At 64.2% G+C, this 54,286-nt stretch carries 57 protein-coding genes and 2 tRNA genes (2 of these 59 only partly in view); 27 read left to right on the top strand and 32 right to left on the bottom strand.

Annotated features, from left to right (window positions below; translation table 11 throughout):
* The 6 genes from ABIB73_RS18115 to ABIB73_RS18090 form a co-directional block, all read left to right on the top strand.
* On the top strand, window positions 1–777 hold the 3' portion of the coding sequence (locus ABIB73_RS18115; RefSeq protein ID WP_354225833.1) for an ABC transporter ATP-binding protein. It extends 348 nt beyond the left edge of the window; only the last 777 of its 1,125 coding nucleotides appear in the window; its start codon lies off the left edge, out of view; it ends in the stop codon at window positions 775–777.
* A gap of 46 nt (window positions 778–823) precedes the next feature.
* A complete protein-coding gene (locus ABIB73_RS18110) occupies window positions 824–1,888 on the top strand; it encodes an ABC transporter substrate-binding protein (RefSeq protein ID WP_354225831.1) in 1,065 nt (354 codons plus the stop codon).
* A gap of 121 nt (window positions 1,889–2,009) precedes the next feature.
* Window positions 2,010–2,888, top strand: a complete 879-nt coding sequence (locus tag ABIB73_RS18105; RefSeq protein ID WP_354225829.1) for an ABC transporter permease — start codon at window positions 2,010–2,012, stop codon at window positions 2,886–2,888.
* Window positions 2,885–3,685 carry an ABC transporter permease gene (locus ABIB73_RS18100; protein ID WP_354225827.1) on the top strand — a complete coding sequence of 267 codons (801 nt, stop codon included), beginning with the start codon at window positions 2,885–2,887 and terminating at the stop codon, window positions 3,683–3,685. The genes ABIB73_RS18105 and ABIB73_RS18100 overlap by 4 nt, the downstream gene beginning before the upstream one ends.
* Window positions 3,686–3,744: 59 nt before the next feature.
* Window positions 3,745–4,752, top strand: coding sequence for a dimethylarginine dimethylaminohydrolase family protein (locus ABIB73_RS18095; RefSeq protein ID WP_354225825.1), 1,008 nt, complete (start codon window positions 3,745–3,747; stop codon window positions 4,750–4,752).
* Between the two features lie 155 nt (window positions 4,753–4,907).
* On the top strand, window positions 4,908–5,939 hold the full coding sequence (locus ABIB73_RS18090; protein ID WP_354225823.1) for an LLM class flavin-dependent oxidoreductase: 1,032 nt from the start codon (window positions 4,908–4,910) through the stop codon (window positions 5,937–5,939).
* A 36-nt stretch (window positions 5,940–5,975) separates the two neighbouring features.
* On the opposite strand, the gene ABIB73_RS18085 is transcribed toward ABIB73_RS18090, so the two are convergent.
* Together ABIB73_RS18085 and ABIB73_RS18080 are read right to left on the bottom strand one after the other, a co-directional pair.
* Window positions 5,976–6,215: a GIY-YIG nuclease family protein gene (locus ABIB73_RS18085; protein ID WP_354225821.1), complete on the bottom strand. Its 240-nt coding sequence runs from the start codon at window positions 6,213–6,215 to the stop codon at window positions 5,976–5,978.
* A gap of 169 nt (window positions 6,216–6,384) precedes the next feature.
* Window positions 6,385–6,470 (bottom strand) — tRNA-Tyr (locus tag ABIB73_RS18080).
* A gap of 207 nt (window positions 6,471–6,677) precedes the next feature.
* Between ABIB73_RS18080 and rlmB the strand changes: the two genes are divergently transcribed.
* The gene (gene rlmB, locus ABIB73_RS18075) at window positions 6,678–7,508 is read left to right on the top strand and encodes a 23S rRNA (guanosine(2251)-2'-O)-methyltransferase RlmB (RefSeq protein ID WP_354225819.1); all 831 of its coding nucleotides are present in this window, start codon (window positions 6,678–6,680) and stop codon (window positions 7,506–7,508) included.
* A gap of 79 nt (window positions 7,509–7,587) precedes the next feature.
* Here rlmB and ABIB73_RS18070 read toward each other — a convergent pair whose 3' ends face one another.
* The gene (locus ABIB73_RS18070; RefSeq protein WP_354225817.1) at window positions 7,588–8,106 is read right to left on the bottom strand and encodes a hypothetical protein; all 519 of its coding nucleotides are present in this window, start codon (window positions 8,104–8,106) and stop codon (window positions 7,588–7,590) included.
* A 43-nt stretch (window positions 8,107–8,149) separates the two neighbouring features.
* Window positions 8,150–8,635 carry a hypothetical protein gene (locus tag ABIB73_RS18065; protein ID WP_354225815.1) on the bottom strand — a complete coding sequence of 162 codons (486 nt, stop codon included), beginning with the start codon at window positions 8,633–8,635 and terminating at the stop codon, window positions 8,150–8,152.
* A 319-nt stretch (window positions 8,636–8,954) separates the two neighbouring features.
* On the opposite strand from ABIB73_RS18065, the gene ABIB73_RS18060 reads away from it, so the two are divergent.
* Window positions 8,955–9,449 carry a hypothetical protein gene (locus ABIB73_RS18060; RefSeq protein WP_354225813.1) on the top strand — a complete coding sequence of 165 codons (495 nt, stop codon included), beginning with the start codon at window positions 8,955–8,957 and terminating at the stop codon, window positions 9,447–9,449.
* Between the two features lie 161 nt (window positions 9,450–9,610).
* Window positions 9,611–9,685 (top strand) — tRNA-Thr (locus ABIB73_RS18055).
* A 19-nt stretch (window positions 9,686–9,704) separates the two neighbouring features.
* Here ABIB73_RS18055 and ABIB73_RS18050 read toward each other — a convergent pair.
* From ABIB73_RS18050 to ABIB73_RS18030, 5 genes are all read right to left on the bottom strand, one after another.
* The gene (locus tag ABIB73_RS18050; RefSeq protein WP_354225811.1) at window positions 9,705–10,124 is read right to left on the bottom strand and encodes a GFA family protein; all 420 of its coding nucleotides are present in this window, start codon (window positions 10,122–10,124) and stop codon (window positions 9,705–9,707) included.
* 978 nt (window positions 10,125–11,102) lie between these two features.
* Complete coding sequence (locus tag ABIB73_RS18045) at window positions 11,103–12,941, bottom strand: outer membrane protein assembly factor BamB family protein (protein WP_354225809.1); 1,839 nt, start codon at window positions 12,939–12,941, stop codon at window positions 11,103–11,105.
* 102 nt (window positions 12,942–13,043) lie between these two features.
* Window positions 13,044–13,751: a class I SAM-dependent methyltransferase gene (locus tag ABIB73_RS18040; RefSeq protein ID WP_354225807.1), complete on the bottom strand. Its 708-nt coding sequence runs from the start codon at window positions 13,749–13,751 to the stop codon at window positions 13,044–13,046.
* A gap of 80 nt (window positions 13,752–13,831) precedes the next feature.
* A complete protein-coding gene (locus tag ABIB73_RS18035) occupies window positions 13,832–14,557 on the bottom strand; it encodes a class I SAM-dependent methyltransferase (protein WP_354225805.1) in 726 nt (241 codons plus the stop codon).
* A 277-nt stretch (window positions 14,558–14,834) separates the two neighbouring features.
* Window positions 14,835–14,999, bottom strand: coding sequence for a hypothetical protein (locus ABIB73_RS18030; protein WP_354225803.1), 165 nt, complete (start codon window positions 14,997–14,999; stop codon window positions 14,835–14,837).
* 103 nt (window positions 15,000–15,102) lie between these two features.
* On the opposite strand from ABIB73_RS18030, the gene ABIB73_RS18025 reads away from it, so the two are divergent.
* Window positions 15,103–15,495 (top strand): hypothetical protein, encoded by a 393-nt coding sequence (locus ABIB73_RS18025; protein ID WP_354225801.1) that lies wholly within the window; start codon window positions 15,103–15,105, stop codon window positions 15,493–15,495.
* A 314-nt stretch (window positions 15,496–15,809) separates the two neighbouring features.
* The gene (locus ABIB73_RS18020) at window positions 15,810–16,064 is read left to right on the top strand and encodes a hypothetical protein (RefSeq protein ID WP_354225799.1); all 255 of its coding nucleotides are present in this window, start codon (window positions 15,810–15,812) and stop codon (window positions 16,062–16,064) included.
* A gap of 25 nt (window positions 16,065–16,089) precedes the next feature.
* Here the strand turns inward: ABIB73_RS18020 and ABIB73_RS18015 are convergent, their stop codons facing one another.
* The 4 genes from ABIB73_RS18015 to ABIB73_RS18000 all read right to left on the bottom strand — a co-directional run bounded on the left by ABIB73_RS18015 (window position 16,090) and on the right by ABIB73_RS18000 (window position 18,512).
* On the bottom strand, window positions 16,090–16,329 hold the full coding sequence (locus ABIB73_RS18015) for a hypothetical protein (protein WP_354225797.1): 240 nt from the start codon (window positions 16,327–16,329) through the stop codon (window positions 16,090–16,092).
* A 236-nt stretch (window positions 16,330–16,565) separates the two neighbouring features.
* Entirely contained in the window at window positions 16,566–17,273 is a 708-nt protein-coding gene (locus ABIB73_RS18010) for an outer membrane protein (protein ID WP_354225795.1), read from the bottom strand.
* A 250-nt stretch (window positions 17,274–17,523) separates the two neighbouring features.
* Window positions 17,524–17,913: a hypothetical protein gene (locus ABIB73_RS18005; RefSeq protein ID WP_354225793.1), complete on the bottom strand. Its 390-nt coding sequence runs from the start codon at window positions 17,911–17,913 to the stop codon at window positions 17,524–17,526.
* A 242-nt stretch (window positions 17,914–18,155) separates the two neighbouring features.
* Window positions 18,156–18,512 (bottom strand): His-rich protein BRANT, encoded by a 357-nt coding sequence (locus tag ABIB73_RS18000; protein ID WP_354225791.1) that lies wholly within the window; start codon window positions 18,510–18,512, stop codon window positions 18,156–18,158.
* Window positions 18,513–18,762: 250 nt separating this feature from the next.
* Between ABIB73_RS18000 and ABIB73_RS17995 the strand changes: the two genes are divergently transcribed.
* Together ABIB73_RS17995 and ABIB73_RS17990 are read left to right on the top strand one after the other, a co-directional pair.
* On the top strand, window positions 18,763–19,305 hold the full coding sequence (locus tag ABIB73_RS17995; protein WP_354225789.1) for a tetratricopeptide repeat protein: 543 nt from the start codon (window positions 18,763–18,765) through the stop codon (window positions 19,303–19,305).
* A gap of 109 nt (window positions 19,306–19,414) precedes the next feature.
* Entirely contained in the window at window positions 19,415–20,803 is a 1,389-nt protein-coding gene (locus ABIB73_RS17990; RefSeq protein WP_354225787.1) for a serine hydrolase domain-containing protein, read from the top strand.
* On the opposite strand, the gene ABIB73_RS17985 is transcribed toward ABIB73_RS17990, so the two are convergent.
* A complete protein-coding gene (locus ABIB73_RS17985; RefSeq protein ID WP_354225785.1) occupies window positions 20,790–22,358 on the bottom strand; it encodes a S10 family peptidase in 1,569 nt (522 codons plus the stop codon). The genes ABIB73_RS17990 and ABIB73_RS17985 overlap by 14 nt on opposite strands.
* Before the next feature lie 287 nt (window positions 22,359–22,645).
* On the opposite strand from ABIB73_RS17985, the gene ABIB73_RS17980 reads away from it, so the two are divergent.
* From ABIB73_RS17980 to ABIB73_RS17970, 3 genes are all read left to right on the top strand, one after another.
* On the top strand, window positions 22,646–23,425 hold the full coding sequence (locus tag ABIB73_RS17980) for an NAD kinase (RefSeq protein WP_354225784.1): 780 nt from the start codon (window positions 22,646–22,648) through the stop codon (window positions 23,423–23,425).
* Between the two features lie 99 nt (window positions 23,426–23,524).
* Window positions 23,525–24,070 (top strand): response regulator, encoded by a 546-nt coding sequence (locus ABIB73_RS17975; protein WP_008133731.1) that lies wholly within the window; start codon window positions 23,525–23,527, stop codon window positions 24,068–24,070.
* A 30-nt stretch (window positions 24,071–24,100) separates the two neighbouring features.
* The gene (locus ABIB73_RS17970) at window positions 24,101–24,679 is read left to right on the top strand and encodes an Hpt domain-containing protein (protein ID WP_354225782.1); all 579 of its coding nucleotides are present in this window, start codon (window positions 24,101–24,103) and stop codon (window positions 24,677–24,679) included.
* Between the two features lie 138 nt (window positions 24,680–24,817).
* On the opposite strand, the gene ABIB73_RS17965 is transcribed toward ABIB73_RS17970, so the two are convergent.
* The 4 genes from ABIB73_RS17965 to folE form a co-directional block, all read right to left on the bottom strand.
* Window positions 24,818–25,993, bottom strand: a complete 1,176-nt coding sequence (locus ABIB73_RS17965) for a DUF2336 domain-containing protein (RefSeq protein WP_354225780.1) — start codon at window positions 25,991–25,993, stop codon at window positions 24,818–24,820.
* Window positions 25,994–26,279: 286 nt separating this feature from the next.
* Window positions 26,280–27,338, bottom strand: coding sequence for a lytic transglycosylase domain-containing protein (locus ABIB73_RS17960; RefSeq protein WP_502918437.1), 1,059 nt, complete (start codon window positions 27,336–27,338; stop codon window positions 26,280–26,282).
* Between the two features lie 219 nt (window positions 27,339–27,557).
* A complete protein-coding gene (gene hisI / locus ABIB73_RS17955) occupies window positions 27,558–27,980 on the bottom strand; it encodes a phosphoribosyl-AMP cyclohydrolase (protein WP_354225776.1) in 423 nt (140 codons plus the stop codon).
* 83 nt (window positions 27,981–28,063) lie between these two features.
* Window positions 28,064–28,756 (bottom strand): GTP cyclohydrolase I FolE, encoded by a 693-nt coding sequence (gene folE, locus ABIB73_RS17950; RefSeq protein ID WP_354225774.1) that lies wholly within the window; start codon window positions 28,754–28,756, stop codon window positions 28,064–28,066.
* Window positions 28,757–28,989: 233 nt separating this feature from the next.
* Between folE and ABIB73_RS17945 the strand changes: the two genes are divergently transcribed.
* Window positions 28,990–29,445, top strand: a complete 456-nt coding sequence (locus ABIB73_RS17945; protein ID WP_354225772.1) for an iron-sulfur cluster assembly scaffold protein — start codon at window positions 28,990–28,992, stop codon at window positions 29,443–29,445.
* A 5-nt stretch (window positions 29,446–29,450) separates the two neighbouring features.
* Here the strand turns inward: ABIB73_RS17945 and ABIB73_RS17940 are convergent, their stop codons facing one another.
* Window positions 29,451–30,362, bottom strand: coding sequence for a COG3904 family protein (locus ABIB73_RS17940; protein ID WP_354225770.1), 912 nt, complete (start codon window positions 30,360–30,362; stop codon window positions 29,451–29,453).
* Between the two features lie 228 nt (window positions 30,363–30,590).
* Between ABIB73_RS17940 and yidD the strand changes: the two genes are divergently transcribed.
* Both yidD and ABIB73_RS17930 read left to right on the top strand, forming a co-directional pair.
* Complete coding sequence (gene yidD, locus ABIB73_RS17935) at window positions 30,591–30,929, top strand: membrane protein insertion efficiency factor YidD (RefSeq protein WP_354225768.1); 339 nt, start codon at window positions 30,591–30,593, stop codon at window positions 30,927–30,929.
* Between the two features lie 95 nt (window positions 30,930–31,024).
* Window positions 31,025–31,237, top strand: a complete 213-nt coding sequence (locus ABIB73_RS17930) for a hypothetical protein (RefSeq protein ID WP_354225766.1) — start codon at window positions 31,025–31,027, stop codon at window positions 31,235–31,237.
* A 1-nt stretch (window position 31,238) separates the two neighbouring features.
* Here the strand turns inward: ABIB73_RS17930 and ABIB73_RS17925 are convergent, their stop codons facing one another.
* From ABIB73_RS17925 to ABIB73_RS17915, 3 genes are read right to left on the bottom strand one after another with little or no spacing between them, the layout of a single operon-like run.
* The gene (locus ABIB73_RS17925) at window positions 31,239–32,195 is read right to left on the bottom strand and encodes a PDR/VanB family oxidoreductase (RefSeq protein WP_354225764.1); all 957 of its coding nucleotides are present in this window, start codon (window positions 32,193–32,195) and stop codon (window positions 31,239–31,241) included.
* Window positions 32,192–32,713, bottom strand: a complete 522-nt coding sequence (locus ABIB73_RS17920) for an MOSC domain-containing protein (RefSeq protein WP_354225762.1) — start codon at window positions 32,711–32,713, stop codon at window positions 32,192–32,194. The genes ABIB73_RS17925 and ABIB73_RS17920 overlap by 4 nt, the downstream gene beginning before the upstream one ends.
* A 55-nt stretch (window positions 32,714–32,768) precedes the next feature.
* On the bottom strand, window positions 32,769–34,082 hold the full coding sequence (locus tag ABIB73_RS17915; RefSeq protein WP_354225760.1) for an MFS transporter: 1,314 nt from the start codon (window positions 34,080–34,082) through the stop codon (window positions 32,769–32,771).
* A gap of 355 nt (window positions 34,083–34,437) precedes the next feature.
* Between ABIB73_RS17915 and ABIB73_RS17910 the strand changes: the two genes are divergently transcribed.
* Window positions 34,438–35,001, top strand: coding sequence for a helix-turn-helix domain-containing protein (locus tag ABIB73_RS17910; RefSeq protein WP_354225758.1), 564 nt, complete (start codon window positions 34,438–34,440; stop codon window positions 34,999–35,001).
* A gap of 21 nt (window positions 35,002–35,022) precedes the next feature.
* On the opposite strand, the gene ABIB73_RS17905 is transcribed toward ABIB73_RS17910, so the two are convergent.
* Both ABIB73_RS17905 and ABIB73_RS17900 read right to left on the bottom strand, forming a co-directional pair.
* Window positions 35,023–36,237 carry a hypothetical protein gene (locus tag ABIB73_RS17905; RefSeq protein WP_354225756.1) on the bottom strand — a complete coding sequence of 405 codons (1,215 nt, stop codon included), beginning with the start codon at window positions 36,235–36,237 and terminating at the stop codon, window positions 35,023–35,025.
* 2 nt (window positions 36,238–36,239) lie between these two features.
* Window positions 36,240–37,607 carry an APC family permease gene (locus tag ABIB73_RS17900; protein ID WP_354225754.1) on the bottom strand — a complete coding sequence of 456 codons (1,368 nt, stop codon included), beginning with the start codon at window positions 37,605–37,607 and terminating at the stop codon, window positions 36,240–36,242.
* A 315-nt stretch (window positions 37,608–37,922) separates the two neighbouring features.
* Between ABIB73_RS17900 and ABIB73_RS17895 the strand changes: the two genes are divergently transcribed.
* Window positions 37,923–39,245 (top strand): alpha/beta hydrolase, encoded by a 1,323-nt coding sequence (locus ABIB73_RS17895; RefSeq protein WP_354225752.1) that lies wholly within the window; start codon window positions 37,923–37,925, stop codon window positions 39,243–39,245.
* A gap of 170 nt (window positions 39,246–39,415) precedes the next feature.
* Complete coding sequence (locus ABIB73_RS17890; RefSeq protein ID WP_354225750.1) at window positions 39,416–39,742, top strand: GrlR family regulatory protein; 327 nt, start codon at window positions 39,416–39,418, stop codon at window positions 39,740–39,742.
* A gap of 31 nt (window positions 39,743–39,773) precedes the next feature.
* Here the strand turns inward: ABIB73_RS17890 and ABIB73_RS17885 are convergent, their stop codons facing one another.
* Window positions 39,774–40,157, bottom strand: coding sequence for a hypothetical protein (locus tag ABIB73_RS17885; protein ID WP_354225748.1), 384 nt, complete (start codon window positions 40,155–40,157; stop codon window positions 39,774–39,776).
* Between the two features lie 91 nt (window positions 40,158–40,248).
* Window positions 40,249–40,437, bottom strand: a complete 189-nt coding sequence (locus tag ABIB73_RS17880) for a hypothetical protein (protein ID WP_354225746.1) — start codon at window positions 40,435–40,437, stop codon at window positions 40,249–40,251.
* 203 nt (window positions 40,438–40,640) lie between these two features.
* On the opposite strand from ABIB73_RS17880, the gene thrS reads away from it, so the two are divergent.
* The 3 genes from thrS to ABIB73_RS17865 all read left to right on the top strand — a co-directional run bounded on the left by thrS (window position 40,641) and on the right by ABIB73_RS17865 (window position 44,711).
* Complete coding sequence (gene thrS, locus ABIB73_RS17875; protein WP_354225744.1) at window positions 40,641–42,722, top strand: threonine--tRNA ligase; 2,082 nt, start codon at window positions 40,641–40,643, stop codon at window positions 42,720–42,722.
* Between the two features lie 93 nt (window positions 42,723–42,815).
* Window positions 42,816–43,379: a nitroreductase family protein gene (locus ABIB73_RS17870; RefSeq protein WP_354225742.1), complete on the top strand. Its 564-nt coding sequence runs from the start codon at window positions 42,816–42,818 to the stop codon at window positions 43,377–43,379.
* A 63-nt stretch (window positions 43,380–43,442) separates the two neighbouring features.
* Window positions 43,443–44,711, top strand: a complete 1,269-nt coding sequence (locus ABIB73_RS17865; RefSeq protein WP_354225740.1) for a serine hydrolase domain-containing protein — start codon at window positions 43,443–43,445, stop codon at window positions 44,709–44,711.
* Here ABIB73_RS17865 and ABIB73_RS17860 read toward each other — a convergent pair.
* The 3 genes from ABIB73_RS17860 to ABIB73_RS17850 form a co-directional block, all read right to left on the bottom strand.
* Entirely contained in the window at window positions 44,697–47,159 is a 2,463-nt protein-coding gene (locus ABIB73_RS17860; RefSeq protein WP_354225738.1) for a putative bifunctional diguanylate cyclase/phosphodiesterase, read from the bottom strand. The two genes, ABIB73_RS17865 and ABIB73_RS17860, sit on opposite strands and share 15 nt — an antisense overlap.
* 1,031 nt (window positions 47,160–48,190) lie before the next feature.
* On the bottom strand, window positions 48,191–48,454 hold the full coding sequence (locus ABIB73_RS17855) for a hypothetical protein (protein WP_354225737.1): 264 nt from the start codon (window positions 48,452–48,454) through the stop codon (window positions 48,191–48,193).
* Window positions 48,455–48,691: 237 nt separating this feature from the next.
* Window positions 48,692–49,675: an aldo/keto reductase gene (locus ABIB73_RS17850; RefSeq protein ID WP_354225735.1), complete on the bottom strand. Its 984-nt coding sequence runs from the start codon at window positions 49,673–49,675 to the stop codon at window positions 48,692–48,694.
* A 103-nt stretch (window positions 49,676–49,778) separates the two neighbouring features.
* Between ABIB73_RS17850 and ABIB73_RS17845 the strand changes: the two genes are divergently transcribed.
* Entirely contained in the window at window positions 49,779–50,672 is an 894-nt protein-coding gene (locus tag ABIB73_RS17845; protein WP_354225733.1) for a LysR family transcriptional regulator, read from the top strand.
* A 170-nt stretch (window positions 50,673–50,842) separates the two neighbouring features.
* On the opposite strand, the gene ABIB73_RS17840 is transcribed toward ABIB73_RS17845, so the two are convergent.
* The gene (locus tag ABIB73_RS17840) at window positions 50,843–51,907 is read right to left on the bottom strand and encodes an RgsD C-terminal domain-containing protein (RefSeq protein WP_354225731.1); all 1,065 of its coding nucleotides are present in this window, start codon (window positions 51,905–51,907) and stop codon (window positions 50,843–50,845) included.
* A 235-nt stretch (window positions 51,908–52,142) separates the two neighbouring features.
* Between ABIB73_RS17840 and ABIB73_RS17835 the strand changes: the two genes are divergently transcribed.
* The gene (locus ABIB73_RS17835) at window positions 52,143–53,174 is read left to right on the top strand and encodes a patatin-like phospholipase family protein (RefSeq protein ID WP_354225729.1); all 1,032 of its coding nucleotides are present in this window, start codon (window positions 52,143–52,145) and stop codon (window positions 53,172–53,174) included.
* A 7-nt stretch (window positions 53,175–53,181) separates the two neighbouring features.
* Here ABIB73_RS17835 and ABIB73_RS17830 read toward each other — a convergent pair whose 3' ends face one another.
* Both ABIB73_RS17830 and ABIB73_RS17825 read right to left on the bottom strand, forming a co-directional pair.
* Window positions 53,182–53,610 (bottom strand): CBS domain-containing protein, encoded by a 429-nt coding sequence (locus ABIB73_RS17830; RefSeq protein ID WP_354225727.1) that lies wholly within the window; start codon window positions 53,608–53,610, stop codon window positions 53,182–53,184.
* A gap of 200 nt (window positions 53,611–53,810) precedes the next feature.
* A protein-coding gene (locus ABIB73_RS17825) for a rhomboid family intramembrane serine protease (protein ID WP_354225950.1) crosses the window boundary here: on the bottom strand, window positions 53,811–54,286 show its 3' portion. The gene runs 283 nt beyond the window's last position; only the last 476 of its 759 coding nucleotides appear in the window; its start codon lies off the right edge, out of view; it ends in the stop codon at window positions 53,811–53,813.

The raw sequence follows: 54,286 nt of genomic DNA, 5'->3' as shown, positions 1-54,286 counted from the left end.
GTGCGCAAAAGGCCGTTTGCTGAAATCAAGAAGAAAGTCGATGCGGCCCTCGATCTGGTGCAACTGGGCGCGCAAGCCAGCCGTTATCCCCGCCAATTGTCCGGCGGTCAGCAACAACGTGTCGCACTTGCTCGCGCCATGGTGTTCACCCCGCATCTGCTCTTGCTCGACGAACCCTTGAGCGCGCTCGACAAGAAGTTGCGGGCAGAGCTGCAGGACGAGCTGAAACGCCTGCACAAGCGGGTCGGATTGACCTTCATCTATGTCACCCATGACCAGGACGAAGCCCTGTCCATGTCGGACCGGATCGTCGTGATGCGCGACGGCAAGGTTGTCCAGAAGGGTACACCAAGCGAGTTGTACGAACGGCCGGCGACAAGTTTCGTCGCCAACTTCCTCGGCAAGAGCAATTTCCTTCGGGGCAAGGTTGAAAGCCATGTGACCGGCGGCTTCGTGCTGACCCATCAAGGCGTCCGGATCATTCAGGCGAGCGAAAACAGGAATCGCCCGGCGATTGGCCAGCATGTCGTGATCGCGCTCAGACCGGAAAAGATCAACCTCGCCGGCAACGACGGTCAAATCGACAACAAGCTTACAGGCGTCATCTCCGAGTGGAGTTATCTGGGTTCGCAATTCCGGCTTGTCGTCGACACGCCGGAATTCGGCGACGTCGTCGTGATGATGCCGACCTGGGGACACGGCGAGCCGCCCATTGCCAGAAACGTCGCAACGATCGGCTGGGAACGTAGTGCCGGCACCCTGGTCGCAGACGCCTAGACCTTCAGCACCGCAACAGTCGAAACGAACGGATGGGACTCTCGTCATGAACAGCCGCAATTCATCTCTCACTCCCTCTCGCCGCGCCATCCTCAAGGCAGGTGCCGGCCTGCTCGCCGCACCTGCGGTGCTCACCGCCGGTGGTGCACTCGCCCAGGCGCGCAAGGAAGTCGTGCTGGTCAATTACGGCGGAGCCGCCATGAAGGCCTTCGACGAGGCCTTCGTACAGCCCTTCGCCGCCCAGGGCGGCCGCCTGGTGCTGGACGGCAGCGGTCCACTCAACGGCAAGATCCTGACGATGGTGCAGTCGCGCAACGTCACCTGGGACATTTGCGATTGCGGCGTCACGACGTTGGCCGAGCTTGGGCCGCGCAACGCGCTCGAGAAGATCGATTACAGCATCGTCGACAAGAGCAAGGTGGCGACGGAGTTCGCGTATGAAAACGGCGTGGTGAACTATATGTTCTCGTCCGTGCTCGCCTGGGACACGGCCAAGATCAAGGAGACGCCGACACTCGCCGACTTCTTCGATCTGAAGAAATATCCGGGCCGGCGCATGGTCCGCAAGGATTCCCAGGCCATGCTCGAGTTGTGTCTGATCGCGGACGGCGTTCCGATCGAGCAACTCTATCCGCTCGACGTCAAACGCGCCTTCGCCAAGCTCGCGACCATCAAAAAGGAGGTGCTTTACTGGAACAGCGGCGCCGAAAGCCAAAGCCTGATGCGGGACGGCGAGTGCGCCATGGGCCTGCTGTGGCACACCCGCGCCAACGTGCTCAAGGCCGAGACCAACAACCGCATCGCCTACACCTTCAAGGACGGCCTGCTGCAGCCCGGCCTGTGGGTCGTGCCGAAGAACAACCCAGCCGGCGCCGAGGCCTTTCGCGCAATCGCCTCGATGCAACAGCCGGAAGGCCAGGTCAAACTGCTTGCCGCGATGGGCAATGGCCCCTCCAATCCGGCGGCGCAGTCGATGGTGCCGGAAGCGCTACGAGCGACGAACCCCGCAGATCCCGCAAATGCAGCGGTCCAGGCCAAAATCAATGCGGCCTGGTACATCGAAAACCATTCGAAGACCTTCCAGGCCTACCTGGATTTCATCTCCTCTTGAGGTGTGTTGCCGGCGGCGTGGCGCCCTTCAGCAGCCACGCCGCCAAGCCGCCATGGCAAGTCTTCATACAAAGTCCCACTGCCAAGACCTCATCAAGGCCCGAATGCTGGGTTCGATACCGATGACCGATCCTGCAGATAGACCGACGCTTTCGCCGGTGCGCCCGCGTCTCGGCGTGACCGCACGCTACTGGCTACTGATCTTGCCGGCGCTGGCACTCATGGTTGTTTTCTATCTTTATCCGATCTCGAAGGTGCTCTGGATGAGCGTCACCGAGCCGCAACCGGGCCTCGACAACTACGCCCTGCTCGCGACCAGCGCTTCGATCCAGCGGATGCTTGTCACAACAGCGCGCATCAGCGTCATCAGCACGCTGATCACCCTCGTGCTCGCTTACGTCGTCGCCTATGCGCTGGTTCATGCCAGCGAACGGGTGCAGCGCTGGATGTTCCTCGGCGTTCTCGTCCCGCTATGGATTTCGGTCCTGGTGCGCGCCTTCGCCTGGTTTGTGCTGCTCAGGCGTGAAGGGCTGGTCAACAACATACTGATGTCATCTGGGCTCATTGAGGCGCCCCTCAGCCTGATCTGGAACGAGACCGGCGTGCTGATCGGCATGGTCCACTACATGTTGCCGTTCGGTATCCTTCCGATTTACGCCAATATGCGCGACATCGATCAGCGATGCATTGCCGCAGCCCGAGGGCTCGGCGCCAGTCGCGGCGTCGCTTTCCGCACGGTGTTCCTGCCGTTGTCGATGCCCGGCGTCGTCGGCGCCGGCATCCTCGTCTTCATCTTTTCGCTCGGATTCTTCGTGACGCCGGCCATACTCGGCGGCGGCAAGACCTTGATGGTTGCCGAATACATCAAGGTGCAGATTCTGGAAATCGTCCGCTGGGGCGTCGGCAGCATGCTGGCCGCCACCCTGCTGGTCATCATCGGCGCCCTACTTGCGCTGCTCGCCCGCGTCGTCGATTTGCGCAAGCTGTTCGGGGCAATATGAACACCACCACCGCTACTTTCGGCGGCTCCTCGCCCATGACTCGCTCGATCGCATGGGCGATCATTTGCTTTCTCGTCTTGCCCATCACCATCGTATTCGCGGTATCAGTGACCGATCGACCCTATCTGTCGCTGCCCCACGACGGCGCTTCGCTGCAATACTATCGCAACCTGCTGACCAGCCAGGCCTGGTTGACCAGTATTCTGCACAGCCTGATCATCGCGTTCGCTTCGACCGTCATCGCGACCGTGGCCGGCACGCTCTGCGCCGTGGGCTGCTGGCGCCTCAGCAACCGCGCCAGCAATATCGTCCGCCTGGTCATGCTGATGCCGATCATGGTGCCGACCATCGTCTACGCACTCGGCATCTATCAGGTCTGGGTGGATCTCAGGCTCATCGACACCTACACCGGCGTGATCATCGCCCATGCGGTGACCGGCATGCCCTATGTGATCATCACCGTGTCGACAGCGCTCGCCGGCTTCGACCTCAAGCTCGAGCAGGCCGCCCTCAACCTCGGTGCCAGCATCGGCCAGACGCTGCGACTGGTCATCATTCCCAACATCCTGCCGGGCATCATCTCCGGTGTGATCTTCGCCTTCATCCACAGCTGGGATGAATTGGTGATCGTCCTGTTCATCGCCGGCCGCGGCGTCTTCACTCTTCCGCGCCGGATGTGGGACGGCATCAACGAGCAACTCGACCCGACCATGGCCGCGGTCGCCGCCGTGCTTATCCTGATCACGGTCTGCCTTCTCTTCATCGATATCGTCATCCGGGCGTACCGCGCCCGCTAAGCCCCGGCAACGCGTGCAGACGCACGTGCCACACTCATCACGACCTGCAGGAGACACTCATGTCGATCATTTCCGAGCCAGAATATCGCTACAACATGTTGATCAAGGCCTTTCCGTCGCGGGCAGAGCCGGCCTTCGAGACGGAATCGGAACAGGTCGGGGTTTGGGGACGCCGCTGGGGCTGCAACAATGACGTCGGCCAAATCCGGATGGTGCTCATGCATCGCCCCGGGGCCGAGTTGAACATCGTCGAAGCGAACAAGCGACTGCCCGATATCGGCGCCTTCGGCGACCCGGAACAGGGCTGGTACTGGCGTGGCGACGTGATCCCCGATTTGGCCGCGCAGCAGAGTCAGCACGATGCGCTCGCGCGAGCCTTGCGCGAGGAAGGAGCGGAAGTCGTTTATGTCGACCAATGCGCACCGGGCAAGATGAAGACCGTCTACACGCGGGATAGCGTCATTGCGGTCGACGGCGGTGCGATCGTCACCCGCCTCGGTCCGCCCATCCGGCGCGGCGAAGAACAACCGGTCAGCCGGACCCTGGCCAAGCTTGGGATGCCGATCCTCAGGACGATATCGGGCACCGGGCTTCTGGAGGGTGGCAGCTTTGCCTTCATCACGCCCAAGGTGGCGGTGGTGGGCCTGTCGAGCCGCGTCGACGAAGAGGGTGCGCGCCAACTCGAAGAGGTGCTGCGCACGCAAGGCGTGGAACTGCTGCGCGTCCATCTCACTGGCTACCGGCTGCATATGGACGGCATGTTCGTGATGATCGATCGCGACACTGCCTTTGTGAATCCGACGCTGCTGCCGTTCTCGTTCCTTGAAAAACTGAAGGAGCTCAAGATCCGCCAGATCGAGGTCTGTCCTGACGACCAGAACTGGGTGATCAATTGTCTCGCCGTGCGCCCGGGCCATGTCATCGTGCCCGAGGGCATTTCGCCGCGGACCATGGAGAAATTCGGCAAGGCCGGGATCACCACGCGCGTTGTGCCCTACGACAAAGTCGCGCTCGGCGGCGGCGGCATCCATTGCTCGACCTCACCCCTTGTTCGCGACCCGCTCTGAGCCAGGGCGACGTAGACGCGTGCCGCGCTCGGCCGGATGGTCGCGCAGATAGCCGCCGAGGACCAACAAACGGAAACCGAGCATTTCCGGGCGTGCCCTTGTCGCACGGCGGTCATCCATTAAGTGTCAGCGATCATCCCACAGAGACCTGATCGATGACCGCACCGCTCGAATTCGGACTGGATACCTTTGGCGACGTCACCAGGGACGCCTCCGGCGCCATGCTTGCGCATGCGCAGGTGATCCGCAACGTCGTCGACGAGGCGATGCTGGCCGACGAGCTTGGCCTCGATTTCATTGGCCTCGGCGAACATCACCGCGCCGATTTTGCGATCTCCTCGCCCGAGACCGTGCTGGCCGCGATCGCGGCGCGCACCAAGCGCATCCATCTCGGCTCGGCCGTGACGGTGTTGAGCTCGGACGATCCGATCCGCGTGTTCCAGCGCTTTGCGACGCTCGATGCGCTCTCGAACGGGCGCGCCGAGGTGATCCTCGGTCGCGGCTCCTTCACCGAATCCTTTCCGCTGTTCGGCTTCGATCTACGGGCTTACGAGGCGCTGTTCGAGGAGAAGCTCGATCTGTTCGCAGCACTCCTGTCGCAAAAGCCGGTGACGTGGGAGGGCAAGCTGCGTCCGCCGTTGAAGGACCAGCTCGTGTATCCGCCGGTCGAGAACGGCACGCTGAAGACCTGGATCGGCGTCGGCGGCAGCCCGCAATCGGTGGTGCGCGCGGCGCATTACGACCTGCCTTTGATGCTCGCCATCATCGGCGGCGATCCCGCGCGCTTTGCGCCTTACGTCGATCTCTATCATCGCGCCTTCAAGGAGTTCGGCCGCCCGGCAAAGCCGATCGGCGTGCACTCGCCGGGCTATGTTGCCGAGACCGACGAACAGGCGCGCGAAGAACTGTGGCCCGACTACAAGGCCATGCGCGACCGCATTGGCAAGGAGCGCGGTTGGCCGCCGATGGGCCGCGACGAGTTCGTCAGCGAGGCCGAGCACGGCTCGCTCTATGTCGGCTCGCCCGAAACCGTCGCGCGCAAGATCGCAGCGACGGCGAAGGCGCTTCGTATTTCGCGGTTTCAGTTGAAGTATTCGGCAGGACCGCTGCCGCATGAGAAGCTGATGCGGAGCATCGAGCTTTATGGACGGAAAGTGGTGCCGATGGTGCAGGAGATGATGGGGTGAGCTTTCGCCGGCGAGTATCGGACCGAAGCGGCTCTTTCACAGCCGCTTCTTTGCGAATGCGCGGCCGGAAGCTGACTTCAAGTACTTCTCAAAGGCAACTGCTTGCTGCTCATTCGAGAAAGCAACATAGGTCTTGAGCTCCCACGGCATGAACTTTGATGTGTGACGGACCTCACCGGCATTGTGCTTCTTCAATCGGGTGCGAAGATCGGACGTCAAGCCAACATAGTAGCGATCAGGATCGCTTTTGCTCCTGAGAATGTACACATAGAACATGCAAGCATCCCCCACAGCCCGAAGCTCCCAGGAGAATGATAGCGGCATCCCTATTACTTCGACAGTCCGCCTACGCCCTGCGGGCTACGGCGCGACAGCCTTCGCTCGCTTCGCGCCACGACTATCTATGCTGGCTTGCCGAGCCGTAGCTCGCGAAGCGAGCGAAGGCTGGTGGGGGAGGCAGGACTCGAACCTGCGAAGCCATAAGGCGGCTGATTTACAGTCAGCTCCCTTTGCCACTCGGGACACTCCCCCGCTCGACGGCAGCACAATCGGGCCGGACCCTGCCGGCGGACCGAAGACGGCCATGGAACGTGAAGGCCGCGACAGCCCGGATGGGGGCGCGACCGGGCGCGGTTATCGGCGAAGCGGTGGGGTAAAGTCAACCGAGGCGAACAGCTAAAATCGCCGCTGGTCGCACCCAAATTGCCATATTCCGGGACCCGTGACACAAGCGAGCCCATGAAGGATCGAAAATTCACCCCGAGGGGCCCCCGCGGCGGGGCTAAGCCCTTCAACAGGCCGGGAAAATCGGCCGGCCGGCCGGCCTGGCGCGACCGTGATTCGGCATCCGACGGGCCTGTCATCCTCTATGGCTGGCACACCGTCACCATGGCGCTCGCCAATCCCCAGCGGCAGATCCGCAAGCTGACGCTGACCGAGAACGCCGCCCGGCGCCTGGCGGACGAAAACATCGAAACCCGTATCACGCCCGAGATCGTCCGGCCCCAGGAGATCGACCGGCTGCTGTCGCCCGACGCCGTGCATCAGGGCCTGCTGGCGGAGGCCGATCCCCTGCCCTCCCCTGACATCGAGACGTTGGCGCAGGAAGGCATCGTGCTGGTGCTCGACCAGATCACCGATCCGCACAATGTCGGCGCCATCCTGCGCTCCGCCGCGGCGTTTGCTGTGAAGGCGATCGTCACCACCGCGCGCCACAGCCCGGAAGCGACCGGCGTGCTGGCCAAGGCCGCCTCCGGCGCGCTCGAGCTCGTGCCAATGATCACTGTGCAAAACCTCGCCCGCGCGCTGACGGAGCTGAACGACCTCGGCTTCCAGACCGTCGGCCTCGACAGCCAGGGCAGCGAAGACCTCAGCGACATCACGCTGCGCGAGCCGCTTGCGCTGGTGCTCGGCGCCGAAGGCAAGGGCCTGCGGCAATTGACGCGGGAGACCTGTAGCGTCGTGGCCCGGCTCGACATGCCCGGCGAGATCAAGAGCCTCAACGTGTCGAATGCCGCCGTGCTCTCGCTCTATGTCGGCGCGAGCAGGCTTGGGCTGATGAAGCGGTAGACTGCGCCGCGCTCTGGCGCGCAAAACGCCCGTCCGCATCACGCGGACGGGCGCTTCTTTGACTCAACTGATCAGGCGATCAGTAATAGCGGCGCAGCACGCGATGGCCGCCATAGTACGGCGCGTAGCGAGGAGCGTAGCCATAGCGCGGACCGTAGCCGTAGTGCGGGCGCGGCAGGTAGCCGTAACGCGGGCCGTAGCCGTAGCGATACGGGCGATAATACGGCCGATGATAGGGATAGGCGCCTGGCGCTGCGACCGCGGCGGCACCATAACCGTAGCCATTTCCGTAGCCATGGCCGTAGCCGTAATTGGCGGGCGCAACGACCGCGTCCTCACGATAAGTCGGATACGGCGCGAACGCGCCCGGGCCGGTGTAGGTCGGGCCCTGGTTGACGTAGTAATACTGCGTGGCCGGCTCGGCGAGGCGCTCATAGCCAGCACCATAACCATAACCGTAACCGCCGCAGCCGGTGTTACAGCCGGAATAAACCGGCGCAATCGGCTGGCACGGGTTGAAGCCGCACGCCATGGCCGGCGCACTCCCCGCAATCATCACGGCAGCCGCCGCGACCAGTCCTGAAATCATCTGACGCATTACTCTCTCCTGTTGATTTCCGTTTCGTTGGATTTGACGTTTCTTAACCGGGTGGCTTGGCGAGCCCCTCGGCACGTGGTCGCCGCCGGCGGTGCTGCGGACCGGCATTGATCTCGGGTGCAAGGATCACCGGCGGCGGATTGAGGGGAACGTCCATCTGCGGCGGCAGCGGCGCGGAAGACGCGCCCCAGCTCTGGTGATAGCTCTCGGCCGGCTGCGGCAATTTGCGGTTCGCGGGCGGCTCGACCTCGAGCCGGCCATAGCCGGGCTGCAAGCCCATGCTTGGATAATAATGGCCGACATCGGCGGGCTGCCGCTCCGCAACATAGCGCCCGCCATAGATCGTGGGCTGCACCTGGACGTTCTTGCCCAGACCCCAGACGCCTTCGACGACGGTGTAGGATGCGTCGATGCCGTTGATGATGATGGGGACGCCGGGACGACCGGGAACGACGATATCGAAACCGCCGCCGGCGAAGGCCGTCGCGGGCAGTCCGATCAGAAAGGCTGCAAGCGCCAAAGCGCGCATGAAGGGAAGCCCGGGTTTATCCAGCCCACAACCTACCCGATTGCGAGGCAGCGAGGGTTAAGGCCGATTGAGCAATTTCCGGTAAGCCTAACGCGTAAGGATCGCGCGCCGCTCAAATGCTGCAAAGCGCACTAGCGAAGCGTTAACGAGACGCAACCGGCTCGCGGTCGGACGAGAATGTCCAGCCGCGCGAGGTTGCGTGGCACAAAATGCACAGCCTCTGCGGGCTCACGGCAAAGTGACCCCCGCTCGCACGGTACTGCGGAACGACCGCGCGCCGTTGTGCTTGGCAGTGATCCTAACCACATGGAGATATGCCATGACGAGCCTGAAGCTGATCGGCGCGGTTGCGATCGCTGCGTCTGCACTGGCAAGCCCCGCATTGGGTCAAGCGTCCTTCTCCAATCCTGCCGCCTGCGAATCCATGTTCCCAGGCGCCAATTGCCAGAACACGGGTGCCGGCAGCCCCTACGCGACCAGCCGTCAACAGCGACAATATCGGCGAACGGCCTATCGCGACCCGAACCGCTACAATAACGTGAACAGAGCGAATAACGGCTTCGGGCCGGTGGATACTGCGGGCGCGGTTGCAGGCGCCGCCATCGGCACCGCTGCAGCCGTTGCTTCAGCGCCGTTCCGCAGCTGGAACAATTCGTACGCCTACGACAATTCCAATGGCTACAACGGCAGCTACGACCGCGGCGAAATGGGTTGGTACGGCAATTGGGATACTTACGCCGCCCGCAACGGCATCGTGTGCAGGCCCGGCAGCTTGTACAAGGGCGAAGACGGCCGGCAGCACCTCTGCCAGTAGGCTCGCTGTCAGGCGAACTGGTTCAGGCGGCCCAATGGGCCGCCTGTTTCATGCCGGCAAACGCCACTGCCAAGTTCTGGCACTTTCCAACCAAGTCTGGTATTGCGACGCGCGGGCGGGCAGCCTCGGCGCATGCCGGCCCTGCCCTGACTTCCAGCGGCGCCGGCTTAGCTCAGCGGTAGAGCAGCGGTTTTGTAAACCGAAGGTCGGGGGTTCAATCCCCTCAGCCGGCACCAGCGCTTGACGCGCGACCCCTCAGCCCGAATTCTTCCGCGCGCTGCCCTGCTGAAGATGCTCGACGCCAGCGCCGTTGATCTCGACCCACAGATGTTTCGACTGCTCGAAAACCGACTTGATCGGCGCCGGGAAATTCGGGTCTGATATTGCCCCGACAGCAACGCCGATCATCGCGGGCAGATTGTCGGCCTTCCAATAGACCGTTGAGCCGCAGTCCGGACAAAAATGAAAGCGGACCTTGCCCCCGCTCTCGGCGGCACGAACGTACTCCTTCGGTGTCCCAGAGATCGTGACGGCCTCAACGGGGTAGAAGGCAGCGACGCCGAACGGCGCGCGGGTCCGCCGCTGGCAGTCGATGCAATGACAGGCCGCGACCCGGTTGGTTGGCCCCGGCAACGAAAGCGCGATGGCGCCGCAACTGCATCTGGCATCGATCATCGGGAAAATTCCTATCCAGGCCCCTTGAAGGGCGCTGCCGCCGCAAAATCAGAAGAAGCACGGACGCAAAAAGATAGCCATTTCAGATCTCGCGCCAAGTGGCGCGCCCCGGAATGACACCGAATAGGGCACCGACCGCGCATCTGTTTCGCGTCCCAGTCAATCCCTTGCGAGGAAAATATTCCACTTTACCGAAATTCGGATTTATCGTATGTGTCGCCCATCCTGATCCGGCGAAAGGGGCGGTCGTACGTCGTCACGAACCGCGGATCGGGCTGCGGTGGACGCTGAGCGGCGCCGTCGCGGATGCGAGGTCGCAGGGCGGGGCAGTGGATTGAGCCGAACCCCGTGAGCACCTCGCAAGCCGCGTTGTACGAACGGCGCTTCAAATCCTGCGAAGCCCTTGGGCGAAGCAGGATGTGCTTGCGTACGGCAAAACCGTGTGGTCCTGACCGTCGTCGCTACGGTCAAGCTTTGCGGAGGTGTGGGGAGCCCGACCGGGCGAACTGCATCGTCAATTCGCGAGGCGACGGAGGCAAGAAGGAACTCGTCTCCGGGGAGAGCGCGCATAAGCCGTCAAACCACTGCGCGGGGAAGGCCGGATGTCCCGGCTGCCCTGTGTCTCTCCTGTGCATTGCGTGTGCAATGTTTTCGCACGGGAGTTTTGCGGGTGCCAGCCGGCACCCGGCCTTCCCTGCGCCCTCTTTTCGAAGAGGGCGTGAAGCGAAGCGCAAAACTCGGGCGGAATGCGCCGCGAGAAGGCGAAGGTGTATCCACTGTTTGAAATCGAATCGGAATGGCGGACCTTTGATCGCAGTCCCTCGTGCCCCGGACGCAGCGCAGCGCTCCTTCAGCGATGCGCTGCAGAGCCGGAGCTCATCAATCAGCAATCTCCCGCGTCAACATCTGGGTCCCGGCTCGGCGCCGCACCGCTTCGCGCTGCAGCGCGTCCGGGACACAGGAGTGAGCGGATCCCCCTCACTCCTTCCCCACCTCGAACGCGAGCAGCACGTTGCCGGCGACGCCGCCCCACTGGCCGTAGCCGGAATTGGTGTAGAGCATGCCGTCGGCGATGACTGGCCCTGGACCGTCGATCGCGCCACCATGGGCGGGAACGCCGTTCACGGCGGCGTAGTCTTGCGCGGTATCGAACTCCCACAACAGCTTGCCGTCGCCGGTGGCATAGGCGCGCAGGAAGCCGCCCACGGCTCCGGAGAACACGACTCCGGGGATCACGCTGACTGCGGCCGAGAGCGCGGGACTGCATTGCGGGCGATCGCCGCAAGGTACCGGCGGCACTTCCATCGCGATTTTTCCGCTGGCGAGGTCGAGGCCGAACAAGCCGCCGCCTTGCGTGGAATCGAGACGCCTGGTGCCGTCGCGCAGGAAGCGCACGTCAGAATTCGCGACGTAGATGCGATCCTGATCGGCCGCCGAACCCCATTCGCTGCCGCCGAGCGCACCGCCCTTCCCGATTCTGGTCTGCCACAGGATCTTGCCGCCGTCGTCGGGATCGAGTGCGTGCACGACGCCGGATTTCTGCGCGATGGCAACAACGCGCCTGCCGTCGCGCAACGTCACGAGGATCGGCGACTGGCCGAAATCGTGATCGGGCCCGTGATCCTCGGGACAATTGGTCTTGTCCGCGCTGTAGCAGGCGACGACATAAGCATCCTTCGGCGTCGCTTGCTGCTTCCAGAGCGGCTTTCCCGTCGCAAGATCGAAGGCGAGGATCGCATCACTCATTGTCGACGGCGGATTCGAATAGGAATTGCTGGTCGCGACATAGATCGCGCCGCGCTTCGCGTCGATCGTCGGCGCCGACCAGACGGCGGCGCCGGACGGGCCGAACAATTGTGTGCCCCTGGCATTCTTGCCGGTCGGCTGCGGCACTTCCGGAATCGTGTAGGCCTGCCAGACCGGCTTGCCGGTCGCGGCCTCCAACGCCACCACGCTGCCGCGGAAGGTGCAGCATTCGTAAGAGGGTTGCGAGCCTGCGGCCTCCTCGAGCGAGGACACCGGCACGTAGAGAACGCCGGCATGCAGCGTCGGCGCGCCGGTGATGCGCGCGGCCGGATGTTCCTCGACCTTGGTTTTCCAGATCAGCGTGCCGGTCCGCGCGTTCACGGCATAGGCATTGGCGCGCAAATCGCCGAAGAAGATCGCGAACTGATCCGTGCCGGCAAGCGGCGCAAAGCTGATCGCGGCGCGCACCGCGGCATCGGTCGCGAACGTCCACAGCGTGCAGCCGCTGCGCGCATCGAGCGCGCGCACCTTGCGGTCGGTGCCGCCGATGAACAGCAGGCCGCCCACGATCGTCGGCGGAGCAAAGGACACCGAGGCGCCGGGAAAGGCATAAGCCCATTTCAGCCGCAGCCGCGACACCTGCTGCGCAGTCAACCCCGCCATGTCGGCCGGCTGGAATCGGCTGTTGTTGACGTCGACGCCCCACCCATTCCAGCGCGGGCCGTCGAGCGGTTGCGGAAAGCCGCCAGCCTGCTGCGTGCAGCGTCCTTCGGCGTCGGCCGCGACGCCACCAGTCGCGGCCTTGCCGGTGACGAAGGAAGCAATCGCGCGGCGCTCGTCATCGCTGCGCTCCTTCGCCATCGCCGCCATGCTACCGGAGGTCAAGGTTCCCAGCACATGATCGAACGACATCGCCTGCATGGCGCTGCGGCCCGGGACGCGGCTCTGCGCATCACCGGCATCGTGACATTGGGCGCAATGTGCTGCGTAGAGCGACGCGCCGTCCTGCAGCGCGATCGCCGGAGAACAGCACCAGATCAACATGGCGGCCGCGATGATGTACAGTCTCATGGCGTGCTCCGGCATTGTAACCGCGACGCGAGATCGCTTCACACAACCCAAAGTCTATCGCGAGGGCAACCGCCGAGGCAACGGGCGTCCTGCCGTCGCCTGTCACACCGGCGCTGCAATGCGACCGGGCAATTCATCCCGTCGCCACAGCCCGAGGCTCTTGTCGCGCCAGCCACCGTCGCCCTCATCGCAACGCTCGTTGATCAGCGCGCGCGGGGCGGGCCAGTTGAATGGCGCCCTCTCCATGTTCAGCGCGCGCCAGTCGCCATCCTCGCAATCCCGGTTTGCATCCCATTCGGGAAATGTCGTGACCAGCAGGAAGTGCGCGCCGCTGTCGCCAAAGCGGGCAATTGCGCGGGCGATATTGTCGAAGCTCAAATGAACCAGGCAGTCCCGGCAGAGAATGACGTCCGCGCGCGGCAGCGCATCGCGCGTGATATCGGCCATGAGAAACCGGCCGGACAATTCGCCGACCGCCACACGCCGGCGATTGGCTTCGATCAGCGACGACACGATGTCGATGCCGGTGTAGTCGAGGTCGAGCTTGATGCGGCCGATCCAGCCGGCATCACCACAGGGCGCATCGAGCAGCGAGCGCGCGCCGAGCCGTTGCAACAGGGGAGGAAGCTCCTCCCGGATCGCGGCTGTGGCTGGGTTCTCCGAGCCGAGGCCGGAGACCGAACTCGCGGCACCCCAAAGGTTGGTCCGCTCGATCCGCTCGAACCGCGCGGCGAGATCGAGGTCCGCAAAGTTCTCGCGATCGGCGGCGAACCGTTCATGGGCAAGCACGGGTGGACGATTGGCCGTCATCGGGCGAGACTCACATCAGGATTCCGTCGCAAGCTCACCATACAGGCGCAGCGTCGCGTCCGAAATCGCCGCCTCTTCCCTCACACCGGCTTCTGCCACTCCATGATGTGGAAGTACGGCACGCGGCGATGACTGGCGATCTTCTCGGGGTCTCCGTCGACGGGCTCGGGCTCGACGAACAGGCGCAACTGGAGTCCGTGATCGAGCAACAGCGTCATGTAGGTGCTCAAGGGGCGGTGCCAGTTCTGGATCCGAATGCCGCGCCAGCTCAGCCAGATCGGCCGCTCGTCCATGTAATGATCAATCGAGAAGCGCAAGGCCCCCTCACTGTCGCGCGTCCAGCCGTCGGGCTGGCCGGCGGTGTTGAAGCTCGTCAGATTGGCGATCAGCAGTGTGCCGCCCGGCCGCAGCGCCGCCACCATCTTCGCAATCGCCGCGCCGAGATCGGGCATGTCGATCAGGCTGAGATAGCTGACGACCAGGTCGAAATGCGCATCGACATCGACATCCATGGTCTCGGCGCGGCCGAGCCGATAGTCGCCGTCCGGGTCCATTTGCTTCGCGCGTGCGAGCAGCGCCTCGGTGGGATCGATGCCGGTGGTCCGGATGCCGGCGCGCTGCATGATGCGGCAGAACCGCCCTTCCCCGCAGCCAACATCCAGCGCACGGCGGAAGCCGCGCCCTTCGACGCGCGACCGCATCGGCGCATCCAGCACGAAGCGACGGCCGTAGTCGCCATCGTCACCCTGCTCGGCGATCCAGGCCGACGCGGAAGCGCTCCAGCCGTCGCTGACGTCCTCGCTCATGGCTCCGCCTTGGGAAATGGATGTTCGCCGCGCGCTGCTCGGGGACGGCTACTGACCACGGATTGGATCAGAGTTCAACATGAGGTAGCATGCAGTCCGCATGCCTCCCACCACGACCCGAGACAAGGCCAGGATCGCCGCCGGAGCGGTCACGGCCGTCGTGATGACGGCCGTCCTGTTCGTAATCGCGCTTGCGTTGCTGCTACCGCGATAGGTCGCCGCGCATGCGGATCAGGGAAGAAAATCGAAACGTGCTTCTGGTGGCGAGCGATAGGGCTTAGGTCGGCGAGGCCTCCTGGCCCTCCTCAGGCCGGGCATGGGCGCGCACCAAGTCTTCGACGAACGCGATCACCTCTGCCCGCTTGTCGCGCGGTAGTGCCAAAAAGGCGCGCACGAGCCGCAAGCCCAGCGCTTCGTCCGATTGGTCTTCCCTGGATTCCATCCGCCCACTGTCGGGCGATCGGGAAAAATATGCAATCCCTTGCAGGCCGCCTCCTTGATTCGGCGCGCCAGCTTTGGTGGAATAGCTCTAACAAAGGTGGCCCATGAAGTGGATCAGGGAGCGCGACGCGCTGATCGCGCAGACAATGGCCTTCGTCCAATCGGTAACCGGCAAGAAGGATGATCCCCATCCGCCGGTGACCCCCACGGCTGCGTTCGCAGTGACTACGGAGATCGCCACCGTCCGGGCCATCGCCGACGAAGCCGAGCCACCACCGGCCTCCCCGCTGCCGGAGCCCCGGCTTCAGGCCTTACCTGTCCCGCCGCCCCGGACGAGCGGCGATTTCCGCAGCGAGATGCAGGCCCGCATCGCGAATTTCCGCAAGCATCAGGAGCGGTTCGAGCGCGAGCGTGAGGAATATTGCGCGACGACCCTGACCCGACTTCGGGCCGCCATTCGCGCCCCCTCGACGCGCCCGCCAGCGGCGGACGAGTGAGGCGGACGACGAGTGAGGCAACCTTGGCCTCTCACAGCCAGGACCACACCAACCAGAGATTGGCTGCGCAGGCGCCGAAGAGCGCCAGCGTCAGGGGCAGAAGCATGTGCCCGCAGGAGGTTTTCAGGTCGGTCGTCATGTGCGGAAACATCCGCTGATTCCGGCCAGGGAGTCCCAGGGATTCTTTTTCCCTGGATTCAGGACTCGTTTACGACTCACGGCCCGCCCTCCCGGTCACGGACCCGTGATCGCGCCCGTGCACCGGAAACCTTCGCCCCATGAAGTCGTTAACGCGATTTCGGGGAGCGGGAAGAATGCCCTACGCGCTATTCTGCAACGACGCCCAGATCAGCAAGGCCTATCCGAGCGAGGCTGACGTCTGGAAACTCGCGCAACGGAGCGGCCTGGTCGTGGACGTCGGCGCCGACGAAAAGCGGCCGGGGCCGCGCCGGGTGCTCGACAACGACTATGAAATCAAGTCCTGCCGGGCCGCCCAAGGCGAGGATCCCGCCAAGAACAAGGCGGAGGCCGAGCGGGAGTCCCGGATGGAGCTTCAGCTGAGTTCGTAAGATCCGGCCGGAAGCCGGCAGCGCCTCAGGGCGTCGCGGTCGCCAGCGAGGCCTGCTCGCCGGCAAGCGCCACGCAGGCCTTCCGGCGATGCAGGCCGCGGATCGCGCCGGTGACCTTCAGGACCTTGCCGGACGGACAGGAGGCGTCCTTTACGAAGGCCACCTCATAGGGTGCCAGCATCAAAGGCTCGGATTTGAGGATTGTCTGTGCACAACACGGCAGCGCGACGAAGCACGAGACCACCACCGACGCCAAGATACGCATGTTCGTTGTCCCACCAGCCCGGCAATTTAATAATAACGCGTTCCGGAGCGCGAGTTCCGTAAGTCGCAAAAATTATTTTTGCTTTACCCGAGCCCCGTGACACGCGTGAGAAGGCGCGCGCCAGACTGTTTGCTTGCAAATGACGCGCCAGATGGTTCACGCAAAGCAAACAAGAGCCCGGCAAACGAAAGGCCGGTGGGAGCCGGCCTTTGTCAGATCGTGATCGTTAGCCGAGGTCAGTAGCGCGAGGCTGCCGGACCGCCCCAGCCGAAGCGGTAGTTCACACCGACCTTGACAGTATGCTCGTCATCCCGGCCGCGGACGCCGGCGATATCGGCCGGGCCGGACGTGAAGGTGGTGCTGCCGAAATTATAGTACTGGTATTCGGCCTTGGCCGACCAGTTCGGCGCGAACATGTATTCGAGGCCGGCACCGACGGTGTAGCCGTCCTTGCTGTTGCCCGTGGTGGTGAAGGTCTGCGGCACGCCGGCGATGTTGACGCCGAGGCCGTTGTTGCGCCAGGCGTAGCCGCCCTTGGCGTAGAGCAGCGTTGGGCCCCAAGTGTAGCCGATGCGGCCGGTCACCGACCCGATCTGGTCGGCGTTGGACGTCACCTGCGTCCCTAGCGGGAACGTGACACCGTTGTTGTTGGTCGGCAGCCAGGAATATTGGGCCTCGACACCCACCACCCAATTGGGCGCGAACTGGTAGTCGAAGCCGCCCTGCACGCCGCCCATGAAGCGGGCATTGCTCGACTGGAAAGTGCTGTCGCCGGCGAAGGCGCCTCCGACATGGCCGCCGATGTAGAAGCCGGTCCAGTTGTAAATCACCTGCGGTGGCGTATAGGCCGGAGCCTTGGTGTAGGTGCGCGGCTGAATGTCGGCTGCTGCGGCCGGCGCGACCAGCGCAAGCAGTGCTGCCGCACCCAGCAAAATGGTCTTCATGATCATCCCCGTTCTTTCAAAATCGACACTCAGGAAACAACGTGGCGTGAATTAGGTTGCTTCGCGGCGATGCCGGAACGTTGATTGTTCGTCACTGTGACGGGGCGGCAACAACGCGATTTTGTTCCGTCACGTCCCGGCGTAACAATTTGTCGCAAGGCAACCCGACCCGTTCAAAGCTCGCCAAAATGTGATCCAGCGGCTCCGGCGGCCCTTGTCCTACCGCCGCGCGATGAAGGCGGGCTTTGCGCTATCGCGTCATCTTTTCCAGTTCCGGAAAGGGTGCGTAAACCGCTCCGGCGCAGAGTTCGCTGGCGCGATCGACCACGCGGTCCGCCCGGCCGTTGACGTGGACGACCGCCCGCTCGCGCATCATCTTGTAGCTGCCGTCGGTCTCGCGGGGCGTGAAATGCAGGCAGCTGACATAGAACTGCCGGCCGCCGACCTCGCGTAGCACCGGCACGGCCATACTGGCCTCGCGCACGCCGACCGGATTGTTCAGATAGGTGCGCATCAAGGCCAGCGTGTCGCTGCGGAAATTATCGGGAAACGGCTGCGGACCTCCGGCTTGGGTCCCTTCCATCAGGGACGCACGGTCGCCGTCGCTGCCGAAACATGCCGCGAGCGCCAGCGGCAGCATCAAGATCGCCGCACGTTTCGCCAATCGACCCAAGGGATCAAATTCTCCGACCAGTCAGACCAGGAGATGTTCTAGCCCCAAGGTTGCGCAAAGGGAATTCGCTTCCGCAACCGGTCACACGGCGCACCGGCCCGCCGCCACCACCTCGCGCTCTCGCGCAAGGCATGACGAAACGGGCCGGGCCTGAACTCCGCGCGAGGCGGCGGGGCAATGCCAGGGATGCCGCCTCGCGGGACCAGTCGTTAGCTGCGCTTCTCGGTCGTCACCGGCTTGGTGACGTCCGGCTGCGCCTTCAGCGACTTCCTGGCCGACAGATGCTTGTGGTGATGGCGATGCGTCCGCACGGTCTTGTGCTCGTCGGGCGTGATCGCGGCATTGGCGTTCATGGCCTTCGCCTTGGAATCCGCCTTGACGGCGGCGGTCTTCGCGTCGGCCTTGACGCCGGCGTCGGGTTTCGCCGCGGTGGTCGACACCTTGGTCTGGCTCTGCTCCGCCTTGATCACTGGCGCGGTCGTGGTGGTCTTGCCGGCCTCGGCGGCGAAGGCCGGGGCTGCGATCACGGAAGCTGCGAGCAAGGCTGCGGAAATGGTCTTCAACATGGTTGGTCTCCTCTTGGAAGGATCTTGAGGCGGCGTCCTCTCGCCTACCCTTCGATCGTAGGTCGGAGCCTAGGGGGCACGCACTGAACCCAGTCTGAAGCCCGTTGCAGGCTTCCGTTCATCTCGATGACAAGTTTGTCATCTGCGCAGGGGCGAATAAGCCGGGCTGCCGGGAATGTTTTTGTGTGCCGGGTGTTCCGGTCTCTGGGCAATCGTGTAGGATCGCCACGTTCCATACGGGAGAACTTAGATGCGCAAACTCTCAATGCTTCTGGTGCCGGGACTTGTCTCCATGTCGCTGGCGGCCGCTCCGGTGCTGACCAGCGCCTATGCCGCGGGCGGCGACGAGCCCTCATCACCACCGAAGTCGGACACCTCGACCAAGAAATCGAAGAAGAAGAGTTCCTCCGTCAGCGATCCAAAATTCCTCGCGGCCTATCGCACCGCCTACACCACGATCTACGACAACCACGACTACACGAGTGCGATCGACCAGCTGAAGTCGCTCAAGCGTGACGACGTCGCCGACGTCGCCAATTTGATCGGCTATTCCTACCGCAAGCTCGGCGACTACCAGTCGTCGAAGGTCTACTACGAGCTGGCGTTGAAGGACGACCCGAACCACGTCCGCACCTGGCAGTATTACGGCCTCTGGCAGCTCGAGCAGGGCAACCGCGAACAGGCGCAGTATCATCTGAACAAGATCGCCTCGCTCGCCGGCACCGACAGCACCGAGTATCGCTCGCTTGCCGCAGCGCTCGACATGCCGACCGGCGCGACGCTCGTCTACTAGACACCGCATCTTCGAACGACAACGAACCGGCGCAACCCTTGGGGTTGTGCCGGTTCTGCGTTTTCGGCTAGCCTTGGCGCCGTAATTCTCTCCTCGGAATTGGTGCGCAATGGACGTGTGGCTACGATCTGCGATCGACTACATCGGCTCCTGGATCGAATTCCAACTGACGACATCGCAACAGCCGGGTGTCATCGTCGCATTCGCCCACCGCGGCGAAGTCGTCGCCGAGCACGCGTTCGGCCTTGCCAATCTCGACACCGGCGAAAAGCTCACGCCGCGCCACCGCTTCCGCATAGCCTCGCACTCGAAGAGCTTTACCTCGGCCGGCATCATGAAGCTGCGCGAGCAGCGCAAGCTCCGGCTCGATGATCCGATCGGCCAGCATGTCAGCGGCCTGCATCCGCGCGTCGCCGAGACGACGATTGCGCAGGTGCTCTCGCACAGCGCTGGGCTGACGCGCGACGGCGCCGATTCCGGCCAATTCATCGACAGTCGTCCTTATCTCAACGCGAAGGAGCTGCTCGCTGAGCTGAAGCTGCCCGCCGCGATCGAGCCCGGCACCCGTTTCAAATATTCCAATCACGGTTTTGGCCTGATCGGCCTCGTCATCGAGGCGGTGACGAAGGAGCCCTACTCCGTCTGGATCAGGCGCGAGATCATCGAACCGGCGGGCCTGCGCGAGACCGAGCCGAACGTGCCGCTTCCGAAAGGCGCGCCATTTGCGCGCGGCCATACGCGAAAGCTGCCGCTGGGCGAACGATGCGTGATCCCCGGCGACAATCCTGCCCACGCGATGGCATCCGCCGCGGGCTTCATCGCCACCGCCGCCGACACGGCCCGCTTCTTCGCGCAGCTCGCGCCCAATGCAAAAAGGAGCGTGCTCTCGGTCGCGAGTCGCCGCGAGATGACGCGGCATCATTGGCGCGTCCCGCAAAGTTTTGAGGGCTATTACGGCTTAGGAGTCAACGCCGGCAAGACCGACGGCTGGGACTGGTTCGGCCATGGTGGCGGCTTCCAGGGCTACATCTCCCGAACCTGCTCCATTCCGGGCTGCGAACTCGCGATCAGTATCCTCAGCAACTCGATCGACGGCGCGGCACCATTCTGGATGGATGGCGCGATGCAGATCCTGCGCGTCTTCCAGAGCCGCGGCGCAGCTAGCAGGCGCGTGCGCGACTGGACCGGCCGCTGGTGGACGATCTGGGGCGCGACGGACTTCGTGCCGATGGGCAACCGCGTGCTGATCGCCAATCCGCAGTTCAACAATCCGTTCATGGATGCCGCCGAGATCGAGGTGACCGGCCGCGATACCGGCAAGCTCGTCTGGGCCGCCGGCTATTCCAGCCATGGCGAGCCGGTGCGCCGCATCCGCGACAAGCGCGGGAGGATCAGCGACATCTGGATCGCCGGCGCCAACGTCAAGCCTAAGAGCGTCGTCGCGCGCGAGATCGCGCGACGATATCCGCCACGGAAACGCAGGCCTATTCCCGAATAAGCGCCTCGACCTCGCTACGGAACGCCTGTCGCGAGCCATCACGCGAATAGAACATGTGGCCGCCGGGATAGACCACGAACTTCACCCTGGATGTCGCGAAGGCCGGCAACTGGTCGATCGCCCGCTTCGATCCGAAATAGGGCGTGGCGAGATCGAACAAGCCGTGCGCGACCAGCACGTTCAGCTTCGCATCGGTGGCGAGGATCTGCCGCAACTCCGACAACGATTGCGGCGGGTTGATGCCGTTGCCGAAATCCCAGTTGCGCTCGACGGCACCGTTCAGGACTTCATAGGAGCCATCCGGCCGCCAGTTGAGCTTGCGTGTCAGGACATCGACCGCAGCACTCGTCAGCGGCGCCTGAAGCGGGTCGCCCGAGGGATCGCCAAAGCGTGAGCTGCCCGAATCCGGATACGGATCGAAGCCGCGCACGGAAGCATCGTAGCGTCCCGTCACCCTGCCGTTCTTGCGGTCGAATTCGCGGCGGAATTCACCGACGTCGAACCGGCCGGCGAGCCTGCGGCTCACCGCCTGGTCGAGGCCGGTCAGTTCGGCGACCTTGTCGGCAAGACGAGTGGTCGCCTCCTTGTCAGCCTCGCCCTTGACGAGATCAGCCAAGAATTCGCCCCGCGCATAGCCCTCCACGTCGGCGAGATCGGCGCGCTTGACCGGTCCCTTGGCTTCACGCGCCACCGCCGCATAGCTCGGCAGCGTTGCGACATATTGCAGGAGGCTCGTGCCTGTGAATTCGCGGAAGTCGAGCAGCGGCGATATCAGGATCAATCCCCTGACGCCGACACCATGCTGGAGCTGCAACTGACGCACGACCTTCGGGCCGCGAATGCCGCCATAGCTCTCGCCCGCGACGAATTTCGGCGAGAGCAGCCGGTCGTGCTTCTCGAGCCAGCGGCGGATCACCAGCGCAATCGAATTGACATCGCCATCGACCGAATAGAACCGCTTTCGCGCGTCCTCACCGCTCGCAATGAGGCGGCTGTAGCCGGTGCCGACGGGATCGATGAAGACGAGATCGGTAAAGTCGAGCCAGGTCTCCGCGTTCGGCTTCACCTCGGGCGAGGCCGACGGCGTCAGCGCCTCGCCATCAAGCGGCAGCCGCCATGGCCCGGCATTGCCGAACTGGAGCCACGCCGAGGAGGCGCCGGGCCCACCATTGAACAGGAAGGTGACCGGACGCGTTGCGCGGTCGCCGCCATCGAGCTCATAGGACGTGGTGGCAATATCGGCCAGCGGCTCGCCCTTGTCGTCGAACACGCGGATCGAACCGGCGGTCGCGGCGAAATTGAGCGTTCGGCCCGGCAGATCGATCGTCTGCTTCGTGGTCGAATCCGAGGGGAGGCGATGCTGCTCGGCGGCCGACGGCGAAGCCTGCGCCGCGTTCTGCGCATTGCCGCCGCGCCCGCCTTTCTGTCCCGCAGGCGCCGTTGCCTCATTGCGCGGCTGCGGCGGATCGTCCGCACGCGCAAAACCCGAGAGCGCGAAAGCAGAGACCGCCAGCACCAGCCCCACGCGGCGCAGCATCGGCAAACGCATGACCATGGTATTCTCCGTGCCCGGCCGCGCTCGCCCTCGTTGGTCGCCGGCCAGCGACGGCCAAAATTCTAGCCGCCAATTGCGACGGTTTGGGGGATCGTCAACCGATCCGCCCGGGCCTGATGTCATTCCAACCCAAATCGACCCGGTTTTGCCCCTTGATCGAGCCGGGCGGCCGCCTGTTCGACCGTCCCGTTTGCCTTGCCGGGCGGTCATCCTCGACAATGCCGGCCCAGGTCGTATAGACGACCTCGGCGGAACTTACTCGAGCCAGCGGCCCTGCCCCGGAAGCCATGACCAATCCATCGCGATACGACCGGATCGCCTTCGTCGCCAGCTCGAGCAGCGAAGCGCAGGCCGCCTTCAGGCAGCTCACCCAAAGCTACGGCAATTGCGACCCGAAGGAGGCTAACGTCGTGGTGGCGCTCGGCGGCGACGGGCTCATGCTCCAGACGCTGCACCAGCATATGCACTCGGGAAAGCCGATCTACGGCATGCACCGCGGCACGGTCGGCTTCCTGATGAACGAGTACTCGACGGTCGATCTGCGCGCCCGCCTCGAGGCGGCGCATGAATCCGAGATCAACCCGCTCCTGATGCGCGCGACCGACGTCAACGACCGGGTCCATTTGCATCACGCCATCAACGAAGTCGCCCTGTTCCGGCAGACCTACCAGGCGGCGCGCCTGCGGATCCTGATCGATGAGCGCGAGCGCATGCCCGAGCTGATTGCCGACGGCATCATGGTGGCGACGCCGGCAGGCTCGACCGCCTACAATCTGTCCGCCCAGGGCCCCATCCTGCCGATCAACGCCGCGCTGCTGGCGCTGACGCCGATCAGCGCTTTCCGTCCACGCCGCTGGCGCGGCGCGCTCCTGCCCAACACGGCCTATGTCGTGATCGAGGTGCTGGAGGGCGACAAGCGTCCCGTGGCGGCGGTCGCCGACCACGACGAGGTGCGCGACGTCCGCCGCGTCGAAGTGCTCACCGACAAGACCATCTCCATGCGGATGCTGTTCGACCCTGGCCACAGTCTGGAAGAACGCATTTTGCGCGAGCAGTTCGGCTCCTGATACGCGTGCCCGGCAATCCGCCGGACGCCCGATCGCAACGCTTCGTTAACCCTCGGCACGATATGGTTAATGAAAGTTGACCGCTTCGGCCCGGGCGCCATGTTCCGCATCGATTTCAACAAGCTGCGCTTCCTCGTCTGCGACGACAATCCGCACATGCGCCGCATCCTGCGGACGCTGCTGCATTCGTTCGGCGCGCGCGAGGTCTACGAGGCCGAGGACGGCGCGACCGCGCTCGAAATGTACAGCCATTACGTACCCGATATCGTCATCACCGACTGGGCGATGCCGATCTTCGACGGGCTTGAGCTCGCGCAGATGATCCGGCAGCCGGAATCCAAGGGCAACCCTTACGCGCCGATCATCATGCTGACGGGGCATTCCGAGAAGCGCCGCGTCACGGTGGCGCGCGATGCCGGCGTCACCGAATTCCTGGCCAAGCCAATCTCGGCCAAAGGCCTCTATCAGCGCATCCTCAACGTGGTCGCCAGTCCCCGGCCTTTCATCAAGACCAAAACCTATTTCGGCCCGGACCGGCGCCGCAACACCAACTCCGCCTATATGGGCCCCGAGCGCCGTGTCGGCGAAAAGCACGAGGTGCTCCAGCAGCCCTCGCTGCTCGACAAGGCCCGCTCCTCCATCTAGCGCAACGTCTTACACGACGAGGCACGCATCATGGCGAAGAACAGCGCAAGAGACATCGAGGTCAAGGCCTTCGCCACGCATCATGTGATCACGCAGCCCAATCCGCTGCGCAAGGTGCTGCGCCGGGTCGAGGAAAAGGACATGGACGACCCGGTCGGCCGCGCCGAGCAGGCGCTCGCCGGCCTCTCCGGTGAGTTCAAGGACTGGATGGCGACCGAGGTCAACCGGCTCTCGGCCGCCTACGTCGCCATACGCAACGACGGCTTCACCAAGGACAGGCGCGACGAGTTGTTCCGCGCGGCGCACGACATCAAGGGCGACGCCGCGACGTTCGGCTTTCCGGCCGCGGCGGGAGTTGCCGAGAGCCTGTGCCGCGTTATCGAGCACGCGCCGGATCTCGAGAAAGTGCCGGCCGAGCTGTTCACGCACCACATCAACGCCATCCTGGCCATCGTGCACGAGAACACCAAGCTCGACAGCATCAGCGTCTCCGCCGAGCTCAGCCGCCGCCTGCGCAAGGTCGCCGACGACTATCTCGCCGACGTCAATCGCGATCGCCCCGAACATCTCGAGGTGATCCTCGCGCCGAGCATCGTGCCGGCGGAGTAGCCCGAACGTCGTTCCGGCGAAGGCCGGAACCCATAACCACCAGCGCAAATTGTTTCGAAGAACGTCGGCCATCTCGCTTCACTCGCGAGACCTCGCGGTATGGGCCCCGGCCTTCGCCGGGACGACGCAAGGTAAAATTCAGGCCGCGATCAGATCATCATAGACCGGCGCGATCGCCTCGTCCGCGACCAGTTCGTCGCAGAACAGCCGTGCCTCCTCGCGCGCGGATTCGGTGGCGAAGCGGCGCAACAGGACCATCAGCGGCTCGGTGGCACCCCGATCGGTCTCGCAATGGGTGAGCACGCGCTCGACCATGCGCCGGCGCAGCCGCGCCGCGCTGTCGTCGGTATCGACAAAGCCCTGCTCGTGGCAGGCATCGAGCGCGACCTGGAATGCCGCAAACGTCGTCTCGGGAAGCCCGGCGCGGCGAAGCAGCGCGTGCAGGCTATTGCCGCCGCGATCGTGCAGCAGCGCGGAGACGCGCGCCGGCGGCAGGTCGGAGAGTTCAGCGAGCGCGGCGTCGAAGAGTTCGAGATTGCTTGACAGCAGCGCGCGCAGGATCAAGCCCGCGGTGAGCTGGCCCGTGATGCGGAGATGCCGCACCAAACCCTGCATGTCATCGCCGCGCGAACGCGCCGCGATGTTCATGGTGGAGCGGTCGCGCGCCTCTAGCGTCATGCGGTCGGCGCGGTCGGCGCTCAGCCAGTTCCGCGCCACAACGAACTGCGCCAGCGTCTCGGAGAGCTTTGCCACCAGCGCGGCACGTGTCGCGGCCGGCAGATCCTCCAGCACAAGCATCGCCTCGCGGATCGCGGCGAGGTGGCCGTGACGCTCGACGATCCGGTCCCAGGAGAACGGCGCGAGCTCGGCATAGGAGTTTTCGATCAGCTCGAGCGCTGCCGCAGCACAGCCGACTTCGGCGATGGCGGCACAGACGGAGGTCGGCAGCGCGACACGGCGGGCGATCGCGCACTGCACCTCGTCATTGCCGGTTGCGACGATATCGACGAGATCGGCATCGATCAGGAGCGGCGAATGTTCGAGCACGGGGAGTGCGACGGACGGCTGGTCCACCGACAGCGCCCGCACGATCGCCGCGGGCGCATCAGTGCTGCGTGCAAAGGCCTCGGCCATCGCCTGCCGCACCAGCGGCGACGGATCGTCGAGCAGCATCAGCAGCGCGCCTTCGGCGGCGATGCGGTCGTCGTGGGAAAGGTCTGAGATCAGCCAGGCCCGGGCCAACGCCCGCGTCGCCTCGGCCCGCTCACCGGCGGACGCCGTCCTGATCCAATTGATGAACTGCCGAACGATCATGTTGCTTCCGGCTTACGCAACGAAGACGAAGCGGTGACGGCTTGTCACCTGCAACACAAAATAAACCACGACGCTTAACAAAGCGTTCACCATAACTGACTGGTTTTATTGACGTTTTGTTAAGGGAACAAGACTGCCTCAGCCTGCGTGCCCCGGACGCAGTGCAGTGCCTCTTCGGCGATGCGCTGCAGAGCCGGGGCCCACCACTCTCATGCACAAGCTGGGTCCCGGCTCTGCGGCGCATCGCTCACGCGATGCGCCTTGTCCGGGACGCGAGGAGCGGATGTTAGCTTGAGAACGTACCGCTGCGATCGCTGAAGAGATCGAGCGGTTGTGGCGGCCGCACGTCGGGCGTTGCTGATGCGGCAGACGTAAGCGAGGCGCTGTTGCCCCACAATTTCTGCACCGTCGTCGAGACCGGCTGCGTGGCGTCGGCGGGCTGATAGATCGAGCGAAACACCGGCGCGCTCGGCGTATTGTCGGCGACCGTCGCCGACGATGTCGCACTGACCGGCGTCACCGAACGCGTGTCCGGGAAGGTCTGGAGATAGGCCGCGCCATTGATCATCGGCGCGGTGGGCTGCACGCCGTTTGCGCTTGCGACCTGGGTGGTCGACGGCGTGTCGCCATACATCGCCATCGCGCTGCGTGTCGATTTGGAATTCGCGGCGCCGGCGTAGCGCGCGTTCAGCACCGAATAGACCTCGGACACGCTGCGGGCGCGGCCATCCTTGGCGTAGAAGATCGAGCGGTTGGCGGATGCCGCGTTGGGAAACAACCGCGCGCCGACCGCTTGCGGATTGTCCTCGGCGTTGGCGATCAGCTTGGCCGCGCCGCCGACGCCCATGAAATGCGCCATGTAGAGTTCGCTGTCGGACGGCCTGCGGCCGAGCAGGCCAGTGAGCTTGAAACTGTTGGACTGCGTCAGTGCCGCCGCCATGCTGGATGCGGCCTCCGGGTCGTCGCGCAGCTTCATGATCGACCGCTTCATGAAGGGATCATCGACGGTGTAGGTGCCGGACGACGTCTTGGAAATGGCGTCGGAGTAGTTGCCATAGCCGAGCTGGGTGCCAGCCTCCTTCACCGTGCCGAGCCAGGTCTGATCGATGAACTGGTAGAGCCCATGGGCGGACGAGGTGGTGGCACCTGCGACCGGATCAAAGTCCGATTCCATCTTCGCGGTGGTCAGCATGTATTCGAAGCTGACGCCGGTCTGGCTCGATGCCTGCTTGATTGCGCCAGCGACGCGCTTCGAGGCGTCGGTCGCGGCCGTCTGCGTGGCACTGGAATTGTCGACCGACATGATGGAGTGCCCGCCCCGCGCGGCGTTGAGCGGCGCCGGCAATCCGGACGCCCTGTCGTCTCACCGTGGGACAGGTATGGTTAATGCGGGGTTAATTCGGCGTCCGGCCCTATCCCTGAGTCATTCCGGGGCGCGCCGAAGGTGCGAACCCGGAATCCATTCAGCCGCGCGTAATGTCTTGCGATGGATCCCGGGCTCGCGCTTCCGCCTTCGCTCTTCGAGCTTCGGCGGACAGGTCGCGCGCCCCGGAATGACAGCGGGCTATTTCTTGTAAACCGCGCTGGGATCGAACAGCCGCTCGGCATCGACGAGGACGAGCTTCGCGCCACCTCCCTCGGCCTCGACCTTGCGATAGAAACAGGACCGGCGGCCGGTGTGGCAGGCCGCGCCGATCTGCTCGACGCGAAGCCAGATCGCATCCTGGTCGCAATCGGTGCGAATTTCGACCACGCGCTGGGTCTGACCCGAAGTCTCACCTTTTCGCCACAAGGCATTGCGGGAACGGCTGAAGTACCAGGCTTCGCTGGTCGCAATCGTCTTGCGCAGCGCCTCGTCATTCATGTGGGCGACCATCAGCACATCGCCGGTGGCGACGTCGGTCGCCACGCAGGTCACGAGGCCGCTCGCATCGAAGCGCGGCTGGAAGGAGAGACCTTCCTCGATCTCATGGGAGTGAGCGGACACAGAAACCTCGCGAGAGCATGATCCGGAAAAATGTGCAGCGGTTTTCCGAAAAGATCATGCTCAAACAATTGATCTTCGCGAGGTCAGCGCTGCGTGCCTCGCACCAGGGACAGGAAACGGGCCTGCTCCGCCGGATTGTCGCGGAACATGCCGGTAAAGCGGCTGGTAAACGTGGACGCGCCATGCTTGGCGACACCGCGCACCGACATGCAGGTATGCTCGGCTTCGATCAGCACGGCAACGCCGCGCGGCTTGAGGATCTCGTCGATCGCCGCCGCGATCTGCGCGGTCATGTGCTCCTGGGTCTGGAGCCGGCGGGCAAAGATGTCAGTGAGGCGCGCGAGCTTCGACAGGCCGACGACGCGTTCGACCGGCGTATAGGCGATGTGCGCCTTGCCGTAGAACGGCATCATGTGGTGCTCGCATTGCGAGGTGAACTCGATGTCGCGGACCAGCACGAAGTCGTCGTAACCGGCTGTCTCGCCAAAGGTGCGGTCGAGCACCTCGGCCGGGCACTGGTGGTAGCCCTGATAGAGCTCGTCGAAGGCCTCGACCACGCGGCGCGGCGTGTCGAGCAAGCCCTCGCGCTCGGTATTCTCGCCGATATAGGCGAGCAGCGTCTTGACCGCCGCTTCCGCCTCTGCGCGCGCCGGGCGCGGCTGGTCGGCGCGGACGGCGGCCGCGAGGAATTCGGAAGGATCGAGCTCGGCCGGGCGGCTCTCGGGCTGCCTGTCGGAGGGCTTGTTGGGGCGGATGGATTTGATTGCAGCGTCCATATCGACTCCGTTCGACGGCCTTGCGGCCGGAGTGTCACCGGCAGACGGGGCGGCAAGCCGCCGGACGCCTGAACAGAACAATTTTGGCGAAAAAGGCCCTCAGTCACAGCGGCGGTCGTGTAGCTCTGACCACCGGACTGCTGGACTGTTTTTCCACCTGTTCCGACCCTATATAGGACCGTGGACGGCGCCCGCCAAGGCCGATCCGGCCCGGAAGTGTTGGACTCCATCACATGCTGAACGACATCTATAACAAGCGGATCATCGAACTGGCCGGGAATATTCCGCGCCTCGGGCGATTGTCGGACCCCGATGCGAGTGCCACCGCCCACTCCAAATTGTGCGGCTCGACCGTGAAGGTCGACCTCAAGATGGAGGGCGATAAGGTCATCGACTTCGCCCACGACGTGAAGGCCTGCGCGCTGGGGCAAGCCTCTTCATCCATCATGGCAAGTCACGTCGTCGGCTCGACTGCGAGCGAACTCCGTGAGTTACGCGAAACCGTTCGCAAGATGCTGAAGGAGAATGGCGCGCCGCCCGACGGCAAATGGGACGAGATCAAGTTCCTCGAACCGGTGCGCGACTACAAGGCGCGCCACGCCTCGACCTTGCTGACCTTCGACGCCGTGGTCGATGCCATCGGCCAGATCGAGGCCAAGGCGAAGCAGCCAGCCTCGGCACAGGGCTGAAGCTCTTACTTCTGAGACGCCGCAGCAGGTGCCGCCACCACGCCCCCCGTCGGCACTACGGCTTCCGCCGTCTTGGTCGATTTCGCGGGCTGCGGCTGCTGCTCCGGTTCCTCGCCGAACCTTGCCTGCGTCTTCGGCGCCAGCTCGGCCATCGCCGGCGCCGCAACGTCCACATGCGGGAGCACGTCGGCCACGAGATCCGTCGTCACCAGATTGGTGAGCTTCAGCTCGGCGGCGTCGAGTTCGTGCAAATCTTCCCAGGGCGGCACGTTGAGCGCGAGCGACAGGAGATCGCCGGCGCCGCCCATATCGAATGTGTATTTGGCGAGCCGGCCGATGTCGCGCTCCACGATCATCAGGTCCTGCGCGCTGTAGCTTGCCGCCCTCGCATCGTCGGCGCGGTCGCCCATCCAGATCTGATGGACGCGGACGTGGGCGGCTTCCGGCACGTAGCGCTTCTTGCCGGCCAGCAGCAGGAACACGCACATGGATTCGCAATAGGCTTCCGAGGCGACCGCCGGGCGGGCGCCCTGCCCGCTGGGGTTCTGCTGCGTGATGCCGACGGTGGTCAAAAGGCCGAGATTGCGGAAACGGCGCCCGAGCGTGATCGCGTCATTGACGGAACCGCCGCTGGAGTCGAGCACGACGGTGGCGCCGCCGAGTTGGCGCCCGCGAGCGAACTCCTCGAAATCCTTAGGCGTATCAACGGTGATGATGCCGACCGCACTGACCCAGCCGCGGCAGTTCGGCTCGCAGGCGACCCAGCCAAACTTCATCGGCAGCTTGCGCTCTTCGAGCGTGGCGCCGGCCCGTGCAGACGACCCGAAGGTTGCGACGGCACCTGCCAACACGACCCCGCAAGCGGCGCTTCCCACCAGCAACCAGCCGCGAAGATTGAGCGACTTCAGAAGTTTCAAACTGGTCCCTTCCCCAAGCCCCCAAGGCGATTCAGGCAAGCCCCGTTCGGCGTCCGATGAGTCTCACACGGACGTCATAAAAATGGTATCCGGGGGAATACAGATCGTCCATAGATACTTGCTGCACTGCTCCCAAAAAGCATGCAAAATATGGCGCGCAAACAACGACTTGGTGTTCCCTGCGTCGGAACCGCGCAACACCCCGCCCACAATCGCAGCAAAGCGCACATGAAGCATTCAGCCTGCGCGCACTGTTCCAATCCCCTCGGGGGCGCGCTCCGGTTCCCGCGCAGATTCGGCCGCGCGCTGATCTGGTTGTATCGGCACACGCTGTCGCCGCTGGTCGGCTACAATTGCCGGCACCTGCCGACCTGCTCCGTCTATGGCGACGAGGCAATCGAGCGCTTTGGGCTCTGGGCCGGCGGCTGGATGACGCTGGCGCGCCTGTTGCGCTGCAACCCCTTCGGCACGTCGGGCATCGACAATGTGCCTCACGCCGCCCCCCCGGGTGCGCGCTGGTATCTGCCTTGGCGTTACGGCCGCTGGCGCGGCGTCAACGCGTCGTAGGTAAGTGTGCTGCGATGCTTTACGCATCGCTGCCTTGAGTGGAACCGGAAGTTCCATTTCGCGTTGTTTTGATGCTCCCCCGGGAGGAAACAACAATGCGCTGGAAAATCAGCCCTCATTTTCACTTCAGGCTTGGTCCGCATCTCAAGATTAGTCCAGGGGATCACGATCCCAGAACCATCGACATGCTCGCCATCGTCGCCTTGCTCGCGCTGGTCCTCGGCTCGGGCTGGTACCTGGCGACAAGCATCGCCACGCCGCCAAGCACGACGGCGTTCATCGTGCCGAGCCAGAGCGTGCACTGGTAGTTCAGAGGTCCAGCACGAGCCGCTCCGAGTCTGATCCCGCCACGCAGACCATGAGATATCGTTCGCGTTCATACGGCGACAGGATGCGGTCGCGGTGCGCGGGCTTGCCCTCGAGCCATCCAACCTTGCAGGCACCGCAGATGCCGCCACAGCACGACGTCGATATGTCGATGCCTCCTTCCTGCAACGCAGCCAACATGGTCTGGCCGGCGCGAACCTCGATTTGGGTGCCCGAGCGCGCCAGTGACAGCGTGAACGGCTTTGCATCGGGATCGATGACGGGTGGCGGTGCGACGAAGCGCTCGACGTGAACATTGGCCGCGGGCCAGGCAGCGGTCACCCGTTCGAAATCGTCAATCATGCTTTCCGGGCCGCAGCAGGCAACAAGCGTCTCCGGCACAGGCTCCCCGACCAGCAACGCGAGATCCGGTCGGCCGGCCCGCGAGGTGCGGTGCACGACGACGCGGCCTGCTTCGATCAGCGGAGCGAGGTCCGCGGCGAGCGGCATCTCCTGGCGCACAATCAGATGCAGCGTGAAGTCGGCAGCTTCCGTTCGCGCGAGGTGACGCACCATCGACAGGAACGGCGTCACACCGATGCCGCCTGCGACGAACACATGGCGCGCAATGTCCGCACCGGGCGCGAGCCCGCCACGCGGCAGCGAAACGCCGATGACATCGCCAATCCCGACCTCATCGTGAAGTGCGCGCGAACCCCCGCGCCCATCCGCTTCGCGCTTGACCGCAATGACATAGCGCGTGTTGTCGGCGGGCTCGTTGCACACCGAGTAGGTGCGGACGAGCCCGTTCGGCAGGTGCAGATCGATATGCGCGCCGGGCTTGAAGGGCGGCAGCTCCCATTGATCGGGATCGGCCAGCGTGAACAATTTTATTCCCGCACCGGCCTGTTCGACGCCGGTCACGACCGTCTTGATCGTGGTGATCGGACGCGCCTTCATGCCGCGTTCCGCACGCTATCGCCGACCCTGACGATGCCGCCTTGCAGGATCTTGCAGTTGAGCCCGGAGCGGTTGATCAGGGGATCGAAAATCGCCTTGCCGGTGATCTCCTCGATATGACGGCATGGTATCGACAAGCGGGTCGCCTCCAGCAAGGTCTCCCCCAACCAGAAGCGGCGACCGACCAGATGGTTCAGCGGCACGCCCTCGACGGTGACGTTGCGCCGGTGCTGCTCCGGGCCAAGTTCGATGCCGGCGTCGCGCCTGAGCGCGATCAGCGTCTCTAGCTCGAACAGGGTGACCTGCCGGCCCTCTTCGGGCTTATGCGAGTAAAACCCCTCTTCGTTGCCGATCAAGTAGCGGTCGCCTTCGATTCCCCTGCCGGCGATAAGGGTGATCGATTCCATCGCGCGCATCGGCAGGAAGGCACGCGGGGTGAGATGAAGGAAGCGCACCACGCCGGTCCAGCCAAGGCGCGCTGTGTTCTGCGCCGAACCGGCGCTGATAGTGTTGAGCATGACGAAATCCTTGTGAGAAGCGATGGCGCGCCGCTAAGGGCGGCGCGCCGCGGGATCAGGTCAGTTCCTTGTTTGCCATTTCCGGCGCGAACGTGGTCGCAATCGCCGTGACGGCCGCGCAGGCGATCAGCAGCAGCGATACCGGCCAAGTGGCGCCGCCGCTCCAGGCCATCAGAGAGGCTGCAATCAACGGCGTCAACCCGCCGCTGATTGCCGCGCCGACCTGAAACCCGAGCGAAGCGCCGCTGTAACGCAGCCGCGCTGAGAACAGCTCGGAGTACCAGGGCGCGCCGATGCCGAACATCACCATCTGGCCGAAGGTGATCGCGACCACGATGGTGCAGATGACGATGGTGGGATCACGGGTGTTCAGCAGCCAGAACAGCGGGAAGGCAAACAGCGCCGAGAACAGGCAGCTCGCATAGAACATCGCCTTGCGGCCGACGATGTCGGACAGCCAGCCGAACAAGGGAATGGCAAGCAGCGCGACCAGCGATGCCGCGAACGCGCCGTTCAGGACCACCGTGCGCGACAGTCCGAGATTGGCCGTGGCGTAGGACATCACGAACACGCCGCCAATGCTGGCATAAGCAATCTCCGAGATCTTCAGCCCGACCGCGGTGAAGAACGGCCTGCGGTGATGCGTGAATATCTCGATCAGCGGCAGGCTTGCGACCTCCTTCTTGGCCTGGACCTGACGGAAGGCTGCGGTCTCTTCCATGTTGAGGCGGATATAGAGGCCGACGCCGACCAGGACGATCGAGACCAGGAAGGGAATTCGCCAGCCGTAGGACATGAAGTCGCTTTCGGGCAGGCTCGCCACCAGCGCGAACATGCCGATCGCGGCGAGATTGCCGATGGGATTGCCGACCTGCACCATGCTGCCGAGCAGGCCGCGGCGATGCGTCGGGCAATTCTCGACCACCATCAGCACGGCGCCGCCCCATTCGCCACCGAGGCCGATGCCCTGGAGGAAGCGCAGGCCGATCAGCAGCAGCGGGGCGGCGATGCCGATCTGCTGGTAGGTCGGAAGCAGGCCGATCAGGAAAGTGCCGATGCCCATCACCATGATCGTGATCGCGAGCATCGCCTTGCGGCCGACCCGGTCGCCGTAGTGGCCGAAGATCGCAGCGCCGAGCGGCCGCGCCAGAAATCCGACCGCATAGGTGCCGAAGGCTGCGATGGTGGCGAGCGTGGGGTTGCCGGCGGCGAAGAACACCTTGTTGAACACCAGCGCGGTCGCCGTGCCGTAGATGAGGAAGTCGTACCATTCGACCGCGGTGCCGATCACGCTCGACCACACGATCCGTCGCAAGCTCGCCGCCTCGTCCGGCGCTACGTTTATGGCTATGTCGTCTGCTACGGTCATCGATCTCTCCAAATAGTACCGGCGCCTGGGAAAAGCAGTTGGTATCGTGGAGCCCATCGGCAGCCGCGACGTGAAAAATCGATCATGTTTACTGTTGGAAATCAACGACGCGGAACGCGGCAATTGCTGCGCGGAACAGCACAACGCTTCTTTTGCTCTACATTTCAGCTATTTTTCGTGGGATACCAACATATCTGCCCACAATATCCGCGGCCCTGCTTGAAATTTCCGCGCATAAGTTTTCTATTGGGATACAGGCGAGCGCGGCTCGCGCGAGCCGCACCGGGCTGGCGGTTGAGGCGTATCTGTTGCAAAAGATGCAGCAGCAGTTCAGTCGTTACCTGGAGACACATGCGTGCTTGACGTCAGCAAGGCGACAGCCGTCGGGGCCAACATCCGTCAGGCACGGATCGCCAAGGGCCTGACGCTGGATCAACTCGCCAGGCAGAGTGATCTCACCCGCGGCTACATCTCGCTGGTCGAGCGCAACCTGAAGATCCCGTCGCTGGCCGCCTTGCTGCGGATGGCCGCCGCGCTCGAGGTCAATGTCGCGAACTTCTTCGACCCGAACGCCGAGCCGGCGCCGCGCTACACGCTGTTCCGCCGCGAAGACGGCAATGTGCCGCTGTTTCAGCACACCTTTGGCGTCGTCCCGCTCGTGACCGGCCGCACGCGCAAGATGATGGAGCCATTCCTGCTGAGCCCGCCACACAAATCGGCGACGCGCGCCTCGCACGCGGGCGAGGAGCTGCTGTTCGTCATCAACGGCAAGATCGCGATCAAGCTCGACGGCGAAGAACTCGTCCTCGGCAAGGGCGACTGCCTGTATTTCTCGGGCGAGACACCGCACGAGGTCAGGAGCCTTGGCCGGCAGAAGGCGGAGGTTCTGGTCGTCGTCGCCCAGAGTCCGGCGGCGTGAGGCCGGACTTCAGCAGATCGGCTAGCGGAACCAGAAGAAGCGCCCGGGCGGTGGCGGGACCGGCTCGGGTGGACGTGGCCGCTTCGGGCGCGGTGATTTCGGCGGCGGCTCGGCGGACGAGGTGGTCTCCGCCGCCGGCGCGGTCTCGCTTCCCGGCACCCTCACCGACAGCAGCAAGTTCGACTCGTGCATCCGCCAGCGATAGCCGACACCGAAATCAATCGGCTGCGCCCGGGTGAACAATTCGGCGTAGCGCTCCTGGTAGCGGCCCGGGAATTCGCTGATCGGTCCGAGATAGCGGCCGAACGGGAAGAAGCGCCATTGCCGCGCATTGTAGTTGGCGAGCGGAATGCCGGAATCGTCCTGGATGATGGTCGAGCTGTTGGCGAGCAGCCAGTTGCGAACGACCGTGAAGTTGCCGGCATGCAGCAGATAGGACGCACTCTTGATCAGGCTATTGCCGGGCCCGAGCGTCTCGCAGAATTTGAGGAACCCCGCCGCCCGCGCGCCTGAATTGGAGAGATCGGTCGAGAAATAATACAGTGTGCGCGCCTCACCATCGCTGCCGGCAAAGGTGATGCGGACGCCGCGCGTGGCGTTCGGTCCCGGATTGTCGTTGCCCGTATGCATCCCGCCCTTGTCGTCGAGCGCGATCATCTCGACGTTGCGGATGGTCTTGCCGGAGCGCGCCAGGAAGACATAGAGGATCGGCAAGGTGCCGTTGACCTGGTTGGCGTGCAGGTCGACCTTCATCTTCTTGGTGATGAAGAAGGAGAAGCTCAGGATCGAGCCGAGCGAGCGCTCGACATTGTAGAGCGCGGCGCCGACCGATCCGCGCGGCAGCTTCGACAGGTCGGCCACCGCACCGACCGGCTCCAGCGCGCCGAGCACGTAGGTGCTGGCCTTGGAATAGAAGGCGTTCGCGTAGAGGAAATCCGGGCCGCTGAACATGTAGAACATGGTCGGTCGGGGCGCGGCGAGATTGACGTCGGACCAACTCCTGATCTTCGACAATTGCCGCTGCTCGAGCTGGGCGAAGGCGCCGTCGAAGAATTTTGCGTGGCGCTGCCAGCCCGGATCCTTCGTGAGCGCCACCAGCGGCGAGTCCGCCGAAGGCTGCATGCCCGCGAGGAAGCGCGCGGTGTCGTCGAAAGTGACGTCGGCGGCACGCGCGGACGAGATGGCCGCAGCCAGCAGGGCAACGGCGACGGCCGCAATTCTCATGGGTCGAAACATGTCTATTCGCGATGTGATGAAGTGGCAGCGGCGACCGGCCGCCTGCGGAAAACAACATAAATCAACAGGCCCGAGAGCATGACGAGCATCCCCGCGAGCGACTGCACCAGCCGCTCGGTCAAGAGGTAATACATCATGAACGCGGTCACGAGCAGGAAAACGAGCGGTGTGAACGGGTATCCCCAGGCGCGATAGGGGCGCGGCAGGTCGGGGTCAGTGATGCGCAGCTTGATGACGCCGGCGACCGTGAAGAACGAGCAGAACAGCAGTGCAAACTGGATGAAGTCGAGCACCGCCTCGAAGCTGCGCGTAAACAGCAGCAGGTTCGAGACCGCGAGCTGAAACAGGATGGCATAGGCCGGCGCGCCGCTCGTTGACTTGCGCGAGAACACGCGAAGCGCCGGAATGTCCTCCCCCATCGTCATCATCACGCGCGGGCCGATCCACATCATTGCGCTGATCGAGGAGATCAGGCCCACGCAGATCATCGCGGCGACGATCCGGCCGCCGATGCCGCCGAAGATGGCGCTGCCGGCGACGCTGGCGACATCGAGCTGACCGGCCAGTGCACTGACCGGCGTGGAGTACAAGAACACCGCATTCAGCGCGACGTACAGCACCAGCACGATCAGCGTGCCCGCAAGCAGCGCCCGCGGCAGGCTTTGCTGCGGCGTCTTCATCTCGCCGATGATGTAGGTCGCGGCATTCCACCCCGAGAATGAGTACATCACGAAGACGAGCCCGATTGCGAAAGGCGCGCTGACGATATGGGCGAGATCGCCGGCCTGCGGTGCAAAGGAGATCGGCTGCTTGGTGCCGATGACGAAGCCGGCAACCAGGAAGGCCACGATCAGTACGACCTTCAGAATGGTCGAGATCAACTGAAAGGTCGAGGAGTGCCTGACGCCGGTCAGTTGCACGATCGAGACCAGCCACACCACGCCGATGGCGAGCGGAATCGGCGGCAGATTGGGCACGACCGATTTTGCGTATTCACCAAACGCCATGGCGGCGAGCGCGACTGGCGCGGCAAAACCCACCGTCGCCGAGACCCAGCCAGCGAGAAAGCCGAAGGCGGGATGATAGGCGCGGCCGAGAAAATTGTACTCGCCGCTCGAGCGCGGAAACATCGCGCCCAACTCGCTGTAGGAGAACACCCCGCACAGCGCGACGATGCCGCCGATGGTCCACAGCGCGAGGATCGAGAAACCGGACGGGATATCCTTGACCTGAAAACCGAGGCTGGTGAAGACACCAACCCCGATCATGTCGGCAACGACGATGGCGGTTGCGACGAGAACGGAGACCCCGGGCCCGCGCCCGGTCAGCCGGCCCGTCCAGGACGCGGTTCCCGCATCTGATGCCGTCATCGGGGTCCTTAACCTCAGGCGTCGCGCCTCGTGGGAAGCATCGTGCAGATTGGTCCAGTCAATTCAAGCAAGGTTAACAAGGGTTAAATGAGGCGAGCTGAATAGGTAATTAGCCACCATCTATGCACGCTTCTGGGCAATAAACCCGTAGTTGGTCGCCGAAAACCACCTTCCCCTCCCACAATCGCGACACGATTGCGTGGTCTTTTTTGATCGTTCCGGATGTGGGGAAGTTTCTCCGGACACTTAACGTCGCCTAAACGCCAGTCGGCTCAATTAGCCTAAATATTGCCGCTGGATCGGGGTCATGGGTGGATGGTCGGGGCCGTTCCGAAATTGAGAGCAGAGATTCGTGCTGACCGGACCAAGGCGTCCGGTCGGCGCGGTCGTGCGCTCCGGATCGTGCTGATCTCAGCCTTGGTGCCGATGTCGCTGACGCTGGTTCAATGCGGCGGAGCGCCCAATCCGGCAACGCTTGCGGCGAACTCGCAGGCCAATGTCCAGGTTGTCGCCAAGACCAATCCGCAAGTGGCAAGCGGCGACACGTTCGAGGACCGCTTCCCTGCACCGCAGTTCGGGGAGCGCTTCCCCTCGGCAAGCGAGAGTTTCCTGCAACGGCAGATGTCGGACTTTTCGCCCAAGCGCGCCGTGCAGCAGCAACCGGAGCAGGCGCCCTACAAGGTCGCCTCGCTCGCGCCGCAGGTCCCCTATCAGCGTCCGGCGCGCGAAGACCTGACGACGCTCGTCAGCATGAAATCATCGGCCTTCCCCTATTTCGGCAACAACCCCGCCTCCGACGCGCCCTTCCTCAACATCTCCAAGGGCGACCGTCGCGGCCACCGCAGCTATTCCGGGCGCGTGTTCTGGCAGGACGAGACCTACAATGACAGCCGCGTGCTGATGCACGTGCCGGAGCATTTCGACGTGCGCAAGCCGGGCGTGATCGTGGTGTTCTTCCACGGCAATGGCGCGACGCTCGAACGCGATGTACGCGACCGGCAGCTGGTGCCGCAGCAGATCACCGATTCCGGCGCCAACGCCGTGCTCCTCGCGCCGCAGATGGCGGTTGATGCGGCCGATTCCAGCGCCGGCAAGTTCTGGCAGCCTGGCGGCCTCAAGCGCTTCATGGCGGAATCGGCCGAGCATCTGGCCCGTCTCACTGGCGATCCCAACAGCGCGCGCGCCTTCGCCGACATGCCGATCGTGATCGTCGGCTATAGCGGCGGCTTCCTGCCGACTGCCTGGAGCCTCGAGGTCGGTGGCATCAGCGACCGCGTCCGCGGCGTCGTTCTGCTCGACGCGGTCTATGGCGAAATGGACAAGTTCGCCTCCTGGATCGAGAGCCATCGCTCCGGCTTCTTCGTCAGCTCCTATACCCACTACACCGCGCGTCGCGATCGCGAGCTGATGAGCATGCTGCGGCAGAAGGGTATCGGCGTCTCCGAAGACATGGATAGGCCCTTACGGCCCGGCAGCGTGGTGTTCGTCGAAACCGGCGACGGCATCACCCACCGCGACTACGTGAATCGCGCGTGGACGCAATATCCGCTCAAGGACGTGCTGGTGAAGATGTCGGCGACGCCGGCGCTGGCACTGACGCGCGTCGCGGCGACCAGTTCCTCTGCATCCAGCCGATAGCCTGGATATAGCGCTAGCCGGGATTTGGCCGCGCTGCCTGTAATTCTTTCAGGCTTTGATCAAAATGTGATGTTGATGGTCGACATCCCCGGGAGCCACCGGATTGCTTCCGCTGGCCACGATCATAATTTGTCGGCCAAGTTGCAGTTGGAATTTTGCGGGGACAAGCAGTGCGTCAGGGACTGTACAAGGTCGACTTCCACACGGTTCATGGCACCGGCTGCGGCGTCGTCTATGTGACGGATGGCAAGATGCGCGGCGGCAATTCCGCCTTCACCTTCATCGGCACCTACACGGGCGAAGGCGACGGCATCAAGGTCAAGATCTCGACCGAGCGCTACAATGACGACCCGTCCTTCAAGGCGCTGTTCGGGCTCGACCGGATCACGCTGACGCTCGGCGGCCGCGAAGACGGCGACATGGCGGAATTCGAAGGCAACGCGCTGCAAGTGCCAGGCGTTGCCTTCAGAGCCGTGCTGAGCCGGATCAGCGACTAACCTTCAGGCTCTTGCAGCTCAGTCCTGATACTCAGTTCTTGGGTAGCTTCGGGATGCTCTCGGCAAAGCCGTTGAAGCAGGCCAGCCGCTCGTCCTCTTCCTTGAAGAAGCGGCAATCGGCGACGCCCTTGGCTTTCGCCGGCTTCGGCTTCGGCGTCGGCGGGATCACCGCATCGTAGCAGTTGAGACGGTCCTTGGTGCCATCGTCGGTGTCGAGGCAGGCCTGGAGCCGCGCTGCGATCGACTGCGGCTTGCCCTTCGGCGCGGCGGCAGCCGGCTTGGCGGCGGCCTCTTTGGTGCCCCCTTTGGGCTTGACCTGCACCAGCGGCTTGTCCCCGACCATCGGCGGCTTGTCGGCTTGCGCAAACGCGGAGGCTGAATAGAGCACCGCGGCAACCGCCAGAATCATCCTCATCTCAGTCAACTCTCCTTGGTCCCCATGCCTCGCCTTCTAGCGCTCTCGCGCGCGGTTTGCCAAGCGCCTTGCGCACAGGAAATCGCTGGCATCAGGCCAGAGCGGCAGCAGCCGGCCGGGATCGGCTGACGACCACCAGGATCAGCGCCAGGACGACGAAGCCGATCGTGTGCAGCAATTCGCGATGGTGCCGGCGCGGCGCCAGCACTGAGCGGCCGGTGACGATATTGCCAAGCATCAGGGCGGTTGGCCTTAAACGGCCGGCACGGGAATTTTCCATGCAAGTGCGTGTAAATGAGACCCGCGGCCAGTTAGAGACCCGCGGCCAGTTAAAGGGCTTCCGCGAAATAGTTGGTGCACGGCGGCAGCTTTGTGCGCCCATTTTCTTGGAAATGCCGGATTGCACGGGCCGAATCGCCTGATATATCGCTCGTTCCCGCTTACCTGCGCTCGTTCGCAGGAGTGAGCCTCAGGAGAAAAGCCATGACTGACCAGTCCAAGGACCCCAAGTCCGACCAACTCAAGTCTGAACAACCCAAGTCCGAATCCGGCTTCCAGTACAGCCTCAGCAATCTCAGGCCCGTGACCCCGCCGGAAAAGATCACCCTCACCTTCCCCGACGGCGCCCGGCGCGAATACGCCAAGAGCACCACCGGCATGGATATCGCCAAGGGCATCTCGCCGTCGCTGGCCAAGCGCACGGTGGCGATGGCGCTCGACGGCGAACTGGCCGACCTCAACGATCCCATCGAAGCCGACGCGAAGATCGAGCTCGTCAACCGCGACGACCCGCGCGCGCTCGAACTGATCCGCCACGACTGCGCTCACGTGCTGGCGGAAGCCGTCCAATCGCTGTGGCCGGGCACCCAGGTCACGATCGGTCCCGTCATCGAGAACGGCTTCTACTACGACTTCTTCCGCAACGAGCCGTTCACCCCGGAAGATTTTGCCGCAATCGAGAAGAAGATGCGCGAGCTCATCGCGCGCGATAAACCCTTCACGAAAGAGGTTTGGGATCGCGAAAAGACCAAACAGGTGTTCCGCGACAAGGGCGAGGCGTTCAAGGTCGAGCTGGTCGATGCCATTCCCGGCAACGAGCCGATCAAGATCTACTACCAGGGCGACTGGTTCGATCTGTGCCGCGGCCCGCACATGACCTCGACCGGCAAGGTCGGCAACGCCTTCAAATTGATGAAGGTGGCCGGCGCCTATTGGCGCGGCGACAGCAACAACCCGATGCTGACCCGCATCTACGGCACGGCGTTTGCCAAGCAGGAGGACCTCGACGCTTACCTCAAGCAGATCGAGGAGGCCGAGAAACGCGACCATCGCAAGCTCGGGCGCGAGCTCGACCTCTTCCATTTCCAGGAGGAAGGTCCGGGCGTCGTGTTCTGGCACCCCAAGGGCTGGACCATCTTCCAGCAGCTCATCGCCTATATGCGCCGCCGCCTGACCGGCGACTACAACGAGGTCAACGCGCCGCAGATCCTCGACAAGTCCTTGTGGGAGACCTCCGGCCATTGGGGCTGGTATCGCGAGAACATGTTCGCGGCGCAGTCGGCCGGCGACGAGGCCGAGGACAAGCGCTGGTTCGCGCTTAAGCCGATGAACTGTCCTGGCCACGTCCAGATCTTCAAGCATGGCCTGAAGAGCTACCGTGACCTGCCGCTGCGGCTCGCCGAGTTCGGCGTGGTGCATCGCTACGAACCGTCCGGCGCAATGCACGGCCTGATGCGCGTGCGCGGCTTCACTCAGGATGACGCGCACATCTTCTGCACCGAGGATCAACTCGCCGAAGAGTGCCTGAAGATCAACGATCTCATCCTGTCGACCTACGCCGACTTCGGCTTCACCGGCGACCTCACTGTCAAGCTCTCGACCCGGCCCGACAAGCGCGTCGGCACCGACGCGATGTGGGATCACGCCGAGCGCGTGATGGCGACGGTGCTGCGCGAGATCCAGTCGCAGAACAATCACATCAAGACCGAGATCAATCCGGGCGAAGGTGCCTTCTACGGACCGAAATTCGAATATGTGCTGCGCGACGCCATCGGCCGCGACTGGCAGTGCGGCACCACGCAGGTCGACTTCAACCTGCCGGAACGGTTCGGCGCGTTCTACATCGACCATGACGGCGGCAAGAAACCGCCGGTGATGGTGCACCGCGCGATCTGCGGCTCGATGGAACGCTACATCGGCATCCTGATCGAGCACTATGCCGGCAACTTCCCGCTCTGGCTCTCGCCGGTGCAGGCGGTGGTTACGACCATCACCTCGGAAGGCGACGAATACGCCAAGCAGGTCCTCGAGCAGGCCCGGCGTGCAGGCCTGCGGGTCGAGATCGACCTGCGCAACGAAAAGATCAACTACAAGGTCCGCGAGCACTCGCTGGCCAAGATCCCGGCGCTGCTCGTGGTCGGCAAGAAAGAGGCCGAGACGCACTCGGTCTCGGTCCGCCGTCTCGGCAGCGACGGCCAGAAGGTGATGCCGACCGCCGAGGCGATCGTCGCGCTGGTCGACGAGGCGACCCCGCCGGACGTTCGGCGGATGCGCGACACGGCCTGATCCCTGAAATCGATCTAAACTTGCTTTCGGTTGCGGGCGTGCATTCCTATGTGAGGACCGCACGCCCGACGACCAGCCGAAGAGGTAAATGCAGTGCCCGACGCCATCGAACTCCTGAAGACTCGCCGCTCGGTCAAGCCGCGCGAGATGACCGGCCCCGGCCCCTCGCCGGCCGAGCTCGAGACCATTCTCACCATCGGCGCGCGGGTGCCCGATCACGGCAAGCTGGCGCCCTGGCGCTTCATCATTTTCGAGGGTGACGCCCGTCAGCGCGCCGGCGAGGTGATCGCGAAGGTCTTCGCGCGGAAGAATCCGGGCGCGCCGGCGGCAGATGTCGAGACCGAGCGGAAACGGCTCACCGACGCGCCGCTGGTGATCGGCATCGTCAGCTTCACCAGGCCGCATCCGAAGGTGCCGGCGTGGGAGCAGGAATTGTCGGCGGGCGCCAGCGTCATGAACATCGTCACGGCTGCGACCGCGCTTGGCTACGGCGCCTGCTGGCTCACCGGCTGGTTCTCCTTCGATCGCGACGTGCTGGACGGGCTTGGCCTCAAGCCGGACGAAAAACTCGCGGGCCTCGTCCACATTGGCACGCCGACCAGGCCGAGCGAGGATCGCCCCCGTCCCGTCCTGTCCGAGATCGTGACGCGGTTTTAATCGAAGTCTTGTTGACGGCTCGAACGTCTTGCGGCTTTGTTCCCCACCAGGGAGGAAGCCCGGATGCAGCGTCGTGAATTTCTGGTCGGGGCCGCGATGTTGGCCGGCACGGTGGCGCGAGGCCGCGCCACCGACATTCCAGCCCCCGCGCCCGACAAGCTGCAACGCATCACGGCCTTCTTCGAGAACGAAGTCACGGCCGGCAGATTGCCAGGGGCCGTGATCCTGATCCAGCAGCACGGCAAGCCGATCTATTTCAAGATGTTCGGCGTGCGCGACGTCAGGACCCGCCTCTCCATGACGCCGGACACGGTCTTCGCGATCCATTCCATGACCAAGCCGATCACCAGCCTGGCTGCGATGATGCTGATTGATGAGGGCAGGCTTGCGCTCGCCGACCCCGTGTCGAAATACATCCCATCTTTCGCCGGCACGAAGGTCGGACTGGAGGTCACCAAACCCGACGGTTCGCTGGCGCTCGACCTGGTGCCGCCGATCCATCCCGTGACCATCAGGGATCTGATGCGCCACACGTCGGGCATCAGCTATGACTATATCGGCGGCAAATGGGTCGAGCTGGCCTACAAGGCAGCCAATATCTTCGAGGGCCAGTTCGACAACAGGGAATTCGCCGAGCGCGTCGCGAAGCTGCCGCTGGCGCGCCAGCCGGGGACGCTGTGGCGCTACGGTCATTCCACCGACGTGCTCGGCAGCGTCATCGAGATCATCACCAAACAGACGCTGTACGACGCCCTGAAGCAGCGCGTTTTCGATCCGCTCGGCATGACCAACACCAAATTCGTGCTGACGACATCCGATGAACTCGAGCGGATGGCACGGCCGCTGCCGAGCGACCAGATCCTGCTCGACGCCGAGCACGAGCGTCTCGCCCATCCGGAATGGCAATCCGGCGGCGGCGGCCTGCTCTCGACCATCACCGACTATCAGCGCTTTTCGCAAATGCTCCTCAACGGTGGCGAATTCGACGGCAAGCGCTACCTCAGTCCGGCCGCGTTCAAGGACATGACGACCGATCAGATCGGGCCGGGCTCTGGTGTCGCGCGCGACTATTTCTATTTCCCGGGCGACGGCTTCGGCTACGGCTACGGCCTTGCCGTGCGCACCGATCCCGGCAACGCAAAACCGCCGCCGCCGGGATCGATCGGCGAGCTGAAATGGGACTCCGGCAGCGGCACCTATTTCGGCGTCGATCCCAGGCTCGACATGGTCTACGTCCTGATGCAGCAGACCCAGAATGAGCGCGGCCGTATCACGCCTGCCTTCAAGGAACTGGTCTACGACACCTTTCCGCCGGACCTACGCCGCCCGTGAGGCGCGCTGGCCGAAATCGGCGAGCAGTTTTGCGATCTCGGCGGCGGGCCGTGCCGCGCTGAACAGAAAGCCCTGAACCTCGTTGCAGCCTTCGGCGCGTAACCAGTCGAGCTGGTCCTCGGTCTCGACGCCCTCTGCGGTCGTGGTGATGTTGAGGCTGCGGCCGAGCCCCGAAATCGCCCGCACGATCGCGACGCAGTCGGGCCGATCCGCGAGGTCCTTGACGAAGGAGCGGTCGATCTTGATCTTGTCGAAGGGGAAGCTGCGCAGATAGCTCAGGCTGGAATAGCCGGTGCCGAAATCATCCATGGAGATGCCGACACCAAGCCCGCGCAACTGATGCAGGGTCGCGAGATTGGCGTCGGTCTCCGCCAGGAAGATCGACTCGGTGATCTCCAGCTCAAGCCGCTTCGGCGACAGGCCGGATTGCGCCAGGGCCGAGATCACGACCTGAACCAGGTTGCGGCTGCGGAATTGCGCCGGCGAGAGATTCACCGCGACCTTGATGTCGGCAGGCCATTTCACCGCTTCGGCGCAGGCTTCGCGCAACACCCACTCGCCGAGCTGGGAGATCAGGCCGATGTCTTCGGCGACCGGGATGAATTCCGCCGGCGAGATCATGCCCTTGTCGGGGTGATGCCAGCGCAACAGTGACTCGAAGCCGGAGATGCGGTCGGACGCGATCGATACCAGCGGCTGGTAATGCAGCTCGAACTCGCCATTGGCAAACGCACGGCGCAGATCGAGCTCCATGTCGCGCCGCTTCTGCGCCTGGAGGTCCATCTCGCGCTCGAAGAAATGGTGCACGCCGCCGCCGTCGGACTTCGCCCGGTACAGCGCCATGTCGGCGTTGCGCATCAACTCTTCCGACGTCGTGCCGTCGCCCGGCGACAGCGCGATGCCGATGCTGGCACCGATCACCATTTCCTGGCCATCGAGTTCGTAAGGCGCTTTCAGCATGTCGATCAGCAGGGTCGCACAGGCGCTGGCCTCGTTCGGCGAAACATCCGCCGCAAGGATCACGGCGAACTCGTCGCCACCAAGACGTGCGGCGAGATTGGCGCCGCGGACCGCGGTGGTCAGGCGTTCGGCAACTTCCTTGAGCAGGCGGTCGCCCGCCGGATGCCCGAAGGAATCGTTGATGTTCTTGAACAGGTCGAGGTCGATATAGAGCACGCCGACCCGTTTTCCCCCGGCCTGGTCGAGCGCCCGCTTCAATCGCTCCTGGAAATATTCGCGGTTCGGCAGATCGGTAAGCCCGTCATGATGCGCCATGTGGGCGATCCGCGCCTCGGCCTTGCGCCGTTCGGTGATATCGACCACCGCGACCAGGTAGCCGTCGCGATCGTCGAAGGCAACGCGGCGGCCGAAGGTGAGCACCTCGATCTCGCTGCCGTCGGCGCACAGATGCCGCCAGTTGCGCGAGGAATGATAGGTGTCACCGATGCGCTCCAGCGCCTCGGCGTGGCTCTCCCATTCGTCCTGCGGCCAGATCTCCGGCAGGGTCATGCGCAGGAAGGCGGCGCGGCTATAGCCGTAATGCTGGACCGCGGCGTCGTTGACGCTGAGGAACTCCTTGGTCTCCGCGTCGAACACCCACATTGGCATCGGGTTGTTGTCGAACAGCAGACGGAACGAGGCGTCGCGCCGCTTCAAGGCGGTGACGTCCGAGATCGCGAGCGAGACAACGTCGGCAAAAGCGGTGGCGCTCAGCCGCAGGTGCCGGCCATCGTGCTCGATCTCGAGCTGTTCGCCGCGGCCGCCGGAGACAGCCTTCAGCAAAAACGCCATGATGTCGGGTAAGGCCAGCAGCGTGCTGCCTTCGCCGATCCGCCGCCACAGCAAGCTTCCGCTCGCGGCACCCAGCAACAGCCCGGCGCTCTTGTTGTGGTGCACGACCTGAAGATCGAACGGCGTGCCGCTGGCATCGCGCAGCGTTGCCAGCGAGACCACCGCGTCATCGGTCGAGGAGAAGATCGCATCCAGAAGATTATATTGCGCGCCGCGCTCGTTGACATAGGTGCCGACCAGCGTGGCGCCCCAGCGTGAGGCGGTCGGCAGCGCCAGCAGATCGTACGTCCTGACCATGCCGTCGCGCACGCAATGCGCGCTCGCCTGGTGCGGCCGTCCGTTCTTGAGTGCGCTCGTCGCCGCTTCCGATAGCGCAGTGGCGCAATCCGGCGACAGCTCGGCGACCGGAATGTCCCAGCGCTCCTCGCCGAGCCATTTCTGCACGTAACGTCCGCTGCGCGACAGTTCGAGCGCGCCCTCGCCCTTGAGCAGCGCGATGTGGTCGGCGAGCCGCCCGAGGCTGCCGAGCATGACGTCCTCGTAGCGCGGCAGCCGTTCACCCGGCTTCAACGCGGCGCGCCATTTGCGCTGAAGCACTGGGATGTCGTCGAACATTTCGGTAGCCGGTTTTCCCGGCATCTTCTTCGCGGCACTCATTGCAGTCCCCAACGCACTTTCCCGCCGCATCCAATGCAACCCCACTTAATGGCTTGTAAAAAGCGCGCGGCCGCGGGTTCCATTCGGCGATTATGACAGTTTTAAGTCAGGTGTTGGTTAGTGAGTGTTGGAGACTATGACGGTTTTGTTGGCCGAGAATTGTCCCGGACGCGCTGCAACGCTCTTGACGTTGCTGCGCAGAGCCGGGACCCAGGAAGCTGCACATCCGCTGTTGCATGGGCCCCGGCTCTGCAGCGCACCGCTGAAGTAGCGCTGCGCTGCGTCCGGGGCACGAGACCTTGCTCAACAATTGACACACCTTCGCGCTCTCGCGGCATGTTTCGCCCGAGCTTTGCTTCGTCACTTCACCCTCCGAAATGAAAGAGGGCGCAGGGAAGGCCAGGAGCCGGCTGGCTCCCATGGACCGCTATGCCAGAAGCAGATTGCGCTACAATGCACAGCGGGAAACAGGGCAACCGGAGACATCCCGGCCTTCCCTGCGCGGATGGTTGGAACGGCTTATGTCGCGCTCTCCCCGGGGAGCGATGCACTATTGCCCCCGTCGCCTTGCAGATCACTGATGCGCGCGCCCGGTTGGGCCACCCACATCACCGCAAGACTTGGCGCACAGACTCCGGGCGCCAGGACCACACGATTTTGCCGCACGCAAGCCGCACCGGTCGTGTGCGCGAGGTCTCCGCTCACAGTCGCCTGCCCTGCGAAGTCCTTCGCGCCGATGTGACCCACGTCCACCGCCGCCCGGCCCGCGTTCGTGACGATCGCGATACGCCCCTCTTCCTTGGGCCGGAGTGAGGCGAAATATACGCAATTCCGAATTTCGGTAAAGTGGAATATTTTTGACGATGCGGATTGACCAGCAGTTTGGGTGTTTTGCCCGTCGGGCAACGCAAGGAGTTGTGGACTCGTGGCCCGGATGGAGCGAAGCGTAATCCGGGATTCTCGCGATTGGCACGAAGGCCCAGGATTGCGCTGCGCTCCATCCGGGCTTCTACGGAACTACGGAAGCGTTGCTAATCCTCGCTCGACGCCGCGGAGCGATTGCGTAGATAGGCCTGCGACAACAGGAAGAACAATGCGCGCTCGCCATGATATTTGGCGGCCGGCCGGGTGCGCTCGAACCCGTCGGCAAATATCTTGCCGGACTGGTCGCACACCTGCCAGCGCCAGCCAAGGCGCTTACGCCTGGTGAGGATCACTTCGAACATGCCGACGGGCTTGGTCCCCTGCTCCTTGCCGGTCTCACAGGCTGACAGACCTGCTCCGGCCTCCCCCATTGGGCGGATGCTGGACATATAACGCAGCGAGACTGAAAAAAACAAAATTGATTATCGGAAATGCGTATCTTGCACCGGCTGTGACGAAGTCGCGACGCTCCCGGAATAAGCCGGTGCGGCCGGTGTTACTCACGCCCCATGCGGCACAGCTTGGTAGCGCTGACAGTGGTATTCAAATCAGAACACACGTCGAGAACGCCCGGTAAGCGAACGCTCACCGGGCGTTTACGCGAGATGTTAGCGGCCGACTCGCGCCTGGAGATGCGCAGGATAGCGGTCGCCTTGCACCGCGACCTTGGCCAGCACCTCTGCAATGGCCGCGAGATCGGCATCCGACAGCGTCACCGCAGCCGCAGCGAGATTCTCCTCGAGGCGGTGCAGCTTGGTGGTACCGGGAATCGGCACGATCCACGGCTTTTGCGCGAGCAGCCACGCCAGCGCGATCTGCGCCGGCGTCACCTTTTTCGCCGCGGCGATCTCGCCCAGCAGATCGACCAGAGTCTGATTGGCCTTTCGTGCGCTCGATGAGAAGCGCGGTACGATGTTCCGGAAATCACTCTGGTCGAACGTGGTGCTCTCGCTGATCGCACCAGTCAGAAATCCCTTGCCGAGCGGGCTGAAGGGAACGAAGCCGATGCCGAGCTCTTCGAGCGTCGGCAGGATCTCCTGCTCCGGCTCGCGCCACCACAGCGAATATTCGCTTTGCAGCGCGGTCACGGGCTGCACCGCATGAGCACGGCGGATGCTCGAGGCGCCCGCCTCCGACAGACCGAAGTGCAGGACCTTGCCGTCGCGGATCAAGTCCTTCACCGCGCCCGCCGTGTCTTCGATCGGCACCGCCGGATCGACGCGGTGCTGGTAGAACAGATCGATGCGGTCGGTCTTCAGCCGCTTCAGCGCGGCATCCGCCACCGCCTTGACGTTGGCGGGCGTGCTGTCGAGCCCGGCTTCGACCTTGCCGCCCTTGAAGCCGAACTTGGTGGCGATCACCACCTTGTCACGGAACGGCGCCAGCGCCTCACCCAGGAGCTCCTCATTGACGAAGGGGCCATAGGCTTCGGCGCTGTCGAAGAAGGTCACGCCGCGCTCGAAGGCGGTCCTGATCAGCGCGATCGCCTGCGACGTCTCGGTCGCGGGGCCGTAGCCATAGCTCAATCCCATGCAGCCGAGGCCGATGGCCGAGACCTCGAGACCACTCTTGCCCAGTTTGCGCGTCTGCATCGAAAGCTCTCCTTGAAGATCATGTTCGACTGCGAACTTAAGCCACGCGCGGACCCGCGATTAGGTGATAAAATCGGCATGTACTGATGATCAGGACTCATGAATGGCCCGCGCCAACATCAACGACCTCCTCGCCTTCCTCGCCGTCGCGCGCGAGCGCAGTTTTACCCGCGCCGCGGCCCAGTTCGGCGTGTCGCAATCAGCGCTGAGCCACACCGTGCGCGCGCTCGAGGAACGGCTTGGCCTGCGGCTCCTCACCCGCACCACCCGCAGCGTGGCCCCGACCGAGGCCGGCGAGCGGCTGCTCCGCAATGTCGGGCCGCATTTCGACGAGATCGGCGCGGAACTGTCGGCGCTGACCGCTCTGCGCGAGACGCCGGCCGGCACCGTCCGCATCACGACCGGCGAACATTCGGCGCAGACGATCCTGTGGCCGACGCTGGCAAAGCTGTTGCCGCGCTATCCCGACATCAAGGTCGAACTCGTCGTCGACTACGGCCTCACCGACATCGTCGCAGAGCGCTACGACGCCGGCGTCCGTCTCGGCGAACAGGTCGACAAGGACATGATCGCGGTGCGGATCGGGCCGGAGATGCGCATGGCCGTGGTCGGCGCGCCCGCTTATTTCGCCGCGCATCCGAAGCCGAGGCAGCCGCAGGACCTCACCGAGCACAATTGCATCAACCTCCGCCTGCCGACCTATGGCGGGATCTATGCCTGGGAGTTCGAGAAGCGCGGCCGCGCCGTGAAGGTGCGCGTCGACGGGCAACTGGTGCTCAACACCAGCCTGTTGCGGATGAATGCCGTTCTGGCCGGTCTTGGTCTTGCCTTCATCCCCGAAGATCTCGTGAAGCGGGAGATCGCCGACGGCCGGCTGGTCCGCGTGCTCGCCGACTGGTGCGCGCCGTTTGCCGGCTATCACCTCTATTATCCGAGCCGACGACAGCCGACCCCGGCGTTTGCGGTGCTGGTGGAGGCGTTAAGGTATCGGAAGTGAGCGGCGCGTGGGCGGGCGACTCTCGCGCCCCGGACGCAGCGCAGCGCTTCTTCAGCGGTGCGCTGCAGAGCCGGGGCCCATGGGGGCCACATACCGATCCGAGAGATGGGTCCCGGCTCTGCGCAGCAGCGCAAAGGCGCTGCAGCGCGTCCGGGACAAAAGAGGCGGCGCTACCGCGCGACGACTTCGACTTCGCCGTCGACACCATTGACGACGTTGAAGCCGCGCTCGTAGACCTTGCCCTCGTTCTTGGCGATGGCGCGGTATTCGCCCTCGGAGAGCACGACGCGCGGGAAGGCACCGATCGATTCCTTGATGACGTCGCCGCCCGGCGTCAGCACCGACCATGCGGTGTTGGCGAGCGCCTCGCCGCCCCTGTCGCTGACGAGCTTGAGGGTGATGACCGCAGCGCGGTGGGTGATGGTGACGTCGGTGAGCTTGCCGGCCTGGACACGGATGTCCGAGCGCACCACCGAATTGGCGTCGCCGTAATTGGAGATGATGTAGTAGGTGCCCTCCGGCAGCAGCACGACGTCGCCGGCGGCGACGCTCGGCACCAGCGAGGCGCGCTCGCCGGACTCGAACTGGCTGCCCTTGTAGATCGCAAACGAAATCTGGTTCTGCGGAATGCGGCTGGTGCCGACGCGGCCCTCGATGCGCAGGCCGCCGGCCGGCAGCACGAAGGATTCGCGGTCGGTCTCGGCCTTCAGGCTGACGGTGCGCACCGCGCTGACGAGGCCGAAGGCGACGTGAACGACGTAATTACCGGGCGGCAGCACGATGTTGGGCGTGGCGTTGCGGTCCTCGCGGATCAGCTTGAAGGTGCCGTTCTCGTCGGGCCGATCGGCAAACACCCGCCAGACCAGGCCGCTGGTGATCGCAGGGGTGTCCTTGCCGTATTTCGCGGTCAGCGACAGCACGGCCTGTCCGGGGGCGGCCGCGCTGAGCGGCGCAGCCGGCGGCACGGTCGTGAGTGCGGGCGGGATCGTGGGCGACGCCGGCTGGGTCAGGGTCGGCGGCAGGCTCGGGGGCGCTGCGCCCGGTCCGGACGGCGGCGCCAGGCTGACGGCTCCGCCGGGGTCAGGCACCGAGGCCGGCGGCACCGGAGGGGGGCGGTCGGAGAAAAGCTGGGCCTGGGCGGCCCCCGGACCGAGGACGAGGCATGCAGCAAGAATTACCGGCAGCAGCAATACGCTGCGCCGCCATCCGATGATGCCGTCACCCCCGAGAGTCATGCCTCCTGCTTTTCACCGAAAACGCGGCAAATTCAAGCCTCTGGAATCCCATGAAATACGGCCCCATGGAACCCGGATGACGCCTGCGTGATTAGTTTCACGCCAGCCGGTCCTCGCCACACTCCCGCCCGCTGCTTCCCGAACGGTATAAACCATGCTTCGCACCCGTTCTGGCGAAGCGGACGTGCGGTGCCTAGTCTGGTGATGAGGCTGGCTCCGAGGTAGGAGTGTTTCAGTGCTGGATATGTTGAGAGGTCGGAGCGTGAATGGCTCCAATGGCGAGAAGGTCGGGCTCGGCAGTGTCCGCCGACCGGTTATCGGCCTTGCACTCGGCGGCGGAGCGGCGCGCGGCTTTGCCCATATCGGAATCCTGAGAACCCTGATTGCCAACGGGATCGTGCCCGACGTCGTGGTCGGCACCTCGATCGGGGCCGTGGTCGGCGGCGCCTATGCGGCAGGCCAGCTCGATGCGCTCGAAGAGTGGGGGCGCAGCCTGCAGGGTATGCGCAACATTCTCGGCTATCTCGACATCCGCCTCACCGGCTCCGGTCTGCTCGGCGGCGAGAAACTGGCAACCCGTCTCGAGGAGGCGATCGGCCAGAGCCTGATCGAGGACCTGCCGATCAAGTTCGCGACGGTGGCAACCGAGGTCCGCACCGGCCACGAGATCTGGCTGACGCGCGGCCGCGTGGTCGACGCGATGCGCGCCTCCTATGCGCTGCCCGGCATCTTCTCGCCCGTGCTGATCGGCGACCGCTGGCTGGTCGACGGCGCGCTGGTGAATCCGGTGCCGGTCTCGGCCGCCCGCGCGCTCGGCGCCGAAATCGTCATCGCCGCAAATCTTTCCAGCGACATCTTCACCCATTCCACGACAATCTATTCGCACGGCGCGATGCCCCCCGCACCGGTCGCGGCCGTGCCCGAAGAGACGACCGCCAAGCGGCGCTTTCCGCGCTTGTTCTCGGCGGAGAAGACCATGAAGCGCGAGTTCTTCGGCAGCGCCGGACGGCCCGGCATCTCCTCGGTGATGGTGGATGCCTTCAACATCATGCAGGACCGCATCACCCGCGCGCGGCTGGCCGGCGATCCGCCGGACCTCCTGATCTCGCCGCGGGTCGGCCATTTCGGCTGGTTCGACTTCCACCGCGGCGAGGATCTGATCGCGCACGGCACCCGCGCCGCCGAGCGCGCGCTGGACTCGATCCAGGAAGCGATCGAAGTGCTTGCGCCAGCGCCCGCAGGCACCGCGCCGAAGGCAAGCGAGTGAGACCGGCTCAAGCCGTCTTGATGTAGTCGCGCAGGGCTTCCTGCTCGGACTCGTATTCCTGGACGCGGCGCTTGACGATGTCGCCGATCGAGATCAGGCCGACCACCTTGCCGTTGTCGGTGACCGGCAGATGGCGGAACTTGCCGGTGGTCATCATCTCCATGAGCTCGGCGACCGTGTCGGTCTCCTTGCAGGTCACGACCTTGCGGGTCATGATTTGGCTGACGGGCTCCTCCAGCGCGCCGGCGCCGCGCTCACCGATCACGCGCACGACGTCGCGCTCCGACAGGATACCCTCGAGCCGGTTCTGGTTCATCACCAGCACCGCGCCGATCTTCTTCTCGCCGAGCAGCTTGACTGCGGCCGCCAGCTTCGCGTCGGGCTCGACGCTCATGATCTGGTGGCCCTTGGTATTGAGAATGGAACGTACCGTCATTGTCGCCTCCCAGAATCGGACCCGTCCGCTTTTCACGGTCCGGGCTTGTTCGCGAGTCTTCAACTAACAGTTTCGGCGCCGGTTTCACGCTCAGGCGCTTTGCGAAGCATCGCTGCTACCAGCTTGTCGCTTCGGAACATTCTTATTCTTCTTCTTCGCGACGATGATGGATGAAATCGCCCCGCGCCGCAAGCGCCGCTTCAAATACCGCTTGAAATGTCCTGTGATGACGCATCCGCAGCATCGCTTCGCACACGCGGTACGGGATCGAACAACGTGAACAGCAAGAGCCCTGCGAAGAAGCCGCCGATATGCGCCTCCCAGGCCACGCCCGCACTTTCGCTGTCGACCCCGATCGCACCAACGCCGAAAATGACGTTGAGGGCGAACCACACCGCGAGGAAGCCGACGATCCGCCTGTCGCGTAGCGCCCGCAACAAGGGCAGCGCGGGAACCTTGGCGGCGGTGTCGGCATCCGAACGGCTGAACGACAGAAAGCTGCCGCGCACAAAAGCAAAGCGGATCGCCGCCGCCATGGCGCCCGACACCGAGGCCGAGGCGCCGATCATCGGCACCACCGCGTGCTCATGGGTGACGAGGTGGGCAAGCGCGCCGGCCGCTGCCGTCACCGCCAGGAACATGAAGAACCGCACCGCGCCAAAGCGCCGCGCCAGCG

The sequence above is a fragment of the Bradyrhizobium sp. F1.4.3 genome, assembly GCF_040548375.1.
Classification (GTDB): domain Bacteria; phylum Pseudomonadota; class Alphaproteobacteria; order Rhizobiales; family Xanthobacteraceae; genus Bradyrhizobium.
Note: the sequence above shows the minus strand (reverse complement) of the source record. Positions and strands in the feature narration are given on the sequence as shown.

What these genes read in the sequence shown, in the direction of transcription:
- ABIB73_RS18110 (WP_354225831.1), top strand. Translation starts at nt 824, where the DNA reads ATGAACAGCCGCAATTCATCTCTCACTCCCTCTCGCCGCGCCATCCTC.
- ABIB73_RS18105 (WP_354225829.1), top strand. Translation starts at nt 2,010, where the DNA reads ATGACCGATCCTGCAGATAGACCGACGCTTTCGCCGGTGCGCCCGCGT.
- ABIB73_RS18100 (WP_354225827.1), top strand. Translation starts at nt 2,885, where the DNA reads ATGAACACCACCACCGCTACTTTCGGCGGCTCCTCGCCCATGACTCGC.
- ABIB73_RS18095 (WP_354225825.1), top strand. Translation starts at nt 3,745, where the DNA reads ATGTCGATCATTTCCGAGCCAGAATATCGCTACAACATGTTGATCAAG.
- ABIB73_RS18090 (WP_354225823.1), top strand. Translation starts at nt 4,908, where the DNA reads ATGACCGCACCGCTCGAATTCGGACTGGATACCTTTGGCGACGTCACC.
- ABIB73_RS18085 (WP_354225821.1), bottom strand. Translation starts at nt 6,215, where the DNA reads ATGTTCTATGTGTACATTCTCAGGAGCAAAAGCGATCCTGATCGCTAC.
- rlmB (WP_354225819.1), top strand. Translation starts at nt 6,678, where the DNA reads ATGAAGGATCGAAAATTCACCCCGAGGGGCCCCCGCGGCGGGGCTAAG.
- ABIB73_RS18070 (WP_354225817.1), bottom strand. Translation starts at nt 8,106, where the DNA reads ATGCGTCAGATGATTTCAGGACTGGTCGCGGCGGCTGCCGTGATGATT.
- ABIB73_RS18065 (WP_354225815.1), bottom strand. Translation starts at nt 8,635, where the DNA reads ATGCGCGCTTTGGCGCTTGCAGCCTTTCTGATCGGACTGCCCGCGACG.
- ABIB73_RS18060 (WP_354225813.1), top strand. Translation starts at nt 8,955, where the DNA reads ATGACGAGCCTGAAGCTGATCGGCGCGGTTGCGATCGCTGCGTCTGCA.
- ABIB73_RS18050 (WP_354225811.1), bottom strand. Translation starts at nt 10,124, where the DNA reads ATGATCGATGCCAGATGCAGTTGCGGCGCCATCGCGCTTTCGTTGCCG.
- ABIB73_RS18045 (WP_354225809.1), bottom strand. Translation starts at nt 12,941, where the DNA reads ATGAGACTGTACATCATCGCGGCCGCCATGTTGATCTGGTGCTGTTCT.
- ABIB73_RS18040 (WP_354225807.1), bottom strand. Translation starts at nt 13,751, where the DNA reads ATGACGGCCAATCGTCCACCCGTGCTTGCCCATGAACGGTTCGCCGCC.
- ABIB73_RS18035 (WP_354225805.1), bottom strand. Translation starts at nt 14,557, where the DNA reads ATGAGCGAGGACGTCAGCGACGGCTGGAGCGCTTCCGCGTCGGCCTGG.
- ABIB73_RS18030 (WP_354225803.1), bottom strand. Translation starts at nt 14,999, where the DNA reads ATGGAATCCAGGGAAGACCAATCGGACGAAGCGCTGGGCTTGCGGCTC.
- ABIB73_RS18025 (WP_354225801.1), top strand. Translation starts at nt 15,103, where the DNA reads ATGAAGTGGATCAGGGAGCGCGACGCGCTGATCGCGCAGACAATGGCC.
- ABIB73_RS18020 (WP_354225799.1), top strand. Translation starts at nt 15,810, where the DNA reads ATGCCCTACGCGCTATTCTGCAACGACGCCCAGATCAGCAAGGCCTAT.
- ABIB73_RS18015 (WP_354225797.1), bottom strand. Translation starts at nt 16,329, where the DNA reads ATGCGTATCTTGGCGTCGGTGGTGGTCTCGTGCTTCGTCGCGCTGCCG.
- ABIB73_RS18010 (WP_354225795.1), bottom strand. Translation starts at nt 17,273, where the DNA reads ATGAAGACCATTTTGCTGGGTGCGGCAGCACTGCTTGCGCTGGTCGCG.
- ABIB73_RS18005 (WP_354225793.1), bottom strand. Translation starts at nt 17,913, where the DNA reads ATGCTGCCGCTGGCGCTCGCGGCATGTTTCGGCAGCGACGGCGACCGT.
- ABIB73_RS18000 (WP_354225791.1), bottom strand. Translation starts at nt 18,512, where the DNA reads ATGTTGAAGACCATTTCCGCAGCCTTGCTCGCAGCTTCCGTGATCGCA.
- ABIB73_RS17995 (WP_354225789.1), top strand. Translation starts at nt 18,763, where the DNA reads ATGCGCAAACTCTCAATGCTTCTGGTGCCGGGACTTGTCTCCATGTCG.
- ABIB73_RS17990 (WP_354225787.1), top strand. Translation starts at nt 19,415, where the DNA reads ATGGACGTGTGGCTACGATCTGCGATCGACTACATCGGCTCCTGGATC.
- ABIB73_RS17985 (WP_354225785.1), bottom strand. Translation starts at nt 22,358, where the DNA reads ATGGTCATGCGTTTGCCGATGCTGCGCCGCGTGGGGCTGGTGCTGGCG.
- ABIB73_RS17980 (WP_354225784.1), top strand. Translation starts at nt 22,646, where the DNA reads ATGACCAATCCATCGCGATACGACCGGATCGCCTTCGTCGCCAGCTCG.
- ABIB73_RS17975 (WP_008133731.1), top strand. Translation starts at nt 23,525, where the DNA reads ATGTTCCGCATCGATTTCAACAAGCTGCGCTTCCTCGTCTGCGACGAC.
- ABIB73_RS17970 (WP_354225782.1), top strand. Translation starts at nt 24,101, where the DNA reads ATGGCGAAGAACAGCGCAAGAGACATCGAGGTCAAGGCCTTCGCCACG.
- ABIB73_RS17965 (WP_354225780.1), bottom strand. Translation starts at nt 25,993, where the DNA reads ATGATCGTTCGGCAGTTCATCAATTGGATCAGGACGGCGTCCGCCGGT.
- folE (WP_354225774.1), bottom strand. Translation starts at nt 28,756, where the DNA reads ATGGACGCTGCAATCAAATCCATCCGCCCCAACAAGCCCTCCGACAGG.
- ABIB73_RS17945 (WP_354225772.1), top strand. Translation starts at nt 28,990, where the DNA reads ATGCTGAACGACATCTATAACAAGCGGATCATCGAACTGGCCGGGAAT.
- yidD (WP_354225768.1), top strand. Translation starts at nt 30,591, where the DNA reads ATGAAGCATTCAGCCTGCGCGCACTGTTCCAATCCCCTCGGGGGCGCG.
- ABIB73_RS17930 (WP_354225766.1), top strand. Translation starts at nt 31,025, where the DNA reads ATGCGCTGGAAAATCAGCCCTCATTTTCACTTCAGGCTTGGTCCGCAT.
- ABIB73_RS17925 (WP_354225764.1), bottom strand. Translation starts at nt 32,195, where the DNA reads ATGAAGGCGCGTCCGATCACCACGATCAAGACGGTCGTGACCGGCGTC.
- ABIB73_RS17920 (WP_354225762.1), bottom strand. Translation starts at nt 32,713, where the DNA reads ATGCTCAACACTATCAGCGCCGGTTCGGCGCAGAACACAGCGCGCCTT.
- ABIB73_RS17915 (WP_354225760.1), bottom strand. Translation starts at nt 34,082, where the DNA reads ATGACCGTAGCAGACGACATAGCCATAAACGTAGCGCCGGACGAGGCG.
- ABIB73_RS17905 (WP_354225756.1), bottom strand. Translation starts at nt 36,237, where the DNA reads ATGTTTCGACCCATGAGAATTGCGGCCGTCGCCGTTGCCCTGCTGGCT.
- ABIB73_RS17900 (WP_354225754.1), bottom strand. Translation starts at nt 37,607, where the DNA reads ATGACGGCATCAGATGCGGGAACCGCGTCCTGGACGGGCCGGCTGACC.
- ABIB73_RS17895 (WP_354225752.1), top strand. Translation starts at nt 37,923, where the DNA reads ATGGTCGGGGCCGTTCCGAAATTGAGAGCAGAGATTCGTGCTGACCGG.
- ABIB73_RS17885 (WP_354225748.1), bottom strand. Translation starts at nt 40,157, where the DNA reads ATGAGGATGATTCTGGCGGTTGCCGCGGTGCTCTATTCAGCCTCCGCG.
- ABIB73_RS17880 (WP_354225746.1), bottom strand. Translation starts at nt 40,437, where the DNA reads ATGGAAAATTCCCGTGCCGGCCGTTTAAGGCCAACCGCCCTGATGCTT.
- thrS (WP_354225744.1), top strand. Translation starts at nt 40,641, where the DNA reads ATGACTGACCAGTCCAAGGACCCCAAGTCCGACCAACTCAAGTCTGAA.
- ABIB73_RS17865 (WP_354225740.1), top strand. Translation starts at nt 43,443, where the DNA reads ATGCAGCGTCGTGAATTTCTGGTCGGGGCCGCGATGTTGGCCGGCACG.
- ABIB73_RS17860 (WP_354225738.1), bottom strand. Translation starts at nt 47,159, where the DNA reads ATGAGTGCCGCGAAGAAGATGCCGGGAAAACCGGCTACCGAAATGTTC.
- ABIB73_RS17855 (WP_354225737.1), bottom strand. Translation starts at nt 48,454, where the DNA reads ATGGGGGAGGCCGGAGCAGGTCTGTCAGCCTGTGAGACCGGCAAGGAG.
- ABIB73_RS17850 (WP_354225735.1), bottom strand. Translation starts at nt 49,675, where the DNA reads ATGCAGACGCGCAAACTGGGCAAGAGTGGTCTCGAGGTCTCGGCCATC.
- ABIB73_RS17845 (WP_354225733.1), top strand. Translation starts at nt 49,779, where the DNA reads ATGGCCCGCGCCAACATCAACGACCTCCTCGCCTTCCTCGCCGTCGCG.
- ABIB73_RS17840 (WP_354225731.1), bottom strand. Translation starts at nt 51,907, where the DNA reads ATGACTCTCGGGGGTGACGGCATCATCGGATGGCGGCGCAGCGTATTG.
- ABIB73_RS17830 (WP_354225727.1), bottom strand. Translation starts at nt 53,610, where the DNA reads ATGACGGTACGTTCCATTCTCAATACCAAGGGCCACCAGATCATGAGC.